The organism is Tenacibaculum sp. TB-53 (assembly GCF_059716285.2).
This window is the reverse complement of sequence record NZ_CM202790.1, coordinates 2020242-2077912: the sequence shown is the minus strand read 5'-3', so window position 1 is coordinate 2077912 and position 57671 is coordinate 2020242. Positions and strand designations below refer to the sequence as shown.

The following is a 57671-nucleotide window of genomic DNA, read 5'->3' as shown; positions in this document are numbered from 1 at the left end:
ATGTTGTCTAAAGTTCCATTATTAAACAGAATTACCTATTATATCGTCCGCAGAAAAGGAAAGCAAATGCGACCAATGTTTGTGTTTTTGGTAGCAAAAATGGTTTCTAATGGTGGTTTTGATGAACGTACATATCGAGGAGCTTCAGTAGTAGAATTAATCCACACAGCAACATTAGTACATGATGATGTAGTTGACGATAGTAATAGACGTAGAGGTTTTTTCTCAATTAATGCACTTTGGAAGAATAAAATAGCTGTTTTAGTAGGTGATTATTTACTATCCAAAGGATTATTACTCTCTATAGATAATGAAGATTTTGATTTGTTAAAACTGATTTCTATTGCGGTTAGAGAAATGAGTGAAGGGGAGTTATTACAAATTGAAAAAGCTCGCAAACTAGATATTACTGAAGAAGTTTATTTTGAAATTATCCGTCAAAAGACAGCTACGCTAATAGCTGCTTGTTGTGGTATTGGTGCTGCCTCGGTAGGAGCAAATAATAAAACAGTGCAACAGATGCGTAAGTTTGGAGAGTATATTGGTATTGCTTTTCAAATTAAAGATGATTTATTTGATTACACTGAAGACAAAATAGGTAAACCAACAGGAATAGATATCAAAGAACAAAAGATGACACTTCCGTTAATTTATACCTTGAATACTTGTTCTCCAAAAGAAAAATCGTGGTTAATAAATTCCGTTAAGAAGCATAACAAAAACAAAAAACGGGTAAAAGAAGTTATTGCTTTTGTCAAAGAAAATGGGGGATTGGAGTATACTACTGCTAAAATGCACGACTATAAAAATAAGGCATTAGCCATTTTAGACAATTATCCAGACTCAGATTATAAAAATTCCCTACTGCAAATGATTGATTATGTAGTAGAGCGAAAGATTTAAAAAAAAGTACTAGAAATAAAAAACCTCGAGAATTTCTCGAGATTTTTGTTACGGATTAGTTTTTTTTGAAATAATATATTTTTTAGATATTAGTTTTCCAGACTCAGAAACCCCTTCAATATAAACAATGACTTTTTCTTGTAAATTCTGTGGGATTTTGAAATCAAATTTAGAGTTTGCTTTTATTTCTATATTTGGTTCCCAAAAGATATCACCATAATATTTATAAGTATTGTCTACGTAAGAGTTATATTCAGGAGTGTAATATTCTTTTTCGATAGAGAATCCTTTTTCTACTTTATACTCACTAAAGAAAGAAGTATTATTCTTGCTATATTCTCTTGGAGATAAAGTGTAAATATAAATATGTTCATTAGACCTAACATCATGAACTCTACCATAATAAATCTCTTTTACTGTATTAAGATAAATACTCTCAAGCATCCATAAGTCATAACTTATTTCGTTTTCATCCAAAAAAACTCGTACGTCTAATTTAAGACGATCTCTAGAATTTACTGGACTAATGGAAGTATCACCTCCTTCAGTGTTTTTTCTTAATTGTGATAGGTTAGAAGTAGATTTTCCTAACCCCCTAGATCTTATATATAGGTAGCCATCTTTTGTTGTTGTTTTGTAGTTTTTGCTTTTTAAATAATCTAAAATTGTTTCACCTGAAGCTATAGTTGTATTATCGATGACTTTTCTAGTTAGCATTGTAGCTGCACCATAGGGGTTATTTTCAGATTTAATATCTTTCTTTTTGTTGATTATAACTTCATCTAAAGTTTCAAATTTCTTTAATTGAAACATAGAGTTAGGTAATTCAGTGCTTGAATTTTCAAAGCTATTAGAAAGCAAATTATTTTTATTGATTGAATCAATTAAAATAGTATTGGAAAACTGTAGATAAGGAGATACTTTTTGAATATTATTTTTAGTCTTTATCCCAAAATTTATGTAAGTGTTTTTTTTAATAGATGTGTTTTTTAATATGAATTGATTTTTTTCTTTAATCTCCCTAATAATATTATTATTAGAAGAATATATTAAAAGTGACTGTTTCTGATTTAAAGAACTAGAAAGAGTTCCAACAATATTGATACCATTTTCAAATGAATAATTAGTTTTAGGAGGATTATTAAATATATCAAACCAATTATATTTACTCCAGCCTTGTGTTATCAACAATAGGTCAAGTTCTCTAAGTTTTTTCTTGTTAATGTTATTGAAGTAATAACTAGGGTTCTCTATGTTTCCCTTAATATAGGGTTTTAATAAAAAAGATGTATTTGTGTTATTTTCAGGGGAATAGCTTTTTGTTTTTATAGGAAGAAAAGAAGAACTTAAGAAAACCTTTTCATTTGTGTTGTTTTTTAAGTGAATAGAGGTGGAATCACTTAAGTTATCAGGAGTGTTTTTTATATTTATATCAGTAAAAAGGGAAGGAGAATTAATAAAAATAAGTCGCTCTAAGATAGGAGTATTTTTATAATCAAAAACTGTGATTATATTAACTCCTTTATCAATATCATTTTTGTTAATAAACAAAGAGTATTTAGTGTCTTTAGAGTTAAAATTAAAATTATAAGATATAAACTTCCTTGTGTTGTGAATTAGAACTTTAAAAGAGCGGTTTTTTAGTTGATTTAAAGAGTTTTTATTAGTAAGTATATTAATTAAGAAAAAATTTGGATTTGAATTAATAACTCTGAGAGTTACTCCTTTATTTTTAGGTAACGGGGTTGATGATTTTATAGTTTGTCCATTCTCTAATACAGCTTCAAATTCGTAAGTTTCACCTCCTCTAATTAATAAATTTGTATTACCCAACCCAAAAGAGTTAGTAGAGAAGTTTTTGACTATTTCGTTTAAGTTATTCTTTATTACTCCTTTGTTAATTTTAATTCCTTCTCCGTTTTTATTTTTTATTAGAATACCAAAGTTGTTAATTGTATTGGAAAGAATATGGCCTCCTTCTGGAAACAGTTTAAATTCATATGAAGCACTCTCTTTTATTATTTTACTATCATTATCATTATCATTATTATTATTATTATTATTATTATTACTGTTTATGATGGAAATTTTTTGAATAAAAGAATTGTCTTCTTTGAAGTTTTTCATCCAATTTGTAGAGGCTTTTATGTAATAAGAATTATCTACAAAAGTAGAGTCTAATAAAATATTACCTGTACCAAGCCCGTTTTTAATATGTATTAATTTTTGAGTTTTTAACTTTCCTTCTAAATCAAAAATAGATACGTATAGGTTCGATGTTGTTGGGTGTAGCTTTTGTGAATTTTGCTCAAGTATATAAGCTTTAAACCAAAGCTCTTGTCCTGTTAAAAATGTAGTTTTATTTATATGTAAGAAAGGTATTTCTCTGGTGTTTTCAAAATAAGAAGAATAGCTTTGAGTAATAAGAGGTCCTTGAGAGAAAGTAAATATGTTAGAGAAAAGAACTAGATAGAGTATTATTTTTTGCATAAATTTTTCTTAAAACTAAGAAAATTTATGTAAATAAAAAACTCGAGAAGCTCTCGAGTTTCTTATGGATTTATTTTTTATAACATATGAATATGAATTTCTTGATCAAAACTAGGATTAGATCTAGTTATTTTATTTATATTTTTCATCCTTACTTGATCTAAAAGATAAAGTCTGTTAATACCGTCTCCTAAAATAACTTCATTATCAACAATAATTGTAGTAACCGTTGGACTTGGCTTACCAAACTTTTTTAATTTCCTTGTATTTGCGTTTTCGAAGTTGCTTGTGTTGTTTTTTCTCTGGTAATCAATTAATTTACTTATCTGCATGTCTTTAAGTCTAGAATCTCTTTGTAAAAAGTCTAAAAGCAGTTGGTTTGATTTGATTTCGTTGTTATTGATTATAATATCAAATGATTCTTTCTTTGTTTTTTTCTCTTCTTGAGCAGATAAGTTTAAAGAAATAAAAGCAACAATTAGTAGTAAATATTTTTTTGTTTTCATACTATTAAGTTTTTAATTTAAAAAAAAGCAAAAATCAAGCCAAACAAAAACCTCGAGAATTTTTCTCGAGGTTTTTTACTATTTAGGTGTCGAGCTTCTCGACTTACATCATTCCTGGCATTCCACCACCCATTGGAGGCATTCCACCACCTGCAGGAGCATCTTCTTTAATGTCAACCAAAGCACACTCAGTAGTTAAGATCATTCCAGCAACAGAAGCAGCGTTTTCTAAAGCTACACGAGTTACTTTCTTAGGATCGATAATACCAGCCTCTAACATATCTACATATTGTTCAGATTTAGCATCATATCCAAAGTCTTTTTTACCTTCTAATACCTTGTTAATTACAACAGAACCTTCACCACCAGCATTTTCAACAATCGTACGTAATGGAGATTCAATAGCTCTATTCACAATTTGAATACCTGTAGTTTCGTCTAAATTTTCTGTAGTAATAGTTTCTAATACCTTTTTAGAACGTACTAAAGCAACACCACCACCGGCAACAATTCCTTCTTCTACAGCGGCTCTTGTAGCATGTAAAGCATCATCAACACGGTCTTTCTTTTCTTTCATTTCTACTTCAGAAGCAGCACCAACATATAATACAGCAACACCACCAGCTAACTTCGCTAAACGTTCTTGTAATTTCTCACGATCGTAGTCAGAAGTAGTAGTTTCAATTTGTGTTTTAATTTGGTTTACGCGAGCCTTAATTTGTTCTTCATCACCAGATCCGTTTACGATAGTTGTATTGTCTTTATCAATAGTTACTGTCTCAGCAGTTCCTAATAAATCTAAAGTAGCATTCTCTAAAGAGAAACCTCTTTCTTCAGAAATTACAGTACCACCAGTTAAAATAGCGATGTCTTCTAACATTGCTTTTCTTCTGTCTCCGAATCCTGGAGCCTTAACAGCAGCAATTTTTAATCCACCACGTAACTTGTTTACTACTAAAGTAGCCAATGCTTGTCCATCAACATCTTCAGCAATGATTAATAAAGGTCTTCCTGATTGAGCAACTGGCTCTAAAATAGGTAAGATTTCTTGTAAGTTAGAAATCTTTTTATCAAATAATAAAATATATGGATTTTCTAAATCAGCAATCATTTTATCAGCATCTGTAACGAAGTATGGAGATAAGTATCCACGGTCAAACTGCATTCCTTCAACAACATCAACATAAGTGTCAGTCCCTTTAGCTTCTTCTACAGTAATTACTCCTTCTTTACCAACTTTTTCAAAAGCTTCAGCAATTAAGTTACCAATTATAGCATCGTTGTTAGAAGAGATTGCAGCTACTTGCTTGATTTTCTCTGATGAATCACCAACCTCTTTAGATTGTTTAGCTAAATCTTCAGTAATAGCAGCTACAGCTTTATCAATACCACGTTTTAAATCCATGGGATTAGCACCCGCAGCTACGTTTTTTAAACCTTCTTTTACGATAGCTTGTGCTAATACTGTAGCAGTAGTAGTACCATCACCTGCTAAATCGTTAGTTTTAGAAGCTACTTCTTTTACCATTTGGGCTCCCATGTTTTCTAACTGATCTTCTAGTTCTACTTCTTTAGCTACAGAAACTCCATCTTTAGTTACATGAGGAGCTCCGAAAGATTTAGAAATAATAACGTTACGTCCTTTAGGTCCTAAAGTTACTTTTACTGCATTCGCTAATGCATCTACCCCGCGTTTTAATCCATCGCGAGCGTCTACATCAAATTTTATATCTTTTGCCATGTTTGTTTAAGTTTTTTGCCGTTAGCATATAGCTGTTGGCTTGGTTTTAAATTTTTTGTTTAATAGGCTAATAGCGAAAAGCTAATAGCAAAGAAATTTTAGATAATAGCGAAAATGTCGCTTTCTCTCATAATTAAATAATCTTTTCCTTCTAATTTAAGCTCTGTACCAGCGTACTTTCCGTATAAAACAGTATCACCAACTTTTACAGTTAAAGGCTCATCTTTTGTTCCGTTCCCTACGGCTACGACAGTACCTTTTTGTGGTTTTTCCTTTGCGTTGTCAGGGATGATGATTCCTGATGCTGTAGTAGTTTCTGCTGCAGCTGGTTCAACAAGAACTCTGTCTGCTAAAGGTTTAATGTTTAATCCCATTTTATATATTTTGATTGATTAAATTAATTTTACTGGTAGTATTTTGTCAGAAATTATGCCATTAGATTTTTGCTGACAATTTTTCTAATACATTAGATTAATAAATAAAAAAAATGCCAACGTGTCATTTACGTTGGCATTTTATATTCTATTTTTTGAAAAACTACTGAGCGCTGTCTTTAGCTGTATCTGTTGCTGCTGGTGTAGCAGGAGTTGTTGTAGTTTCAATATTGTTTAAGGTTTCATTTAATTGAGGAGCGTCAGCTGCATTTCCTCTTGGAATAGCGAAGTTTGCTAATAAAATTAAAGCAAACATAGTAATAGCTAATGTCCAAGTAGTTCTGTCTAAAAAGCTATTTGTATTTTGTACACCTCCAATATTTTGAGCTCCACCGCCTCCAAATGATGAAGATAATCCTCCACCTTTAGGATTTTGAACCATTACAATTAAGATTAATGCTATTGCAACAATCAATATTAAAACTAAAAGTAAAGTATACGTTGTCATCTATTTATTGTTTTGTAAAATTTGTATTCTTTTAATTTGGTCTGCAAAGAAACCACTTTTTTCTGGATATTTCAAACTTAATATTTTATATGCTTGAATAGCACTGTCATATTTCTTTTGTTCTAAATATACTTTAGCCAAAGTTTCGGTAGCTAATTGATTATTTTGTTGATTTTCGGATATTTTTATATCCGAAGTATTTGTTTTATTAGGACGAGAAATTTTTGGAGCAGTTTCAATAAAACGATCAATAATAGCTTCATGTTCAGACTTAACAGGCATTTCTTTAGCTTGTTTTTCTGAAGGATGATTATCTAAAGTCCTAACTATAGTTTTTTTAGATGATAGTTGTAACCATTGATTGAAAGAAAAAGTTTCGTTTTGTGTAAAAGAAAGTGGTTTACCAATAGCTAAATCTTTCTCTATAGTTGAAATTTTTGTTTGTTTTCTTTTAGAAAGAATTTTGTCTTTTAAACTAATTTTTTCTTCTTTTATTGAGGCTTCCTTAAAAGCTTTAGAAGTAACAAAATCAAATAAAACAGATCTATCACTGGTGTGAGCTGCCGTTATTTTTAACTCGTTGTTGTATTTATAACTTTCTTGGTTTTTTAAAATTTTTAAACGAAGCGCTCTAGCTGATTGAAAAAAAGGATATTCTTGAATAATATCAGTAATGTCTGAAAGATGTTCTTGCGAAATTAATTCAGGCTTTTCTAATAACTGTATGTATAAATCCTTATTCAAAAAATTACCATTTTGCCACTGAGGCATTAAAAATATCTTGCGTAATACGTTCTATGATTTCATTTAAAGCTGTTTCTAAAACTCCTCCAGTTAATTGTTGATTAGCTCCATAATCGTAGTAAAAAGAAAAACGTTTTTCAAAATTATCTTTCTCTTCTAAAGCATTAACAAAGTTTACATTTACAGTAATTGTTAATCGGTTTTGAGCAGCTGTTTGTTGAGCTGTGGCACTCATTGGTGTAATGCGATAATCAACAATTTCACCATAAAAATGTAAATCACCACTAGTGCTAACCAAGGTTAAATTAGTTTGACGTGTAAATAAGTCTTGTAAATCTTGTGTGAATTTTTGACTAAGTATTGGTTCAACTAAAGGTGCTTGGTTAGGAAAAAAATCAACCTGAATTGTTTTTGCATTTCCTGTGTTTCCACCAGTAAAAGAGTATGCTCCACAACCAATAATGGTTGTAAAAGTAATAAGTAACGATACTATATAAAGAGTTTTTTTCATTTAAAGTTGAATAATTTTTAAAAGTAAACAATATAACTATTATAAGTCGTATTGTTTTATTTTTCTGTATAAGGTTCTCTCAGATATTCCTAATTCTTTGGCAGCTAATTTACGCTTACCATTGTTTTTTTCGAGAGACTTTTTTATCATTTCTATTTCTTTTTCTTGTAACGATAAACTTTCATCTTCCTCAATGGTTTCCGCATAATCATAATCATTTTGATGAGAAGTTGATTTTGGAATTTGTACTACCTCAATGTTTGAAGCTTCTGATAAATCTTGGTCTTGATAAATACGTTCAATTAAACGATGATTGTCTTCTTGTACCTGTTCAGAGTCTCCGTTTTGCATTAAATCTAGCGTTAGCTTTTTTAGATCATTAATGTCATTACGCATATCAAACAAGATTTTATACATGATGTCTCGTTCATTAGCAAAATCTGATTGACTTGTAGTTCTGTCACCTACAACAGCAGGTAGATTACTACGGTTTTCAGGCAAATATTGAATTAGTTTTTCAGGGGTAATTAGCCTATCTTCCTCAACTATTGATACTTGTTCGGCAATGTTTTTTAATTGACGAATATTACCAGGGAAATGATAGTTCAATAAAACCTTTACAGCATTCTCATTTAACCTGATGGTAGGCATTCGGTATTTTTGTGCAAAATCGGCAGCAAACTTTCTAAATAATAAATGAATGTCTTCACCACGTTCTCTCAAAGGAGGTAGTGAAATTTCTATAGTACTTAAACGGTAATATAAATCTTCACGAAATTTCTCTTTAGAAATGGCTTCGTGCATATTAACGTTGGTTGCAGCTACAATACGAACATTTGTTTTTTGTACTTGTGAAGATCCTACTTTTATAAATTCTCCATTTTCTAAAACACGTAATAAACGTACTTGCGTGGTTAACGGCAGTTCACCAACTTCATCTAAAAAAATAGTTCCGCCATCAGCCACTTCAAAATAGCCTTTTCGGGTTTGTGTAGCTCCTGTAAAAGCTCCTTTTTCATGTCCAAATAATTCGCTGTCAATTGTTCCTTCAGGAATCGCTCCACAGTTAACTGCAATGTATTTTGCATGTTTTCTGTGTGATAATTGATGAATTATTTTTGGTATACTTTCTTTTCCAACACCACTTTCACCAGTAACTAATACCGAAATATCAGTGGGAGCAACACGAATCGATTTTTCAATAGCACGATTTAGTTGCATATCGTTACCGATAATGCCAAAGCGTTGTTTTATAGCTTGTAAATTTTCCATTTCTTTTTTAGAATAAAGAAAAAAGAGCAGAGAGAAAAGCTTATACCTTTTTCTTTTCTCTTTACACTCTTTTCTATAAATTAATTATTGTCAGAATATCCAACAGCCGTACCTTTTAAGGTAGTAGAAGTACAATCTTCAATTTTTACATTTACAAAATCACCCATTTTGTAGTTTTCTTTAGGGAAAACAACAACAGTGTTTTGTGTATTACGACCTTTCCATTCGTTTTCATTTCTTTTAGAAGTTCCCTCGATTAAAACTTCCTGAATTTTACCCACATGCTCTTTAGCTCTGTATAAACTATGTTCTTGTTGTAGATTAATTATTTCTTGTAAACGACGTTTTTTAATAGTCAAAGGAACATTGTCTTCCATTTTCTTAGCAGCCAAGGTTCCTGGTCTTTCTGAATAAGCAAACATAAACCCGAAGCTATATTTTACATAGTTCATCATGTCTAAAGTATCAAGATGGTCTTCTTCGGTTTCTCCACAGAACCCCGCAATCATATCTTGACTTAAAGCCATTTCAGGAACAATTTTATAAATATTATCAACTAACTCCATGTACTCTTCACGAGTGTGTTGACGATTCATAGCTTTTAACATATTGTTACTCCCGCTTTGAACAGGTAAGTGAATGTACTTACAAATATTTTGGTGTTTAGCCATAACATGAATTACATCCAGTGTCATATCCTGTGGGTTAGACGTAGAAAAACGGAAACGCATTTTTGGGAACTCAGTAGCACACATGTCTAATAATTGAGCAAAATCTACTGCAGAAGCTTGTGCCAATTCAGATGCTTTTTTGAAATCTTTTTTCAATCCACCGCCATACCATAAATAAGAATCAACATTTTGACCTAATAAAGTAATTTCTTTGAAGTTCTTTTCTTGCATACTGCGAATTTCTTCAATAATACTCTTAGGGTCACGACTACGTTCACGACCACGAGTAAAAGGAACTACGCAGAATGTACACATATTATCACAACCACGAGTAATTGATACAAATGCAGAAACTCCGTTAGAGTTTAAACGAACAGGAGAAACATCAGCGTACGTTTCTTCCTTTGACAATATTACATTTACAGCATCACGACCTGCATCAACTTCTTCAATTAAATTAGGTAAGTCACGATAAGCATCAGGACCAACAACTAAATCAACGATTTTTTCTTCCTCTAAAAACTTTTCTTTCAATCGTTCTGCCATACAACCCAGTACACCAACTTTCATCGTTGGATTTACCTTTTTAACAGCATTGTATTTTTGGAGTCTGTTACGAACAGTGGTTTCTGCTTTTTCACGAATAGAGCATGTATTTACCAATACTAAATCAGCATCTTCTAAATTTTGAGTGGTATTAAAACCCTGCTCTGCTAAAATTGACGCCACAATTTCGCTATCGTTCATATTCATTTGGCAACCATAACTTTCTATAAAAAGTTTTTTGTTGTTTCCTTCTTTGTGTTCTGTAACAAGGGCTTTTCCTTGTTTTTTTTCATCAATTACTTTCTCTACGTGTTCCATAAATCCTTAAATCGTACTAAAATAGGCTGCAAAGATACAACCAAAAAGTGTAATTTGTGACAAATTGACATGGATTGTTTTTTTAAGAAAAAGTAAAATTTTGTTAAAAAAGACCCATTAAAAAAAAACTATATACTTTTGCAAACTGAATTACACTTATATTACAAAAGTGTAAAATGAGATAAGAGATATAAGACGTATGGCAAAAAATTTAGTAATAGTTGAGTCACCTGCTAAGGCGAAAACGATAGAAAAGTTTTTAGGAAAGGACTTTCAGGTTGAATCGAGTTTTGGACACATTGCAGACTTACCATCTAAGGAGTTGGGAGTAAATGTAGAAGGAGATTTCAAACCGAAGTATATAGTTTCTACCGATAAAAAAGCGGTAGTAAAAAAACTGAAAGACTTAGCAAAGAAAGCAGAAACTGTTTGGTTAGCATCCGATGAAGACCGCGAGGGAGAAGCTATAGCATGGCACTTAGCGGAACAATTGAAGTTGAAAAATGAAAACACTAAGCGTATTGTTTTTAACTCTATTACTAAAAATGCAATTTTAAAAGCAATTGAAAACCCACGCACAATTAATTACAATCTTGTTGATGCTCAACAAGCAAGACGTGTGTTAGATAGAATTGTAGGATATGAATTATCTCCTGTATTATGGAGAAAAGTAAAACCAGGATTGTCAGCAGGTAGGGTGCAATCGGTTGCAGTACGTTTAATTGTAGAACGTGAAAGAGAAATAGAAGGTTTTACACCAGTAGCTTCTTATCGTGTTGATGCAGAGTTTGTAAATGCAGAAGGAAAAAAGTTTAAAGCAAAATTAGCAAAGAACTTTTCAACAAAAAAAGAAGCTGAAAATTTCTTAAATTCTTGTTTAGGAGCAGAATTTTCTGTTGCTGATTTACAAAAAAAACCAGCAAAAAAATCTCCAGCACCGCCATTTACTACATCGACGTTGCAACAGGAAGCGTCAAGAAAATTAGGTTTTCCAGTTGCCAAAACTATGATGGTAGCACAACGTTTGTATGAAGCAGGGTTAATAACCTACATGAGAACAGACAGTGTAAACTTATCTGATGATGCAAAAAAAGCAGCTCAAGCAGAAATTATAGCTTCTTATGGTGAAGAATATAGCAAGCCACGTAATTATGCAACTAAGTCTAAAGGAGCACAAGAAGCGCATGAGGCAATTCGTCCGACTAACATGGAGAATCATGAAATTACAGGTGAGTATGATCAAACAAGGTTGTATAGCTTAATTTGGAAACGCACATTAGCTTCACAAATGAGTGAAGCTAAGCTAGAACGTACCGTCGTAAAAATAGATAACAATAAGAATAAAAAGCAGTTTACTGCAAATGGAGAGGTAATTACTTTTGAAGGATTTTTAAAAGTATATTTAGAAGGGACAGACAACGAAGAGGAAGAACAGGCAGGAATGTTACCTAAAATGGAAGTAAATGAAGAATTAATAAACGAGTTGATAACAGCAACTGAGCGTTACACACGTCCGCCAGCAAGGTTTTCTGAAGCATCTTTGGTAAAACAATTAGAAGAGTTAGGTATTGGTCGCCCTTCTACGTATGCACCAACCATTTCAACTATTCAAAGAAGGGAGTATATTGAAAAAGGAACTGTAGAAGGAAAAGAAAGAAATTACACTCAATTAAGTTTAGCCAATCAAGAAGTGTCAGAGCAAATTTTAACTGAAAGAGTAGGTTCAGATAAAGGAAAGCTCGTGCCAACAGATATAGGAAATATAGTAAATGATTTCTTAGTAGAAAATTTTGATGCAATTTTAGATTATGGTTTTACAGCTAAAGTAGAAAATGAATTTGATGAAATTGCAGAAGGAAAAGAAGATTGGATAGCAATGATTAAAGACTTTTATAAAAACTTTCATGTTGTTGTAGAAGATGTTGCTGCAAATGCAGAAAGAGCAAAAGGGGAACGTTTATTAGGTGTAGATCCTGAAAGTGGAAAGAATGTGTATGTGCGTTTAGGACGTTACGGAGCAATGGTGCAGATAGGAGAGGCAACTGATGAAGAGAAACCTCGTTTTGCAAGTTTACAAGGTGACCAAACAATGAATTCAATTACCTATGAAGAGGCAATGGATTTATTTAAGTTGCCAAAAACATTGGGAGACTATGAAGAGAAAGAAGTAGTTGTAGCTAATGGAAGATTTGGTCCTTATATTAAATTTGATGGTAAATATGTATCGTTAGATAAAGGAGAAAATCCAATGTCTGTAGATATGGATAGAGCTATTGAATTGATTGAAGCAAAAAGAAAAGCAGATGCTCCTATTGGAGAATATGAAGGAATGCCAATTCAAAAGGGAGTAGGGCGTTTTGGTCCTTTTATTAAATGGAATTCTATTTTTATCAACGTAAATAAAAAATACGACTTTGATAATTTAAGTCAAGCAGATTTAGAAGAATTAATAGAAGATAAAAAAAGAAAAGAGCGTGAAAAGCTAATCCACAATTTTGAAGAGGTTGGTATTCGTGTAGAAAAAGCACGCTGGGGACGTTTTAATGTAATAAAAGGAAAGATAAAGGTAGAACTTCCAAAGACAACAGAGATAGAAAAACTAACACAAGAAGAGGCTGTTAAAATGATTGAAGCAAAAACACCTAAGAAAAAAACAGCTAAAAAGAAAGCAGCCAAAAAAAAATAAAGAAGCTTTCAGAAAAAAAATAGTTTAGTATATTGCGACTCCAAAAATTCCCCTAATAAATGAATATAGACTTCTTTTCCCCTATTGAAGATTCTGTAGCTACTCGTGTAGTTTTACAGCCTTCTTCTGTATTAGGAAGAACTATTCAACTACATACTGTTCAAGATGGTTTTCCAGATTTAACAGAAGTAACTATCGCAATTTTAGGGGTTAAAGAAGATAGAGGAGCAGCAGGTAATTTAGGGAGTGGTAAAGAATTACACGAAATTCGTAAACATTTGTATCAATTATTTCCTGGTAACTGGCATACTCGTATAGCAGATCTCGGAAACATAGAGAAAGGAAATACATTAGAAGATACCTACTTTGCTGTTAAATCATCAGTAGCATTTTTACTAAAAAAAAATATACTTCCTGTAATAATTGGAGGAGGACAAGATTTAACTTACGCAAATTATAGAGCTTACGACGAACTAGAGCAAACAGTTAACTTAGTAGTTGTTGATAGTCGGTTTGATCTAGGCTCATTAGAAGAAGAATTAAGCTCTCAATCTTATTTAAGTAGAATTGTAATGGAGGAGCCTAATAATCTGTTTAACTTCAGTAATATAGGGTACCAAACCTACTTTAATTCTCAAGAAGAAATAAATCTATTAGATAAATTATATTTTGAAGCCTACAGATTAGGAGAAGTTAAAAACATAACATTGGTAGAACCAATAATGCGTGACGCAGATGTTGTAAGCGTAGATATAGGCAGTGTACGTCAAAGCGATGCTCCTGCAAATAAAAATGCTTCGCCAAATGGATTTTATGGGGAAGAGTTATGTGCTGTTGCACGTTATGCAGGGATAAGTGATAAGGTAACATCTTTTGGAATATACGAGTACAATAGCCTTTTAGATTTAAATCATCAAACAGCAAAATTAATAGCTCAAGTAATTTGGTATTTCATAGAAGGAGTAAATTCAAGAGCTAAAGATTACCCATTTGTAACCAAAGAAAGTTACCAAAAGTTTACGGTACTTTTAAATGATGATGATCCAATAAACTTTTATAAGAGTGATAAAAGCGGTCGTTGGTGGATGGAAATAAATTTAATATCAAATAATAAACACAAAAGACATGCGTTAATACCATGTAACTATCGAGATTATGAACAAGCATTACAACAAAAAATACCAGAAAGGTGGTATAAGGCTTTGCAAAAGCTTGTTTAAAAGAAAGTTGTATGTTCTGTAAAAAAAAATAATTCGTAATTGTTTTTTAATAAAAAAAATAATAGGTTTACGCCTCTTTTATAAGAAAGATTTAATATGAAAAAAATAACAGTACTTGCATTGTTAGCATCTATCATTTACTCTTGTGGTTCAAGTGGTGATAGGGGAGAGTTAGTAGGAGTGAAATCTAAAAGGAAATGGTTTGCTGAAAAACCATATGGTATGGCTAAAATCCCAGGAGGATCTTTCACTATGGGAAAACAAGATGAAGACCCTATGGGGGCTATGAATGCTCCAACTAAAACAGTTACGGTACAACCATTTTACATGGATGAGACTGAAATAACAAACAGTGAGTATAAAGCTTTTGTTCATTGGGTAAGAGATTCCATAACAAGAACTAAATTAGCTTATCAAGCAGAATTTGCTTCTTTAGGAGGAGAGGATGCAGCTAATACAGGTAAAAATGCACAAGGAATACAATTATATGCTTTTGCATCAAAAGATACTGTTAATGAAACTCCGTATGATAAGTACATGCGTGAAAATTATTACGAATTAGGAGAAGGATTAGATTCACTAAAACCATTAAACTGGGAAGAAGAGTTAATTTGGGATTCACAAGAATATCCTGATGCTGATTATGTAGAGGTGATGGACTCTTTATATATTAGAAAAGATGAGGCTTTAAATGGAATTAGAACATTTAATACAAAATTATTAAACTATAGGTATTATTGGTTTGATAATGAAGCTGCAGCAAGAACAGGTAAGAATAGAAGAGATTTCTTAAAAGACGAAGTTATAAATGTGTATCCAGATACAACAGTATGGATAAAAGACTTTAATTATTCATACAATGATCCAATGCATCAAGAGTATTTCGGACACAAAGCGTATGAGAATTACCCAGTAGTAGGGGTAACATGGAATCAAGCAAAAGCATTCTGTCATTGGAGAACCCAAACAAAAAATAATTTTCAAAGATCTAGAAAGAAGTTAGGTTTAGTGCCTGCTTTCAGATTGCCTACAGAAGCAGAGTGGGAATATGCAGCACGTGGAGGATTAGATTATGGTAAATATCCTTGGGGAGGACCTAGTACAACGAGTGATAGAGGATGTTTTTTAGCAAACTTTAAACCAGTTCGTGGAGATTATGCAGCTGATGGAGCCCTTTACACAGTTGAAGCAATGTCTTATAATCCTAATGAGTATGGATTGTTTAATATGGCAGGTAATGTTTCAGAATGGACAAATACAGCTTACAATCAAATGTCTTATTATATGGGGTCTACCATGAACCCTAATGTTGAAATAAAAGAAAATAGAAGAAAGATAATACGTGGAGGATCTTGGAAAGATGTAGCATATTTCTTAGAGGTAAGTTCTCGTGATTGGGAATACGCTGACACCGCAAGAAGTTATATCGGATTTAGAACCGTACAAGATTATTTAGGTACCAATAAAAGTAATTAAACAAGAAAACAAGAATAAATATTAATCCCCAAATTTTAAAAATCAAGAATTATGGCACAATCAAAATCAACTAAAAAAATGTTCAACATGGCTTACGGTTTAGGAGCCGCAGTAGTTATTATTGGAGCATTATTTAAAATTTTACACTGGCCTTTTGGAAATGAAGTATTAATGGTAGGTATGATTGTTGAAGCAGCAGTTTTCGCATTGTCAGCGTTTGAAGCAGTTGAAGACGATTTAGATTGGACAAAAGTATACCCAGAGTTAGCAGATGGACAATCATCAGGTAACAAAAGAGATAAAAAAGTTTCTGCTTCACCAGAAGAAGCACAAAGCATGTTATCTCAAAAATTAGACAATATACTAAGTGAAGCTAAATTAGATGCTCAATTAGTATCTCGTTTAGGAGACAGTATTAAAAGCTTCCAAGGAGCAGTAGAGCCATTAGCTTCAGCTTCTCAATCAATTTCAGCTACTAATAGTTACAATGAACAAATGTCTAGAGCAGCAGCTCAAATGGAATCATTAAATAGTTTATACCAAACTCAAGTAGAAAATGCTAGTAAACAAGCCGATTTAAACTCAGCTATGGTAGAAAACTCTCAACGTTTACAAGAGCAAATGCAATCGTTAGCAACAAACCTATCTTCATTAAATGGAGTATATGGAGGAATGTTAACTGCAATGTCTAACAAATAATTAATTAGTTTAATCTAATTTATTAACTAAACAAACTAATTAATATGGCAGGAGGACAACTATCACCAAGGCAGAAGATGATTAACCTTATGTACTTAGTGTTTATTGCAATGTTAGCAATGAACATGAGTAAGGAAGTATTATCTGCCTTTGGATTAATGAATGAAAAGTTAACAGTAGCTAACCAAAAAGCAACAGAGAAAAATAAAACAGCTTACGAAACGTTAGCTCAAAAGGCAGCAGAACAAGCTAAGCAATACGGTGAAGCTAAGGAGAAAACAGATAAGTTAAAAGTAGCAGCTGATGAATTATATGCTTACGTAGGAGATTTAAAGAGCCAAATGACTGGTGATTTAGAAGATAAAAAAGCATATGAAACAATGGATAAGTCTAAATTTTTAGATGAATTGTTCTTTAAAGGAGGTAAAATATCAAAAAAAGGAAAAGAATTTGTTGCTAAGATAGATGCTTTCAGAAATGATGCTGTTGCTGCTTTAGAAGGTACAGAAGTAGCAGATGTAATAGCCGCTCGTTTTAATACAAGTAAAGTAGAAAATAAAGACGGTAAAAAAATTGACTGGTTGAAATATCATTTTGAAGGTTTCCCTTTAATTGCGTCTTTAACTAAGTTAACTCAAATCCAAGCAGATATTAAAGCTACAGAATCTGATGCTTTAACAGCTTTATTACAAGGAGAATTACAAAGTGCTGTATCTATGACCAAATATGAAGCAATGGTTGTTTTTGATAAGAGTGCTTATTATCCTGGAGAAAACTTATCAGGTAGAATTGTATTAGGAAAAAAAGATCCTAATTTAACTGCAGAGAAAGTTATTATTAATGATAAAGAAGTTGAGCAAGAAAAAATTCAAGCAGGACAAGTTATTCTAGACGGTCCAGCAGGTAATGTAGGAGACAAGGAATTAAAAGGAGAGTTCCAATTTAAAGAAGGAGATTCTATTGTAAAAATAGATATTAAAGGAGCTTATGCTGTTATTCCTAGACCAAATGAAGCTCTAGTTTCTGCAGATAAAATGAATGTAGTATACCGTGGTTTAGCTAACCCGTTAACTATTTCTATTCCAGGAGTACCAGGAAATAAAGTTTCTGCAAAAGCTCCAGGATTGAAAAGAGTTAGAGGAGACAAGTATACTATGTATCCAGGAAAAGGCAGTGAGGTAAACATCGTAGTTACAGGAACTCCAACGGGTGCATCAAAAGGTGTACGTTCTGTTAAGAAATTTAGAATTAAAGACATACCACCAGCAGTAGGTATGGTTAGAGGTCAATATGGTACCGTAAAAATGCCAAAAGCTAGTTTAGGAAGAATAAGCGTAGCTGCAGGATTACCAGACTTCTTATTTGATTTAAAACTAAACGTATCTAGCTTTAAGATTAAAGTACCAGGACAAGTAGCGATACCTGTAAGTGGTAGAGGTTTAAACTCTAGAGCTAAAGCAGCTATTAATAAAGCTAGAAGAAATGATGTAATCACGATTTTTGATATCAAAGCATCAGTATCAGGTTCTAACTATAAAATTAAAAAAGTATTACCTGTTAGCGTAGAAATTACAAATTAATAAGTAAAAAATAAGAAAGTATGAATTGGAAGCGTTTTTATATGGTTTTATTCGCATTTGCTGCGACAAGCTATGCAAGTGCACAAGCTAACCTTTTAAATGCTAAAAAGGTAGATGAAATTGGATTTAAATCTGAAGCTCAAATAGCTTCAGAAGATGACAAACCACTTCCTTATGGCTACATTAGTGATAGAGATGTGTTATGGTCTAAGGTGGTGTGGGAATATGTAGATTTAAACCAGAAAATAAATCTACCTTATTATTACCCAATTGATACTATGAATGCAGGTCTTACAAGACGTTCTTTATTTCATACTCTTTTAAAAGGGATTAAGAATGGTGAAATAACAGAGATTTATAATGACTCTTATTTTACGACTAAAATAGGAATGGAAGAAGTTAACATGATGACGTTTAATGAACGTCAAAATGGAGACTACATAGATGAGTATTATGTGAAAGCAGAGGATATAAAAGGATATATGCTTAAAGGTATTTGGTATTTTGACAAACGCCAGGGTGAGTTAAAATATCGTTTATTAGCCTTAGCACCTATGGGACCAGATGTACAGGTAATGGGAGTTGAAGAAATTGATGATAGTGAAAGTGTGTATGAGCTATTTTGGGTGTTTTTCCCATCTGCTCGTGAAACATTACATGAATCAAAAGTATTTAACCCAGAGAACTCAGCCCAACCACTTTCTTATGATAACCTGTTAAACGCAAGGCGTTTTAACTCAACCATTTTGAGAGAAGAAAACATTTATGGAGACAGAGCTATAAAAGATTATGTTCGTGGTAACTCTTTATTTCAATTGTTAGAAGCAAATAGAATTAAAGAAGGTATCCGTAATAGAGAAATGGATATGTGGAATTATTAGAAATATTTATTTCATCATCTTAAAAAGAGAGTTTGTATTACAAACTCTCTTTTTTATTAATCATATATTACATGATGTTAATTGAAAAACTAGTGTAATTGTTTTTTTTTTAAAATAAAATAGATTATATTAGCATATAATTAAAATATCACATATTATGATAGCAAAAATTCTAGAACTAGAAGGAGTGACTAAGCTTTCAAAATCAAACTTGAATGCGGTTAAAGGAAAAGGGTGTTCATGTACAGATCCAAATGGTGGAGCAGATTATCATCCACCATTACATCATCCATCACATGAAAGTGTAAGAGCATGTTGGAATTACTGTGATGAATGGAGGGCTAGTTAACCCAATAGTAAAAAGACAAAAGAGCTTGCATTGCAAGCTCTTTTTTATTACAATAGTAGTACTTTTGAATTATGAATAAAGAGGTAGATTATATCATCGTTGGCTTAGGGTTATCAGGAATAGCCTTTACAGAACAATTAATTAAAAACAATAAAAGTTTTATTGTTTTTGAAAATACTTCACAAGTATCTTCAGTAGTTGCTGGTGGAGTATACAATCCTGTAATCTTAAAACGATTTACGCCAGTTTGGAATGGACATGAACAACTAGAAAAGGCAATCCTTTTTTATGAAGAACTAGAAGAAAAGTTACAACTTACCTTAGATTATAAATTTACTACTAAAAAAGTATTTTCAAGTGTAGGAGATGAAAACAATTGGTTCATTGCATCAGATAAACCAATGTTGTCTTACTATATGAATCCAAAAATATCAAAAAAAAAAATAAAAGGAATTATAGGTAATTATGGATTTGGAGAATTAAAAGGAACAGGAAGAATTGATACCCCTTTATTAGTAAAGTCTTATAAAGAGTATATAAAATCATTAAAAAGTATCCTAGAACAAGCCTTTGACTATTCAAAAGTTACTATTCAAGAAGATAAAGTAAGTTATGATAATATTACAGCAAAAAGAATTGTGTTTAGTGAAGGATTTGGTTTAAAGAAAAATCCATTTTTTAATTATTTGCCTTTAAATGGAACGAAAGGAGAAACGATAACAATTCATGCTCCCGAACTAAAAATAGATTTTTTATTAAAAGGCAGCGTATTTATAATGCCGTTAGGTGACGATACATACAAAGTAGGCGCTACTTTTAATTGGACAGATAAAACATCAGTTCCAACAGAAGAAGGAAGAAAAGAGTTGGAAGAAAAATTACAAAAGATAATATCAGTTCCATATACAGTAATTGAACAATCAGCAGGAATACGCCCTACAGTAAAAGATAGAAGACCTTTAGTAGGAAAACATCCAGAATATCAAAAATTAGCTATTTTAAACGGCTTAGGAACACGTGGTGTAATGATTGCCCCAACTGTTGCAGAAAACTTATATAATCATCTCGAAAAGGGTGAAGAGTTGGATAAAGAAATAAATATAAAAAGGTTCGTTGAATAACGAACCTTTTATATTGTTATATTTTAAGAAACAATAAACTTATTTACTACTAGTAGAATTACTTTTCTGATTGTAATTCTTTGGCGTTCTTTTTATAACCCACAAATAGGTTAATCCAAATAATTCTTGAAAGTCTTAATGTAATAGGTGTTAATATTAAAGAAACAGCTATTATAGCTATGAAACTATGTAAAATAGATAAGCCAATAAAAACTTTAGCAATAATAAAAATAGCGACAAAAAGAGCTACTGCAAGCGCGTAATTTACATACATCGCACCAAAGAAAAAAGAAGGCTCCATCATGTACTTAAAATTACATTGGGGACAATTTTCATGTAAAGTAGTTACTTTTTTAGGGTTGAAGTTAAGTTTGTATTTAAAGAAGTCTCCTTCATGACATCGAGGACATTTACTATTAAAAATACTATACAATTTACTTCCTTTTCCAAACATTTCTTATGGGTATTAAGTTCGATTAACTATTTGCTTTTTGTAAGTTTGTACAAATTTCAACAAAAATAAAACTATCGTTTGTAACTCTAGTTACAAAACTAAAGTAATTTGCTAAAAATATGTTAAACGTACACGATGTATCAGTTTCATTTATGGGAACAGATTTGTTCTCTGGAATCACTTTTAAATTAATAAAAGGAGACAGAATTGGATTGATTGGAAAAAATGGAGCAGGAAAATCTACCTTATTAAAAGTTTTATCAAAAGATATTGAAAGTAGTGGCGGAACACTGGCATTTGATAAAGATGTACGTATAGGGTTTTTACGACAGGATATTGATTTTGTACATGGAAGAACTATTTTAGAAGAAGCATACCAAGCATTTACTGAAATTAAAGAAATTGAACTAGAGCTTGATGAAATTAATCGTCAACTAGCAGAAAGAACTGATTATGAAAGTGAAGCGTATAATCAATTAATTATTGATTTAAACGAGAAAACTGAACGTTACGAGTTACTTGGTGGATATAACTACCAAGGAGAAACCGAAAAGATTTTACAAGGGTTAGGTTTTCAACGAGAAGATTTTGATAAGTTAACCGATACTTTTTCTGGAGGTTGGCGTATGCGTATTGAACTTGCAAAACTCCTTCTTCAGAATAATGATATTTTATTACTCGATGAGCCCACAAACCACTTAGATATTGAGTCGATTATTTGGTTAGAAAACTTTTTAAAAAACTATGCAGGAGCTATCGTTTTAGTATCGCACGATAAGATGTTTTTAGATAATGTAACCAATCGTACTATAGAAATTTCGTTAGGTCAAATCTACGATTATAAAAAACCGTACTCTGAGTTCCTAAAACTGCGAGCAGAGATTAAAGAAAAGCAGCTGCAAACACAGAAAAATCAACAGAAGGAAATAGAACATACCGAAAAATTAATAGAGAAATTCCGTGCAAAAGCTAGCAAAGCTTCCATGGCACAATCGTTAATTAAAAAGTTAGAAAAAGTAGAACGTATTGAAGTAGACCAAGATGATAATGCGGTAATGAATGTGCGTTTTGCTATATCAAAAGAACCAGGCAAAATTATTGTAGAGGCTGAAAATTTAGCAAAAAGCTATGGAGAAAAAGAGGTGTTAAAAGATGTAAACTTATTAATTGAACGTAATAGTAGAATTGCCTTTGTAGGACAAAACGGACAGGGAAAATCTACCTTAGCCAAAATGATGGTAGGGGAAATTCCGTTTGAAGGAAACTTAAAACTAGGACACAATGTAGAAATAGGTTACTTTGCACAAAATCAGTCAGAAGAATTACCACCAGAGAAAACAGTGCTAGAAATTATGGAAGACGCTGCTACCGATAGTAATAGAATGCGTGTGCGAGATATGTTAGGTTCGTTTTTATTTGGAGGAGAGGCAGTAGATAAAAAAGCAAAAGTACTATCAGGAGGTGAGCGAAATCGTTTGGCATTATGTAAGTTGTTGCTATCGCCATTTAATGTTTTAATAATGGATGAGCCTACCAACCACTTAGATATTGCTTCTAAAAATGTATTAAAAAAAGCACTACAAAACTTTGATGGTACGCTAATTGTCGTATCTCACGACCGTGATTTTTTACAAGGATTAACCACAACGGTTTACGGATTTAAAGACCGTGAAATAAAAGAATATTTAGGAGATATTGATTATTTCTTAGAGCAACATAAAATGGAAAGTTTGCGCGATGCTGAGAAAAGAACCGTAGTAACTAAAGAAAAAGATACTTCTAAAAAAGAAGCCTATCAATTATCAAGAGAGCAAGAAAAAGAATTAAAAAAGTTAAAAAATAAGCTAAATAAAATTGAAACACAAATAGCAAATTTAGAGGCTGAAATAGAAAAAATAGATTTAGAATTAGCACAGAACTACGATGAAGTATCTTCACGTCCTAACTTCTTCGAAAACTACAAAGCAAAAAAGGCGAAAGTTGATGCACTAATGGAAGAATGGGAACAAGTTGAGGAGCAGTTAGTTGATTTTTAATATTAAGAATAAAAGTAAAAACTTGTTTTAATAACGATGTACAAAAGTTACTAAAACAAGTTTTTACAATAATAAAAAGTAGTAAGTATAAAAGCACTTTAGTTTAAAAAAATATGAAATATACTTGTCTTGAGTTCAAACCATCTTAAATTAGCAGTCAATTATTTTATTTCATTAAGTAAAGTTTTCCAAATTGTAGCTTTAAACTTATTTTTAAACACTCCAAAATGGCCAATTTTCTCAACTTCAAAATCACTAGGTTTTAAAATAGTTGATTTAATATTTGAGTTTTGATACTGACTAGTCATCCATTCTACTGCTTTTTGAGGGGCAAAATCATCATCTTCAATACAAAAAGCACTTATATCAAATTTAATTTTATCATAGTATTTTAAAACTATCGATTTATCACCTTGCATATAATCTGATTTTTTACCCCAATTTTTCCATTGGTTAGCTACATTCTTAGGTAGGTTTTCCATACCGCTTAGCTTTTTAGATTTGAGGTATCCAAATAAATTTAGGATGGAGGGAAATAAAATGTACCAATTAAACCACATTTTAAATTTGTTAATTCCTTCCCAAAATCTCCAATAACCAGACTGCGCAGCAAGGAGTATTATTTTATCAAATTTAGGAGAGGATTTAGCCAACCCTATAAGTTGCCCACCAATACTATGTCCAAGAATTACTTTTTTTGAGTTCGGATAATTTTTTAAAACATATTGGAGAACAGATTCTATATCATTTTTTCCCCAATCAGCAGCATTATTACTTAACTCTAAAATAGGTTTTCTTAAGGAGCGACCAATTCCGCAGTAATCAAAAGTAAGAACTGAAATTCCGTTTTCAGACAGATATTTTGAAAAGTTTTGATAATACTCTTGTTTCACTCCTGTTGCAGAAGCAATAATAAGTACAGTTTCATTTTTTTCGTCTTCATAAAGAGTGGCTGATAGTACTTCGCAATTTGATAATATTTCTATTTGTTTCATTTACTCTTTTTAGTTACCTCTTACGACTTGTATATAATGCGTTGCCGTCCCGTAGGGCGGCTATGCATTATATACCTTGTTGTACGCAGGTTTTATTCGTTTAACTTTAATTCAAATATTTTAGAGTTTCTGTCAGGAAACGTGTAGTCAGATGGGATTTGAGACCTGTCCAAATCCAAAAAAACATTCTTTTCGTAAAAACGATGCGATGCTTTGGCAACTGATGGTGTGTCCAGTAGAATACTTTTAAATGCGAGTTTTTGGGATTCAGACTTTAATTTATCGAACAGCTTTTGAGCAATTTTTAAGTCCGTTCCGCGTAGTTCTTTTTTAACGAACATCTTTCTTGAAACCCCGATATTCTCATTTAATTTTTGAAGTCCGATACATCCAACAATTTCACCTTCCAACTCAGCAACCCAAAACCCGCCACCTTTATAAAATTCTGCCGTATTAATTAAGTCCAATTGTTCATTTTTCTTAAATCCGAGTCCAAATTCTCCGTTTTGAACTCCAAGAACAAAATTGTTCAATTCGATTTGGTGTTGAGAAGTAAAATTATTTATCGTCATATTTTGATCAATTTACGTATTATCGGTCTAGCCCGTTACGGCATTAAAGTTAGTATTTTTCTGTTAAGCAAAGGTTTTAGCAATTACGAATGGATTCAGGCATAGTCGAATGCACCGTAATTGTGGTTATACATCTTAAGTAAGTCGTTTTTTAATTCAGTTTTTATACATCACAACTTATTATTATCCCAATAGTAATAATTATGTTCATCATCTAAAACAAAGTCAGTTGCTGGATACAATTTATTTCCGATAGAATTACTTTTTTCTGTTTCTAATGTTAATAAACTAGCCTTTGTTTCAATTACAAGTTTTTTTGCTCTTTCAATAAGTGCTTTAGAAAATCCTAAACCTCTATAATTTATACTAACATACAAATCATTTAACAACCATAATCGTTTCATATTTGTAGGGAAAAAAGAGGAAATAATTGAACGAATCCAGTCATTACATTTTTATTGTTAAATGAAATATAAATCACAGATTCATTGTTTTGCATACGTGCTGTTAAAAAGACAATGCTTGTTCAATATCACTTTCTTTTCTATAAAATACTTTGTACTCATTAAAAAGCTGAGCCAAACCTCTTAAATCTGATATTTGTGCTTTTTTTATTATCATTATTCCGTTGTATTTATCTTATTTAGTGATTTATTATTTCTGCAAAATCATTGATATTATTTTATCATTTGTCTAAATGTTAGATTTACTCTTGGTGTGTGGATTTTCTTTGTAGTTGGAATATTGTGAATCCAATGCGATTGTGTTTGATCTTTCATTTCTAATAAATCGCCACTTTCGAGCTCAAATATTTGTTTGTGCTTGGTCTGTTTATGTTTTATAGCAAATTTTCTTTTTGCTCCAAAATTTAGAGAAGCTATAGAACCATTAGTTTTTAAATCTCTTTCGTCATCACTATGCCAAGCCATTCCTTCTGCTCCTGTATGGTACAGATTTAATAAAACTGAATTATATTCTTGTTGTGTTTTTTTTTTGCACAATTTCTTTTAATTCAAGCAATAAAGGAGTCCATAAAAGTGCAGTTCTAATAATTTTTGAATAGGTGTATTCATACGGCTTATCAGCATACCACGCTACTTTACGTTTAGTAATTATGTGCTTTCCAAAAATAATAGCTTCGTCATTTTTCCAAGCTACTTGTTCCATTAAGCTCTTATAATATGCATCACTTTGTTTTTGACTAAATATTTTACCCCAGTAATGTACGGTGCCATCATAAGGTAACCAGTTTTTTGTTGAATCTACTTGTTCTTGAAATAATTCCATCTTTTACTTTCTTAAAAAACAATCTAAGGTGTGGTCGTTAATCATACCAATAGATTGCATATAAGAATATATAATTATTGGACCAATGAAACTCATTCCTTTCTTTTTTAATTCTTTAGAAATCTGTTCTGCTAAAGAAGATGTAACCGGCAATACTGTTGCATCTTTGTAATGATTAATTATGGGTCTATCATTTATTTTACTCCAAATATATTTACTAAAAGAACCAAATTCTTTTTGAATTTCAATAAACACTTTTGCATTTTTAATAGCAGAGTTTATTTTTAATTTATTGCGTATAATTCCTTTATCATTAACCAGTCTGTCAATATCTTTTTCTGAATATTTGGCTACTTTATTAACATCAAAATTATCGAATGCTTTCCTGTAATTTTCTCTTCTTTTTAAAATAGTAATCCACGATAAACCTGCTTGAGCACCTTCCAAAATTAACATTTCAAATAAGGTTTTATCATCATATTTTGGTACTCCCCATTCGTTATCGTGATATTCTTGATAAACAAGGTCGTTGTTACACCATTTACACCTTGTTAGTTCTGCTTTGCCTTCCATAATTTATATTTATCAGTCATACAATGACCACAAGGTCTATAGTCATTTTCTATAGCTTCTTTTTCGCTTTTAAAAAACACTCGATTTTGGGTTTTCATTCGCTTGCCTGATTTACATTGAAGTGTGCCGTATATTTTCAATCGTCTATTTCCACCAAGAGTAATTTCTTTATTTTTAATTTTAAGAAACAGCTCTTTTTTATTTATGTCTGAATGTTTAATCATTAGCAGTTTTTACAGCTTCCCAACCTAAAATAGCCTTCTTTCTAATTGGATTCCAACGATAGCCACCCGTTTTTCCAGAAGATTGAATTACTCTATGACAAGGAATTAAATAAGCAATAGGATTACTTCCAATTGCTGTTCCTACAGCTCTTGAAGCTTTTGGTTTTTCAATTTTTTTTGCAATTTCTCCATAGGTAGCCAATTTTCCTTTAGGAATAGTCAATAAAGCCTCCCAAACTTTTAATTGAAAATCAGTGCCTTTTAAATGTAATTTTATTTTACTAAGTTTATTCCAATCATTTAAGAATACCATCAATATTTCTTGTTGAATTTTATCAACCTTTTGTTGGTAATTTGCATTTGGAAAACTATTTATCAAAACCTGTAAAGCCTCTTCTTTATTATCTACAAAAGCAATATGACATATTCCTTTTTTAGTAGTGGCAATCAAAATATCACCAAACGGAGTTTCGGCATAGCTATAGTTTATATTTAAGCTTTTACCTCCATTTTTATATTCTCCTGGTGTCATTCCTTCTATGTTTATAAATAAATCGTGTAAACGACTAGTACCTGAAAGCCCTGTATCTAAAGCAGTATCAAACAATGTATTTTTATCTTTTTTAAGTTTGCTTTTAGCATAATTTACACTCAAAAATTGAATGTATTTTTTTGGTGTAACACCAACCCAATCTTTAAACAATCTTTGAAAATGAAAAGAACTCATATTTAAATGTTCAGCAATATCATCTAGAGTAGGTTGCTCTTTGAAATGTTCATCTAAATATTCAATAGCTTCTGCTATTTTATCATAATGATATGTGTTTGTATTATTTGACATAATTAATCTTGATATGCTTTTCTTTCCTTATTTAATTCTTCAATTAATTCGTCTATTTCTGTTTCGGTTGTATTGTAATTTGTAATACAAGCTCTAAATGTTGGAACGTTTTTTATAGGGTAAACCGATATCCAAGAATTTCCTTTAGCCAAAATGTTGTCTAAAATGGTTTTTGTGAAATTAGCATCCGATTCAAATTTTTGGTATGTAAAACAGATTACTGGTAATTCGGTACTGTTCTTAATAATCCAATTATTTTCTGTTAGTTTAGTTCTTAAATATTCTCCCATTTTAGCTTGATGATTGATTACTTTTTCATAACCATTCCAACCGTAAAATAATAAAGATGAATAGACTTTTAAACCTGTAAATCGTCTTGACCATTGAATGGAATGTGAGAATGGTTCAACAATTTCTAATTCATTTGCCTCTTTAGGCATATATTCTGTGGTAATTCTAAATGTTTTGTTTAGAATTTCTTGATGAGAAGTCAAGAATACGCTTGTTCCCATAGGAACAGACATCCATTTATGTGCGTCAAAAGTTATTGAATCCGAAGCAGAAATACCTTTCAGTATATGTTTTAGATTTGAACTTAAAACAGCTCCTCCACCATAAGCGGCATCAACGTGAAACCAAATATTATGTGTTTTGCATATTTTTGAAATTTCTTCTAAGTCGTCTATTGTTCCTGTTCCTGTTGTTCCTGCTGTACCAATAACCATTAATGGGCTATGTGTTGAATTATTTAGGTTTTTGATTTCTTTTTCTAATAAATCAGTGTCTATTTTTAAATCTTTAGTCGTTGGAATTGTTTTTAAAAATTCATATCCTAAGCCTACAATTTTCGCTGCTTTTTGCACAGAATGATGTGCTTCTTGAGAACAAAAAATAACAGGTTTTTTATCTAAACCAAACATTCCGTTTTTAGCGAAATCAGGATATTTATTATTTAATGCAGATAATACAGCAGTTAAATTTGCTTCAGCTCCGCCAGTTGTAAAAACTCCGTCTGATTTTTTTGGATTTAAGCCAAATTTTTCAATAAACTGATTAATTATGTGAGCTTCTACTTCAACGGCAAAAGGAGCGTGACTCCAAGCTGCTAATTGAGGATTATAAGAAGCAGTTATAAAATCTGCAATAATTCCCGCAAAATTTGCTCGAGGATTAAATAAACCAAAATATTTTGGATGTGGTGTGTGAACAGAGTAATTTTCAAGTCCGTTTATTATATGCTCTATAGCTTTGTTTGGTTCGGTTCCAGAAACTAAATTTTCAGATTCTATAATATTTCTAATGTCTTGTAAGTTAAGTTCTGGTGTAGTACTGTAATCTTTAGTATTAGTGTAAAAATGCTCTATTTTTTGTGAAACAGTATTTAGTATCTCTTTGCGTTGTTTTTCGTCAAAATCAAAATTCATTTTAAGTATCGTTTTATTTTTAGACAAAATTCTAAAATGTTTTTTTGCTATAAAACCCGATTCTTGCGGTTTTCTTCTAAATGACTTACAACGGTCTTGTGTATGGTTAGTTGCGGTAAAATCAGCAGGATTTTTCCGCTGACGGTTAAAGTTAGTAAATAGGCGAGAATTTTCCAGTGGAAAATTCAGCCGCAATTAATTATACACCTCTTAAGTTAGCAATTGTTTAAATTTAGTAATAAAAACCAGAAAGAAAAAAGCGTAGAGTAAGGTTATGATATACGTTGAAACCTAGATTTCGTCAACATTGATAATCCCTACGCTTTTACTACTTCGAATTCGTTCAGTTCTGTGAGACCAAGATCTCGATTTCAAGTTGTTTAATTGATAGTAGTTATTTTCTTTCCAATCCTTTTTTCTTATGAGTAAAAATAAACAATTTTTAGGAATCGATGTAAGTAAAGACGTTTTAGATGTATATGATTATCAAGGAAATTGGTATCAGTTTAAAAATGATGCATCAGGTTTTAAAGAGCTGTTGTTAATCACAACTGATTTAACACATTGTATAATGGAAGCTACAGGATATTATCATGTACGGTTAGCTTATTTTTTAACAGAAAAAGGAGTTTTGTTATCGGTAGAAAATCCGTTGAAGGTTAAGCGTTTTATTCAGATGAATTTATCAAAAGTAAAGACGGATAAGAGTGATGCAAAGCAGTTATATAATTATGGCGTAAGTCAATCTCCTTCTATATGGAAAGGAGATAGTAAGGAACAACAAGAATGTTTACAAATAGTACGTTTGTTGAGTGTTTATACGAAACAATCTACTCAATTAAAGAACAAGCTTCATGGCGAATCAGTATTAGGAACTCCCTCAAAATTGGTAGTTAATTCCTTAAAAAGGCAGCTGAAAAACATACAAAAAGAGATAGTTAAATTAGAAGACTTGTTGCTAGAGAATGTAAAAAAGAGTTATCAAGAAGAAATAACTTTATTAAAGTCTATTCCAGGAATAGGGGATAAAACAGCATTAATGTTATTAGTTTTTACCGATGGATTTAAGCGTTTTACTTCAGCAAAAGAGTTGTGTAGTTACGCAGGTATTACACCCACTATTAGAGAATCAGGCAGTAGTATAAAAGGACGCCCTCGAATAAGTAAAATGGGGAATCCAAAGCTTAGAAATTTATTATTTATGTGTAGCTTTAATGCTTGTAAATACAACAAAGCATGTAGAGAGCTTTATGACCGAATAGTTGCTAAAGGTAAGAGTAAAAAACTAGCTTTAATAGCGGTATGTAATAAGCTACTAAAACAAGCTTTAGCTATTGTAAAAAGTGGTTTGCCTTATGACGCAAATTATAAAAGTACGTTGGTTTAAAAAAGTATAAAGTTAACTTGTTTTTTACCTCAGTTCTTTGTTACCCAACGTTTTTTCTTTCCGTTCAATATGGTGAAATTCTTGAGTTTCTTCCTTTTCCGATTTATATTCTTTTTCGTCCGTTAGTATCCAAGACTTTAAATTCAGATATAGTTCTGTAATTCCTTTCGTTCGAGACTTCATTTTTCCAGTAGTGAATTCAACTTTAAATTCGGCTTTTACTTTTGCTTCTTTAATAAATTCCGTTTCGATATTGTGCTTTTTTAAATCGTCCGCAAACCATTCCGAAATTTCATAAAACATATTAAAGTCAGTTTTCGATTCCGCATTGTTGAGTTTTTGAGTTCTATTCAGGAAATCAAATTCAATAATTCCACTTTCCAATTGAACCAAAGATCTCATATCGTTCACTAGTTTCCAACCTGCGAACATATCGCAAAAAATATCTGTATGATGTTGAAGTCTTTTCCTTCTCATTGTTGATTGGTCAAATGTTGGGTAACGTATTTGTGTATGATTTTTTGCGGGAAAAAGACGCGAGTTCTTTTCCGTTGTTGCGGAAAGATAATTAATAAGATTGAATTTCCAGCGAGGAAATTCAGCCGCAATTAATTATACACCTTGTTGGCTAATCGTTTTTATACCGTTTCAATTTTCCAGTTTTCAGTATTCAAAACTCCCTCTATAACTTCATAATCTGGTAGTTTCTCAAAATTAATTCTCAATTTCGTTCCAATGTAATTTCTAAACACAATGTTGTCAATTGCGAAATCGAGAGTTATATACTCTGTTTTAAAATCTTTGTCAATTATTCCGATTTGGTCATAATCTGCAATAATGAATTGGTCTTTTGTTGGTGATTCAGCTAATTCTCTAAATTCAGTTTGTTGGTCAAAAAAGAGAGTTTCTCTTTTATCAATATCCAATATATAAAGTCCATCACTTGTCAAAATTGCAACTTGATTTATTTTTTCAGCTATTGCAGTTTTTTTGGGTTCTCCACGAAAAGCTCCAATCCATTCAATTCCACTTTTTGTTGTGAATTTAGTCCAACTCCAAATTTGACTTTTCCAAACTGTATTTAAGTCAAAAGTTTTCTCCTCATACTCTCCAGAAGTAGGTTGGTAAATAAATTCAGCTTTCAATTTTTCTTTAAGGTTTTGGTTTGTTCAAATGTTTGCCAACGTTTTAGAGCTATGGTTTGTTACGGAAAAGAGCGCAGCTACTTTTCCGCCATAGCGATTTGTTAGTAAATATACGAGGATTTTCCGAGAGTGAAAATCCGCCGTAATAAATTATAGGTTTTGTTAGTTTTTATAAGGTGCCATCAGTTAGAATTTAAAGATAATCCCTGGCAAGATTATCGAGTATAAAAACGGCGTCCATTCCCAAGTAGCAGAGAGAGCTAGGTTTTCATATAGATGAACACAGACACAAACCAAAGAGTTAGCGATATACTTGGCAAAAAGTCCGCACGTAAAGAAAGGTTGTTTTAGGATTAAAGACTAACAATAGTAAAGCTTCTTTCAAGAAAAAAAGTAAAGAAATTACCTTATTGAAACTAACTAGTTTATATACGTAATAAAATTACTTATATATTCCTTTTACGGTAAGATATGCGGAACTTTTAGCAATTTTATTAACACTTTCAAATATAAAGAAATAAGATAAAAAAGTGCAACTTTTTTATCGGGACTACAAACGAAGCCTAATCGGTTGTCTTCCTTCTTCAGTAATAGGAGCAACTTTAAACAAGTTGACACACTTTATTGAATACTCCCCGTTAATCGGGCGCTAATATCACGGCATGCTCCGCAGACACCACGGCACGGGTCGCTAATATCACGGCATGCTCCGTTGACACCGCGGCACGGGTCGCTGATATCACGGCATGCTCCGAAGATACTACGGCACGGGTCGCTAATATCACGGCATGCTCCGAAGACACCGCGGCATGGGTCGCTGATATCACGGCGTGCTCCGCAGACACCACGGCATGGGTCGCTGATATCACGGCGTGCTCCGAAGACATCGCGGCACGATTAGTTAATATTTTTCACTACTATGTTGTTATTTTTTTTAATAATTACTATTGGTATAGTAGGGGATAAGCTAAAAATAGATTAAAGGCTTATTTTTGCATTGATAACTTTTTAAAATGCTGTTTAAACTAGAAATTCCCATACCAGAAAACCAACAAATTTACTTACCTATTTTAACAACAAAAGAGGTTGAACTTTTTATAAAAAGAGAAGATACTATTCATCCATTCGTTTCAGGCAATAAATTCAGAAAACTGAAGTATAATATTGCAGAAGCAAAACAACAAAAAAAAGAAACCTTATTAACTTTTGGAGGCGCTTTTTCAAACCATATTGCAGCTACTGCTGCTGCAGGAAAAATGGCAGGTTTTAAAACAATAGGAATTATTAGAGGTGATGAACTTGGAAAGGATGTAGCCAAAACACTTTTACAAAACGAAACCTTGAGAAAAGCTTACGAAAGTGGTATGCAATTTAAGTTTATTACTAGAGAAGCCTACCGAAGTAAAACATCTGAAGAATTTATTAATCAGTTAAAAAAAGAATTTGGTAATTTTTACCTAATTCCAGAAGGAGGAACAAATGCTTTAGCTGTAAAAGGTTGCGAGGAGATTTTAACAAATGAAGATGAAAAATTCAATTATATTTGCTGCGCAGTAGGTACTGGAGGAACGATTTCTGGATTGATAAATTCGGCCAAAAAGAATCAAAAGGTAATTGGGTTTCCTGCACTAAAAGGTGATTTCTTAGCAGAAGAAATAACACCTTATGCAAAAGAAAGTAAAAATTGGAACTTGCAAACCAACTATCATTTTGGAGGCTACGGAAAATATACTGAAGAGTTAATCCGTTTTATAAATGAATTTAAAGGGCAAACAGGTATTTTATTAGATCCAGTTTATACAGCGAAAATGTTATTTGGAATACTAGATTTAGTAGCAAAAGATATGTTTTCGAAAAACAGTAAAATACTAGTAATTCATACAGGAGGTTTACAAGGAATAGCAGGAGTAAACCAGAAATTAAAGGATAAAAATAAAGAGTTAATAAAGGTTTAATGAAAATAAAGGTAGTTTTTTTAGTAGTTTGTGCGGCAATATTTACAAGTTGCGGGTCGGGTAAAAATGTGGTAAAAAATACACCAAAAGAGGTGGTTTTAGAACCTAGAGAAGAAAAAATGCCTGAGTTACCACAGTTAGAGCAAATACAAAAGCCAATATCAACAACTACAAACCATACCGAGGCCTATATTCAAAAATTTGCACCAATTGCAGTGAAGAAAATGCACGAACATGGTATTCCTGCTAGTATTACCTTAGCGCAAGGAGTATTAGAATCGGGGAGTGGAAGAAGCCCTTTAGCTCGAAGATCAAACAATCATTTTGGCATTAAATGTCATAGAGGTTGGCAAGGTAATAGTGTAACTCATGATGATGATGAAAAAGGAGAATGTTTTAGAAAATATAAATACCCTGAAACTTCGTATGAAGATCACTCACAGTTTTTACTAACTCGTAAACGATATGCAAGTTTATTTAGATTAAGGCATACAGATTATAAAGGTTGGGCATACGGGTTAAAAAGAGCAGGATATGCAACGGATAGAAAATATCCTCAAAAATTAATTTCTATTATTACAAAGTATAACTTAGATAAATACGATCGAGTTAGAAGAGATGGTTCTTTAGTAGTAAAAACGCCAACGTATAAAACGACTTCACATAAAGTTCAAAAAGGAGATACGCTATACTCTATATCAAGAAGATATAATGTTTCGGTACAACGATTAAAAGAAGTAAATGGTTTAAGTGATAATAACATTAGCATTGGGCAAGATTTGCTAGTAAAATAAAAAAAGCGGAGTTTTACTCCGCTTTAACTAACCAAACCCCAATTAAAACTACCAAGAGTAATTTTTCTTTTCTGCTTGTTTTTTAATAGCTTTTATCATAACACTTTCTAATTCATTTTTTTTAGAGCTTTCCCTTTGTTTTTTAGCTACATACGTTTTTCTTTTTTTATTTAACTCTTGAATTTTTTGCTGAATTTCAGCACGCTCTTTACGTTTTTTCTCCACGTACATTTTAATTTCTTTGGCAGATTTATTCTGTAATTGTTTCGGTAGCTGTTTCTTTTTTAAAGAGCTATAATCAATTTCTTTTTCTTCTGAAGCATCCACCAAATCCCATTCAGCATTTTTATATAGTTTAGAGCTTTTAGTTACGGCACGTTTTACTACTACAGCTTCATCTAAACTCTCAGCATTCATATCTTGCTTTGCTTGGTTACTGTATTTAGAATATCCATACGAACCATAGTGAATGTAAGTGTTATTTAAACGTTTATTTAAAATAATAATATCGTTGTCATAAGGTGTTACAATATGTACAATGTGTTTGTTTTGATTAATAGTCATATAATCACCATCTCCATAAATAGCTCCGTCTTGCCATCTTCCAGTAATCCCTTGGTTATAATCACCGCAGAATATTGTGTTAACTATAATATCTTTTTCTTTAGCATTAGTAATAGCATCTTTATAGTTTACTTTTCCTTGAGTAAAAGGCTCGTTTCCGGCGATAAAAATCATTTTTAAATCACGTTTATTAGTTCCCCAATCCAATTCGTTTAAAGAAGTTTGTATTACTTGACCACAATATTCACTTCCGCCATTAGTGCTTAAAGAAAAAAGATGTTCAGAAATCTCATCTAAATCACTCGTAAATTGTAAAACCTGTTGGATATATCCTTCTTTAGAAGATAAACTTGAATTTCCGTATTCGTATAAAGCAATTTCTAAATTAGGAGTAATACCGTTGTATTTAGCATACGATAATTCATTAACAATTTCCCATAGTTGTGCTTTTGCTTGGTTAATGAGTCCGTCCATACTATTACTGGTATCCAGTAACAAAGCAACTTTAACAGTTTGTTTTTTTACCTTTCTTATAGGGGTGTTTTTGTTGGCAAACGTAGTTGTTGTTAGTAGTATTAAGCAAAAGAAAAATACTTTTAATGTGTACGTTTTCATAATTTTTATTTTTAGTTATTAATTGGGTATAAGTTTGATTGGTGTTAATTTCTATTCAAAATTACTTCCAACTTTCTTCTTAAAAAATACAGAATGAGTGAACAGGTTGTTTCATTTAGGGAAATAACGAGTTAAATGAGCAACATCTATTTTTTGACTGTTTTTTGTGGAGTTTTAATGGTTTAGGTGTTTTTTTGTATGGCTTTTTGTGAGTATGTTTACACAAATAAAAAATTAATAAACATGAGAAAAGAAGTAATTTTAATATTCCTTTTTTTAGGAATTATATGTTTGAGTTGTGAGCCGAAAACCAGAAATGAAACTAATGAAATAACTGTTTTAGATAAAACTAAAAAAGAAATTAAAGTCGATACTTCTTTAATTAAAATAGCTGATTTACCTATACATATTGATAGTACAAATTATCTTATACACCCTGTAGGATATGGAAATAATAAGGAAGTAAATAAAAGCTATTTTTCATTAAGTAAAGGAGGAAAAACATATCATTTGACAGATTTCTTTGATAATGAAATTAATGGAATGATGATTAACCTTAAATTTCAAAAATTAGGGTCAGATAAGTTTACATCATTAACGAAAGAAAATATCCATATATCTTCTGTAAGCTTTTTAAGAGAGATATTTAATGTTACAAAACAGCAAATATTAATGTATAAAGTTATTGATAGCGATACTAATGATGATAAAAAACTCGGTTATGAGGATGATATAAGTTTGTACTTAAGTAAAATTGATGGTACAAATTTTATTAAAATTTCACCTCAAAAACAAAAAGTAATAAATGTTAAGGAGTTAGTTGAAAATAAAAGACTGTATTTTAAAACAACAGAAAAAATAAAATCAGAAGAAGATAAATTACAAATACATTATTTTTATGTTGATTTAACTAATGAAAATTTTAATGTGGTTGAATATTTTCCAGTAAATGATTAAAAAAATATACATAGTATTTCTTTTCCTTTCATTCGCTGCTTTTTCTCAAACAAAGGAAAATACAGCTAAAGATTTTTTAGTAAAAGTTCAAGTAGTTAGTAAAGAGACGCGTCAGCCTATAAAAGATGCGAGTGTAGAAGTAAATGGAAGAACATATCGATTTTCTGAAATAACGGGAAGCTATACAGTAAAAGCCACAGTAGGAAGCCAATTAGAAGTTTCACATCCTAGTTTTAATCGTGTTTTCTATACAATTAGAGATGATGAAGATATAAAGGTGGAAGTAGAAGATTTTACGCCCCAAAAAAAATCAAAACTAAGCTCTTATAGTACAAGAAAACAAACAGGTTTATATTCGCAATATTTAGATTCAGTTGAGTTTTATAAAAAGAAAGATATTGATAAAAGTTTGTCTTTTGTTGAAAAGACGTTGTTGATAAACCCAAATAAAAGCCAAAGAGCTACTGTGTTTAAAGAATTAGCTGAGGTGTACTTTTATTGGAAACAGTACGATTTAGCGGTTGAGAATTATCAAATTTCCTTACAAGAAGTAAACTCGCCTAGGGTTCGTTTGAAACTGGCAAAAGCAGCATTTTTATCGGAAGATTATAACAGTAGTGAACAAAACTATATACAAAGCCTACAAAGCGGGGTGCTTAATAATTACTTACGTTTAACTGCATACCAAGGATTGGGAGATGTGTACTTAGCTCAAAAAAACTATAACAAGGCTAAAGCAAACTACGAAAAAGGATTAGAAATTGCGAAAAAGAATTTAATCACACCTAAAATAACAGACTTAAACTCTAAGCTAGCAGAAGTTTTTGCAGCCCAAGGAAACACACAAAAAGCAGATGGCTATTTTAAAAACTCATTAAAATTAGCATCCGAAGAAAACAAAAAGCGCTCGTTAAAAGAACAGCAAAAAGTAGCCGATTTTTATAATAAATCTCAACGATACGACGAAGAAATTCAGTTGCGAAAAGAAAGCCTAAAAGAAGCAGATAATATAGTTGTAGAAGCGGAAAGTAACGAATCTTTGGTAGATTCAATTACCTCACAAAAAATCAACTATAAAATAGGAAATGCCTACATGCAAAAATCTGAATATGAAGAGGCAATCCCGTATTTAAAAAAGAGTATTGCAGATGCGGATAAAAACAAAGATTTAATTATTCAAAAAGACGCGACTAAGCGTTTATCGGAAGTATATGCTACGGTTGGAGATTACACAGAAGCTCTAAAAACGTATCAAGATTATGTAAAATTGGTAGATACTTTATATTCACGAAAAGAACAGGAAATTCAACAAGTAAAACGTTTTAGTAAACGAATTTCAGATAACCAAAACAGAATAGTAAGTTTAGAAAAAGACAAAGAATTAACAGATAGTAAAATAAGTTTAGCATACAAAGACCAGCAATTGGTAGAGGAGAGTAATAGACGTCAAAAATGGATTATTTATTCATTAATTGGAGGTTTTTTATTAATGGTTTTGTTGGTGTATTTTATGTTTAGAACGAATAAACAACAAAAGTTAGCCAATAATTTACTGGCTTTAAAATCGATGCGGTCACAGATGAATCCGCACTTTATTTTCAATGCATTGAATTCAGTTAACAGTTTTATTGCAGTAAGTGACGAGCGAAGCGCAAATAGATATTTGTCAGAGTTTTCGGTATTAATGCGTTCGGTATTAGAAAATTCAGATGAAGATTTCATACCGTTAACCAAAGAAATTGAGTTGTTAGAATTGTATGTGAAGTTAGAGCACAACCGGTTTAAAGATAAGTTTGATTATACTATTAATATAGACAAAAGTATACCTTTAGATGAATATTCGATTCCACCAATGTTATTGCAACCGTATATAGAAAATGCAATTTGGCATGGACTTCGATACAAAAAAGAAAAGGGAAAACTTCAAATTTCAATGCTTCCAAAAAACAATGATTCTATTACTATTTTAATTGAAGATGATGGGGTTGGAAGAGAGAAATCAATAGAAATGAAGACGAAGAACCAACTCAAACAAAAATCAAAAGGAATGAGTACAATAAAAAATAGAATTGCTATTTTAAATAATATGTATCAGGATAAAATATCTGTGGTGGTTTTAAATGCTTTTGAAGATGGAAGCGGAACTAAAGTAGCATTGATACTAAAAAAGGATAAAAATTAGCAATGAAAATAAAAGCAATTATAGTTGAAGATGAGCAAATAAGTAGAGATATTTTACGAAACTATATTACTAAATACTGTCCTAATGTAACCTTGTTAGGAGAAGCAAGTAATATTGAAGAAGCACTAAAACTAATTGAAAAACACGAATTGGACTTGGTGTTTTTAGATGTAGAAATGCCTTTTGGAAATGCTTTTGACTTGTTAGAAAAAGTTGAAAATCAAACTTTTGAAACAGTTTTTGTAACTGCTTACGATCATTACGCGATTGAGGCATTAAATAATCAAGCAACTTATTATTTGTTAAAACCAATTTCAATCGACGAGTTGATTAAAGCAGTAGGTATTGTAACTGAAATTAAAGAGAAAGAAAATGAGTTAGAAACTAATGTGTTAACTCCCAAAATGACTCATCAAGTAAATGGGAAAATTACGATTCCGCAACAAGATGGATTTGAAGTAGTAGCTGTTGAGGAAATTTTATTTTGCAAAGCAGATGATAACTACACGGAAATCTATTTTGATAATTCTAAAAAAGTGGTAAGTAAAACACTTAAATATTTTGAAGAAGCTTTAAAAGACAGTTCTTTTGTTAGGGTACATAAATCGTATTTAGTCAACGTTAATGAAATAGTAAAGTATAAAAAAGGAAAAGGAGGAAGTGTTGTGCTATCAAACGAGAAAGAAATTATGGTTTCAGCATCAAAAAAAGCAAATTTATTATCATATTTTAAATAAAAATTTATGCCAATTATAAAACCAGTAAGAGGAAAACACCCACAAATTCCAAATGATTGTTACATTGCAGAAAACGCAACTATTGTAGGCGATGTGCAAATGGGGGAGTCGTGTAGTGTATGGTTTAATGCGGTGATTCGCGGAGATGTACACTATATAAAAATGGGAGATAAAGTAAATGTACAAGATGGTGCAGTAATACATGCAACATATCAAAAATCACCAACAACTATTGGAAATAATGTGTCTATTGGTCATAATGCCTTAGTACATGGGTGCACTATTCATGATAATGTGTTGGTAGGTATGGGAAGTATTATCATGGATGATTGTGTAGTAGAGTCAAATTCTATTATTGCAGCAGGTGCTGTAGTAACTAAAAATACACATATTGAAAGTGGAAGTGTGTACGCTGGGGTTCCTGCAAAAAAAGTAAAAGATATTTCCAAAGAACTTATTTCAGATGAAATTGATCGAATTGCCAATAATTATGTGAAATATTCAAGTTGGTTTAAAGAATAATGAAAAAATAAAAAAGCCTGGTTCTGTTTCCAAAACCGAGCTTTTTTTTCAATCAAAAACTAATCTACTATAAATCGATATTACTTATCGCTTTTATTTTCTTTATGATGCTTTCTTTTTTTGTGTATTTTGCGATCACCTTTCTTGCTATGTCTCTTTATTTTTCGAGCAGCCATTTTTTCATAACGTTCATATTGTTGCTCATTTAAAATACGTTTCATTTCAGTTTTGTAAGCAATTTGTTTGTCAAGCATTTTACTTTTCATAGCATATTTTTGATCAGCAGTAGGTTTAGTACCACTTTTTTTCATAGCTTTTCTTTTAGCCCACATTTCCTGTCTTTCAGAAATTTGCTCTGCTACTAAAGGCTTCACTTGTTTTTGTTGAGACTCTGTTAAATCAAGCTGTAAGGTCATTTTTTTTACAGCTAATTCTGTTTTTTGCTCTACAGTTAATTTTTCATGTTTAGTTTTATCTCTCTTTTGAGCTTGAGTAGTAACAGTAAAACCAACTGCTAAAATCAAGAGTGTTAGTGCTTTCTTCATGTTGTTAAATTTTAAGGTTTATTAATTATTTACGCTTCTAAGACCGTTGCAGATTAAAAAAGTTTAAATTTGAAACTACATTTAACATTTTTTTATTTTTTATGAAGTTAATTTTCAGAATTGCTGTAAGGTTTTTATTGGTGGTTATAGGAGTGTTTGTAATCTTCTTTTTTTGGGCGTCTTCACCAACAATTGATGAAGCAGAATATGCAAAAATTATTACGCATGAGTATGCGAGTACAACTGATAATGATTCAATCTATAGCATAGTAACCTACAATATTGGGTACTTAAGTGGGATGACAAATAACCGAGCAGTAGCAAAACCTAAGCAATTGTTTGAAGGAAATATGAAAAAGGTATTAACTGAAATAAAAAAAGTAAATCCAGATATTATAGCGCTTCAAGAAGTTGATTACAATGCAGCTAGATCTTATAAAGTAAACCAAGAAGAAAAATTAGCAGAACTAGGTTATAATTATGTAGCAAGAGGTGTAAACTGGGATGAGAATTATGTGCCTTTTCCATACTGGCCACCAAGTATGCACTTTGGTAAAATAGTTTCAGGTCAATCAATTTTAAGTAAATATGAGTTAAAAGACTATGAGCGTATCGTTTTAGAACGAGTAGCTGATAACCCTTTTTATAGAGACGCTTTGTATTTAGACAGGTTGGTACAAGTGGTAAAAGTTAAGGTAGAAGGAAAAGAAGTGGTAGTAATAAATTTACATTTAGAAGCATTTGATAAAGCAACGAGAGTAAGACAGTTTGAGTACGTATTGAATCTTTTTAATAAGTATAAGAGTCAATACCCTACAATTTTATTAGGAGATTTTAACTCAAAAGCTAGAGATAGTGAAGCCGTTATTCAAAAAATGTTTGCAATGGATGGAGTAGGAAATGCTGCTTTTTCAACTGAAAATCCTGAGAATACTTTTGATACAAAAAATCCAGAAGAACGTATTGATTATATTTTTTACACCAAGGATTTTATAGAGTATGTAGAGGGAAGTGTATTAAAAAAGTTCGGACAGGCATCAGATCATTTGCCTATTGAAATGAAGTTTAAATTAAAAAAATAAAGAAGCTTGGTAAAGCTCCAAGCTTCTTTATTTAAATATAGAGTTGTTTTCAAAGCTATCTTACAATAAGATACTGTCTATAGTGGTATGTAGTTATACATATTTTTGTATTGAATTTAAACATTTTTTCTTTTCTTGGACTGATTTTCTCTTTTTACATAATCATTACCTAGAGCAATTTCTTTCATTTTTACTGCACCTGCTTCTTCTGCTTTATCCACAACAATAGATAAATTTTGGCTTTCTAAAATAGTTTTAATATCGTAAAATTCATCACACCAAATTTCTTCCTGATTTTTGTCTAGATTTGGACTGCGTTCATTATTTCTATTTTTATCGGCAACAACTCGTGCTTGAATGCGGCTTAGGTTTTTGGGACTCATAAACTCTACACCATATAACGAATTTTTAGCTTTTTTTACCACTAAGCTCCCATTTTCAACCCATGCAGTTTCCATTGTGTCATTAACTTCATAACCTGCATTTTGTAATGCCTTTTTAATAGCCTTTCGTCGAGTTTCAATAATGATTTTCTCCGAAACTTCAGTATACAAGTATTTGGCTTTTTCTAAGGCATCTTTTACATCATTTAGATTATCTGAATTAAGTAAGGCTATCCATTTATCAATAAAACTCAGATTCAATTCTAAAGATTCTAATTGGTCAATGGCTGTTTTGAGCTTTTCTTTAGCTTCCCGTAATGCCAATTGATTTTTACTGAACTCGGCTACCTGAATAGTTAATGAATCCAATAACAAATCGTAATTAGGAGCTTCTTCTTCTAATTCGGCACAACGATTCATAAATTCGTGTATTTTGTTCTGAGGAATTTCAGAAATATACATTTCCTTTAACGCGTTTTCCAACTTTTTTAGTCTGGAAATTACTTTAGGACGATTGGAACGCCATTTTTGTACAGACAGCAAACTGTCACCAGAAGATAATCGTTCTTGAATTGCTTTTTGTTCATTTGTCAGTGTTTGAGAATTAAAAGAAGCTTCTTTTAAAAGGCTGTACAAATAATCTACTTTTTCACGATATTCTTCTATTTCATTTATATTTGAAGGAGTGTCGAAATCTTGGAAATCAATGCTTTTGTTTTTAAGTAAAAAGCGTAATTCGTTATGTGTACTCTTTAGGTTCTTAAAAGATTCCCATTTAGAAGTCCTAATTTTAACTACTTTTTTTACCAAATTCTTTTTTTCCTTATCTAGAAACTCGATTTGTCCCGAAACTTCTCGCTCTATTTTTCTATAATCATCTTCTGAGATATTTTGGTAATACTCCAATGTTTCATCCAAAGCATCTTGAAGTTCTTCTGTAAACATATTATGTTTGATGGCATAAGCCTTCACGTGTTCTATTTTGTTTTTTAATCGAGTTAACCACCTTTTCTTTATCAATTTTCGCTCAGCTGGGGTAACGATTCGTACAACTTTTGGTCCGCTCATGGTGTGTTGTTTAAAGCATTTTGTATGGCGTGTTTCAGCCTTAATTTTTCATTATCTGTATCTTGTAACCACTTATAAGAGGTAGTTCTATGTATATGAGGAATCGATTTTTTTAAAATCAATGGGCGCCATATTTCACGATGTCTTGCATCTTTAAGTAATGAGTTTTGAGGTACATCACATTCAATTCCAATAACAAATCGTCCTGTGTTTTTATCTTCAATGGCTAAATCTAAATAAAAAACATTGTTATCATTATTTTCCACGGTTTCATAACCCAAGCTGTGAATGTAATTTCTAACAGTATTTTTAAAACCATCGTTATTTAGTGTTTTACTTTCTTCTATTTTTCTTGATGAAAGCCTTTTTAACGATTGATTAGCAACCTCTATTTGATTACTAAAATGTGTTTCGGTATATTTCAAATAGCCCTGAATATAATCTCTTGGTTTTGATGGAGATCGTCCTGTAGAAAGCATATCAGAAATATCTTTGATGGGCATTGAGGTGGCAATAACTACTTTATGTCTTGCTCTTGTAATAGCTACATTGAGTCTTCTTTCTCCACCACGATGCCCTAAAGCTCCAAAATTGCGGCGGAAAACTCCTTGTTTATTAAAACCAAATGTAGTGCTAAATAAAATCATATCACGTTCATCTCCTTGAACATTCTCTACATTCTTAACAAAAAAGCCCATGGCTTCTCCTTCTTGTTGTTTGTTACGTTCACGATTTAAAACTTCCATAAAAGCATCATCTGAAAGCGCTTTTTCTTCAATTTTATCTTCAATAAGATCTGCTTGTTTTTTATTGAAGGTTACAATACCTGTACTTAAAATTTCATTTTCAGGTAATTGCCAGTGGTTATATAAGTATTCAATTAGTACTTCAGCTTCAGTTTCGTTGGTTTGTTCATTATAAACACCATTTACTCGAATGACTTCTAGAGGTTTTACTTTTTTAATTTCGTTTTTAGGATGATAAGCAGGAATATGTAATTGACCAGCATAAAAGGCATGGTTAGAAAAGTTGATAAGTGCTTTGTATTGAGAACGGTAATGAATTTGAAGTGTTGTGGTGGGAAGAACCGTTTTGGCTAATGTTAATAAATCTGGACAATCTTTGACTTCTTTTTTATTCCAAGCCTCTTCATATAGAGTTAATTCTTCTTCGGAATTATCCTCACTGAGTTCGATATTTATGCCTTCACTTTCGTCATCATCCATTTTATGACCAAAGAAGTTTGCCGGAGGCATTTGCTTTTCATCACCACTTACAATTACACGTTTTGCACGATAAAGTGAAGGGATTGAATGATCAATTAACATTTGAGAAGCTTCATCAAAAATTACTACATCAAACAATCCCGCTTGTAAAGGTAAAGCTTGTGAAACGACCTCTGGGCTCATCAACCAAATTGGACGAATATTCATTAAGCCTAAATTGTTGCCTAAATGAATAAATTCTCGTAGTTTTTTATAGTTCTGCCCTCGTAGACGTGTAATACCATGCCATTGTGACTTTGAGCCAATTTTTTCAAAGTCATAGTTTAAGTTAAGTAGTTCTTTGTTTAATGTTTTTATTTCAGCTAAACTATTTTCTAACAATCGTACATTTTGGTCAATTTCACTATCAGCCATTAGTAAGGCTGGTGTTTCTTTTTCAATACGTTGTTTCCAACCCAATAAACCTTCTCGTCGTATTGTTTTTTGGATAATTTTAGGCCAACGTTCAGAGGTATATTGAGTAATTTTATTTTCGTAATTCCTAAAAATTGCTAAAAGTTGTAATGTTTTGTCTTCTTGAAGTTTATCTCCTAGTCTTATCCTAAATTTTTGATATGGAATAAAGTGGTTTATGTCTTGGGACATTTTTTGAATGACAGATAAATCGGTATTGTTATTTTTTATGTTTGAATGGAAAAAATTAAAACTAGAATCTATTAACCATTGTTTTAAGTCAGTTAGTTTTTTGTAGGATTCTTGTCTTTTTTCAAAACGATTACTAGCACTGCTTAATTCTTTTATGAAATTTTGAAATTCAGATTCTTTTCCGGATTTTAAAACTTTTTTAGCTTCATCTTTTAAAGGGCATTTTTTTAATGCTTTTACTAAAACAATCGTGTCTAATAGTTCGCTGATTTTATCACTAATTTTCACAGCAAGAAACTTAGGGTTTGTAATGGTTTCTACTGTGTTGTTTAACTTTATTAATACATTATTAAAGTGATTTCGGTAAGATCTAAAAGTAATTTCGTACTCAGAATTTGTTTTTAATAGTTTTATATTTTCTTTATTGGAATGAAGTTCAAGTTCTTTTAAGACTTTCTTCAATAGAAATTGATGTTTCCATGTTAAAGGATTAAGAAACTTAAAAATGGATGTATTTAGATAGCTGTCACAAGCTCGAATTACTTCTTCTAGGATTTCATTATCAGTTTGTATTAACCAACTCGAAAAATAGATTTTTTTGTATTTGAAAATCAGTGTTTTGAGGTCTGATAGTAATTGTTTTAGTTCATCAAGAATATCGTCACCAATGGACTTTTCATTGAATTCATCCCAAATAAAATCAAGCCAAATTTTAGTATTTTTAGCTTCTGTATCAGTAATATTTAGGAGTTTTTGTTCGTTTTTATACAGCCATGCTTTATAAAATTGAGCGTGTTCATTATCATAGACTCCTGTGGTTTGTTTTATACAATCTACTCTTTTTTCTTCAATCTCATTAAAAAGCTCTATATCTTGCTTAATTGCTTTTTTTGTTGCGTTATCATATTGTGTTATTTTTAAATTGGAAAGCGCATTGTTTTCATATTTTGAAGGCACCCATTCACGCATTAACGTACTGATTTCCGTTTCAAGAATGTTCAAATCATCTGCTGAAATATTTTCTAGAAAATTTCGGGCTTCAGGAATATCAATATAATCACTATGTTGAATTTCAATAAGTTCAGATAAAATGTTTCGATAACTTGCGCCTGCTTGATCGTCCAGTACATGAATCTCTTTAGAAATTATATTCAATTTCGATTCGATTCTATCAATTTGTTTTGCCAGGTTATTTCGCTTGAATGTGATTTTTTCAAGAATATTTTGTTGCTCAGATTTGTTTAAATCGAAAGAAACCTGTTCACGAATACTTCGAATAATTTCTTGTCTATCTTTAGCAATATCAGTGATAGAAAGAGCTCTTTTTTCTAGACCTACAGCCTCTAGCCGTTTCATAATTACCTGAATTGCTGCTCTTTTTTGAGAGACTACTAATACTTTTTCCTTTCTACCAATACAATCGGAAATAATATTAACAATCGTCTGGCTTTTCCCTGTTCCAGGTGGACCTTCAATAACAATACCTGGTTTTAATCGACTATGCATTACTGCGTGTTCTTGTGAAGGATCTACATTAACGACAGTAAATCGATTATTTTCTGATTGTATGGGCTTATATTCGGGTGTTTGTGGCGTGCTTATTTTTAAAATTGGTTCCATAGCTGTTCCCGAATGTGGTAATTTTTGAAGTAAACGCAAATCTTCACTAATTGATTGACCTGTAAAATTGGCATTAAAAATTACTCCAGAGCTATGTAGTTCAAGACCTATATCTTCCATCATGTAAGTAACTTCAGGATGAGTAACAAGTTTTGAAGTTTTGTGTTTTACAAATGAACCGAAGGCATCGATAACCTCAGAAACACTTAGAGATTGCCTACTTAAAACCTCATTATAAATTTGTGTTATTCTTTTGTAATTTTCAGGTTCTAAGGAGCTTGAAAGAGCTGGGTTTAGTCGAATTTCTTCACGAACTTTGTCGAAACCAATTTTTAGTGTAGGGTTTGATCGGTATTTAAATTCCAGTGTAATTGGCCATAAAATAATAGGTAATATTCGGGGACGATTATTTTTTTTGAACTGACTAATTAGGAATGGAAACCCTAAATACAAAGAGTCTAAACCGGTATCGCGTTTAAAGTTTGCTGTTCTTAAAACTAACCTCCTTGTTCGGTAACTAAGTAATGGGTTTTGGCTGAAACTTAATGGATCTATTTTTTCCGTACTAGATGAGCGATTAATAATACTATTGAGTATTTTTTCTGAAGGTTTTAATGAGGTTCCTAATGTCTTTAAATCTAAACGAGGTGAATGTTTAGAAATAACTAATCTAACTAAAGGACCTCTAGAGGAAGTATGAATAATCTTTTTTTCAAAAAAGTTTAATAAACTAGAAGCATATTCATGCTTTGGTGGTGTAATCCATTTGTCTTTGGGAATAGATAAACATAAAATTGATTGCAATATGGGTAATCGTCTTTCTATCCTGAAACGATCTGCCCAACGATTTAAGTTATTGTTATTACTTAGTGAAAACCCTTCTAAAAGCTCGTGTAGAGATTCGTAAATTTCTAGTCTGGATTTTATTAGAGTTTCTCTAAAAAAACTTTCATTAGATTCAATTTTTATTTCTCTTGCCAAATTAGTAGCTTCTTTTACTAATTGATTTAAGGAGATAAATTGATCTTGTTGAGCGCTTAAAATAAGTATCAAATCTTCTTCACTAAGTCGGATGTCTCCCATTAAATCAGATAAACTGATGTTTTTGGCATCAGGATAAATTTGACGTAAAAGATTCAATTCAGATTTTAATCGTACCCTAGAAGTACTTAGTGTATTAATCTTGAGCTTGTCATTATCCAATTCAATACCTAAACTCTTTGCTTTTTGCAAAACATTTTGTTTTCTACTCTTGAGGTTAACCAACCATTTTTCACGTGAAAGTGTGTTTAAATAATCAGGAATGTTTCCTTCTATAAGCTCTGAAGCGAGTGTTGGGTTGCCAAGTAACCATGCAGGAATAATAATTTGTCCTCGCCAAGTAAGTGGTAAAGCTTCATTGAGGTGCATTAAAGCTAAGGAAAACCTCCACTCCAAATCGATATCTTCTTTAGAGCGTAAGTTTCTAATAGTAGCAGCTATTTTTCCTTCTCCAAGGATTTCTTTTACCCAATTTGAAATTTCACCAGAAGTAAATAAGGTCAAACCTTTTTTCCAATTATTTTCCTCTGCTGCCGCAAGTGCAAAATAGCTTACATTGGTGTAAGTTGTATCTCCAAGTTGGATGGTTTTTTCTTTTTTTTGATCAGTCCCCGAAGTAGCTTCTATAGGAGGAGCAACATATTCTTTGTTCAGCCATTTTTCTACTTGTTCCCAGCGCCAACGTTTAAGAGGATCTCTACATAACAAGCCTTTTAGCAATAAAAGTATACGTTCATCAATACCTTCTGGAATTTGAACGCCTCTGGTTACCAAATGGATCATGAACGCTTTGTCATTAATGTTTTCAAAGAACGCTCCTTTGGTAATTTGCTCTAAAACTATCATTCCTAAACTCCACCAATCCGAGGCAGGACTTACTCCGCCAATGATAGCTTCCGGAGCTGTATACCGAGTTAATTGTATAGGGGTATCGGTATCAAGATCATAATCTGATAACCTTGCAGAACTGTAATCGATAATTACCAAATCGAAGGTTTCATTATCACGGATTAGAATGTTTTTAGGACATAAATTACGATGTCTAAAACCAGCTTCTGAGAAATCTCGTAGTGCTCGACCGATTTCGTTTACTAAAGTTTCGAGTCTGTTTTCTTTTATATATCCTAAATCATTGAGTGATCCTCCTTGGATATGCTCAGAAACTTCAAAAAATCGATTGTTCCAATAACCTGTTTTTACTAATCTAGCAATATGATCAACATCTGCTCGGTGCAGTACATCATAAATTGTTTTATCAGGCTCAGAATTTTCATGATAATAAGTTAAAAAAAAGTGTTTTTCATTAGTGTCTTTAACTAAAAAACATTCTTTGGTAGCTCCTGAAATCTCGATAGGTTCAATAATGGTGTATGCATCAATTTTCTTGAGGGCTTCTTCTTTAATTGTTAATTCTTGAATGTCAGCACCACATTCCATGCACATAAAATCGTCTTTTCCAACTTCATGCCCGTTTTCACAAAGGCGTTTGATTGATTCTTCAGCTTCAGGATGAATTTCGATTCGACCGCCTACTGGAGTTTGGGGTACATTCATTAATAACCAACTACATGTTGAATTACTGATTATGTTTTGGCAATACATTTCGGTTACTGGTCGTTCAGTATTACATGCAGGACAAAGTCGTATGTGTTTCATTTCTTATGTTGCTTTATCACCGCTTGAGTATTGGTTATTTCAACGTTGTTTTGTCGAAAACTTTCAGTTATTTTATTCATTCCATTAATAGGTATGCCTGCCATCCAAAGAGTCTCATTATTAAACTGAATGTCTAATTTACTTTCGGGTTTTTTGTTTAAATATTTAGCAAAACTTTGCGCTCCTAAATTAGTAAGAAAATGAATTTGTTGATTGTCACTTCCTAATAAAGCTCGGGTTTGGGCTTTTGTATAGTCATAAGGTTCAGAAATTAACACATCGATTAATTTCTCCTGAACAACTTTTTTATATTTTAATTCTTGGAAAGAGTATCCACTGTAAACTAACAAGGAAAGTTTATAAGGCTTAAGAAATTTTAGCAAATTTTGTAAAGCAGGTTCTTGATCAAAGGGTTCTCCGCCGGAAATAGTAATTCCATCGCATGTTGGAAGCCACTTTTTTAATAGATTTTTTACTTCTTCTATATTTATTGAATTGGTTTTGAATTGCCAGGTATCTGCTGAGATGCATCCTTCACAATGTAGAGAGCAGCCTTGAAACCAAATGCCAACTCTTTGTCCTGGACCAAGTGTAGTTACTGGAAAGTGTAAACGAGAGATTCCTATTTTCATTCAATTATTTTTTAGTTAGATGAATGGTAGTACTTCGGTTTTCAAAAGAAATAGAAGTTGCTTCTACCGTTTCTCCCTTGTCTGGATTTAAAGAGAACAAAGCTCTAGAGAAAGGTGAGATAAAATGGTACTCAATTTTATTTCTAATGCCTCTACCACCATTGTTTAAATCAGCAACAGATAATTCTTTTAATGTTTGCATCACTGTGGGGTGAATATTTAGTGTAATATTTAATTGTTTTTGAATCCCTTTGATATTATTTTTCATCATCATATTAAAAATCATTTCACCAACATCTTTACGTATATAATCAAAAATAATAATGTTGTCTCCAATTCTATTGAGGAGTTCAGGTCGATTGAGTTCAAACTTAAAATAGCGCTCAATTTCATGTCGTACTTTCTTTTCAACAGTTTCAAAACTATCTTTATAAGTCACATTTGGTAATCGTTCACCAGTAGTTGAATTTTTATAAATTCCAAGGTTTGATGTGAAAATTATTAGTGTCTCAGAGAAATAAACGGTGTCTCCTCGTCCACTCGTAAGAACCCCATCATCTAGAATCTGAAGAAATTTATCTAATATTCTAGGGTGTGCCTTTTCAATTTCGTCAAATAAGACTACACTAAATGGTTTTTCTCTTATAGCATTGGTGAGTTCGCCACCAACATCGTAACCCACATATCCTGGAGGAGCACCGATTAAGCGTTGATCGGAATGTTCAGCGCTGAACTCAGACATATCAAACCGAATATAGGCACTTTCATCACCAAATAATAAACTGGTTAAGGTTTTAGCTAATTCAGTTTTTCCAACACCAGTAGGCCCTGCTAAGAAAACTACACCTCTTGGGCGATTATTTCTTTTAGAATTCCCCACTCCAGTGATGGCTCGCTTTACAATATCCATGATATGTTGTACAGAATGATCTTGTCCAATAACACGTTCTTTGATAAAAGCTTCTCCGTTTTCAATTTTGCTACGTTGAATTTTCATCCAAGGGTCTTCAGTTACACCTACTTTGTATCGCCGTACTGCATCTGCTATCATAGATATTGGTATGTTTTCTGACCTTGCTAGTTCTATAATCGCCACTAAGTCTAACAATAAAAGACCTTCAGTTTCTTCCACAAATTCAGTAACTATAGTATCTACATTAGTTTTATCTTTACTTAGGCTCTCCACAATCGGGTGAATCAATCTTCTACGAGCAATGTGATTAGGTTTTCCAATAGGTATGTGTCTTATTTTTGGGTTGTTAACCACCATCCAGTCAGGTAAGTCTCCTTCTTTATCAACTAACCATATTACAATGTTGTAATACGGATTAGGAGGGGTACCGTAAGGTTTAGTTTCTGTAGTTTGAGATAAGATATGAGCTATACTAAAAGAATCGTGTTCTGCTTTTACCAAATTTTCAGGGTTTATTAAAAACTGAGAAGCGAAATCGACAATTAACCCAATGGGTTCATCAGGATAGTGAATAATCTTTTGTAATACCGTATTAAAGGTTTGTAAATCGTTATAGACACCTTCTTGCTGAAGAGGAATTTGAAGTTTTTGAAAAAACACTTTTTTTTCATCTGAATTTCCTGTAAAAAAGGGAATGTCAAAACCACTTAACGGGTTATAGTAAACCACATGTGTATACCCTATGTTTTTTAATTCAGAATCTATTACATTTTCTAATCGATGCCAACTGTAGCTGCCAAAATCGTTCTCCAGTAACTGAAAATCCTTAATATTACCCGAAAGAAAAAATTGACTTTTTAAAGGAACAAACCTTCTAAAGTCTTGTAGCCATCGAGGTTTGGTGTTATTCATTCTTGTTTTTGTTTTAACTCATTTATTACAATTTCTAAAGCGTTTAATACTTAATCTAAATTAACTGTTATATATCGCTTAATTTGTTAATTAAAGTATCATAGCGTTTACTGTATTTAGATTGGAAACTAAATGAGTTGATTAATATTTTTATGTCTTGCAATTTTTTCTTCTTCCTTAACCTTACTCATTAACACACTTTCAATACTCTACTACCTGAGAAGTATCTCAAGAGTATGACTCATTGTTCTTTTCATACGATAAGGTTCCTAAGTATTTATTGGTCTTGTTTTAACATGACCAATTTAAAAATAAACAAATATATAATTACAAAAACGATTAAAGAAAATTAAAGAATATATAAGTTTTTTAAAAAAGTAAGTATTTATAAATCATGTTTAGTGAGGTGTTCAGCGGTAGATGCATAGTCTTACTTATATATCCTGATTTTTTGAAACTGAAATAAACCTTAATGCCTCTTAGATGATAGAATTTTGCAAGAATTTGTATTAAAAATAAAAATGTATGAGAAGATTTTGATTTATTGTTAAAACTAAAAAACCCGAACAATTTTGTTCGGGTTTTTATCGTGGTGCCTCCAGGAATCGAACCAGGGACACAAGGATTTTCAGTCCTTTGCTCTACCAACTGAGCTAAGGCACCAGTCATAACTTAAAAAGTAACATCTTTAAAATAAAACTCGCAACTAATTTTACTAGTTTTATTGTGGTGCCTCCAGGAATCGAACCAGGGACACAAGGATTTTCAGTCCTTTGCTCTACCAACTGAGCTAAGGCACCAGTTGCTACTTTCGTTAAGCGGATGCAAATATACAATCGTTTTTTAATTATACAAAGTAAAAACTTTAAAAAAATGTAACGTAAATTTACAAGCTCTAAGAAATGAAATATGTACCTAATTATAGATGTAGGAAATACAAGAGTTAAAGTAGCTGTTTTTGAAATAGATACTATTAAAGAAGTCTTTACTTTTGAAAAAACAAATATAATTTCAGAGCTAAAAAAAATAATTTCAAATTTTTCAATTTCGAATAGTATTATATCGTCTGTAGCTAATTTTACAGATGAGGAAACGAAAAAAATAGCTGAACTTTTGAATCCGGTTTTTTTAGACTCAAATACCAAAGTTCCATTTAAGAACTTATATAAAACGCCAAAAACATTAGGAGTAGACAGGGTAGCATTGGCATCAGCAGCGATAAAAAAATATCCAAATAAAAATGTATTGGTACTAGATGCTGGTACTTGTATAACATATGAGTTTATCACAGATGAAGGAAATTATCTTGGAGGGGCTATTTCACCGGGGATAACTATGAGGTATAAGGCACTACATACTTTTACTTCTAAATTACCGTTATTAAAAGCAAAAGAATTAGAAAACTTTATTGGTACAGATACAGAAAGTTCAATTCATTCAGGGATTATCAATGGAGTTTGTAATGAAATAGACGGGATTATAGTACAATATCAAAAAAAATATCCACATTTAACAGTAGTTTTAACAGGAGGAGATACATATTTTTTGTCAAAACAATTAAAAAGTGTCATATTTGCCCATCCAAATTTTGTTTTGGAGGGGTTACATACTATTTTGATACACAATTTAGCGAATGATTAAGAGATTTATATTAGGAGTTTTTGTACTTACTTCATCAGTAATAATAGCACAAAGAAATAGTGCATCACCTTATTCTTATTTTGGTATTGGTGAGAGTTTTGAGGCAGTAACAGTAGAACAAGCTTCTATGGGAGGTATAGGTGTTGCAATGAAAGATTATCATCACCTAAATTTTACAAACCCAGCTTCAAATGCTGATTTAAAAGCAGCAACCTACGCAATAGGTGGTAGTTTGACTTTTTTAACAGTTAAAGAACAAAATGCTTCTCAAACAGGTAACTCAACAAACTTAAGATATATATCGTTAGGTTTTCCTGTAGGAAAAAATGCAGGTTTATCTATTGGTTTGCAACCTTTTTCATCTGTAGGCTACTCTTTGCTAAATGATGAAAATGCTGATAATGTTACTTTATTCACAGGTGAAGGAGGAGCCAATAAGATATATGCTAGTTATGGTATGTATGTTTATAAAGGCTTGTCTATTGGTGCTGAAGCGGGATTTATTTTTGGAAGCATAGATAATAGCGTTTTAAATCAAAGAGCAGATGTAGCATTAGCAACTAAACATGAAGAGTCTTTCAATTTAAGAGGAGGACAGTTTAAGTTAGGTATACAATATAAAACAGAACTTAAAAATAAACTACAACTATCTACAGGAGCATCATTTATTTTGTCTACAGATTTATCTGCTAAAGGATCTGAGAAAATGTATTCATTGTCATTTAATGGATCAGGGCAAGAAGTTCCTAGAAATGAACTATTCAATAGAACTTTAAATGGTAATATCAACATGCCTTTAAAAAGTATTTATGGTTTTGGTTTAGGAAAAGAAAATAAATGGTATGTAGGAATTAATCAAGAATTTCAAACAGCTTTAGAAAGTAATAGTGTTTTTATAGCAGATGGATCATCTCATAAATATGAAGATTCAAATAAATTTGCAATAGGAGGATATTTTATACCGAAAATAAATTCTATTTCAAGTTATTGGGATAGAGTTACTTATAGGGCTGGTTTGCGTTTTGAAGATACAGGATTGCTAGTTAAAACTACCGATAATTTTACTTCTGTGAAAGACTTTGGCATAAATGTTGGATTAGGATTACCGTTGCCAAGACAACTATCAAACGTTAATATAGGGTTTGAGTATGGGCAAAGAGGTACTACTAACAATAACTTAATAAAAGAAGACTACTTTAATGTAAGATTAAGTTTATCTTTAAATAGTATTAAGTGGTTCCAAAAAACACGAATAGATTAACATAAACTGAGAACGATGAAAAAAATTACGTATTTACTAACAGGATTATTTTTGTTTGTAGCCGTAAGTGGAGCGAAAGCGCAAGCAAGTCAAGAGTGTCATATTAAATACAATCTTTTTAAAGGAGATGCTACAACTAAAAAATATGACCAAGCAAAACCTAATTTAGAATACTTATTAGATAACTGTGCTACATTGTCTATTAACATATACAAGTATGGAGCAAAAGTTGCAGAGAACTTAAAAGATCCTGTTTTAGCTAAAAAAGTATATGAAACAAGATTAGCTAATTATCCAAAGAAAGGGGCAGCAAAAGCGCATAGTGATTACGCTGAGTTTTTAATAGATAATAAATTAGCTTCTGATGATGAAGTTTTTGAAATCTTAAAAAAGGCTTATGATATTTCTCCTAAAGATATGGGGGTAAAAAATATCTTTAGATACTTCCAAATGATAGCTGATAAGTATCAAGATACAAATCCACAAAAAGTATTTGATACTTATGATGATGTAATGGAATCGGTTGATGAAAAGCTGGAAGATTACAGTAAGAAGATAGCAAAGTTACAAGAGAAAGATTCTGTGGGTACTATTACATCAAGAGAAAAGAGTCTTTTAAGAGCATATACTATTAACTCTTCTTCATTAGGTCAAGTAGAAGGTGGTTTAGACGCTAAAATATCTAAGATAGCAACTTGCGAGAGATTAATACCTATTTATTCTAGAGATTTTGAAGAAAATAAAACTGATGGTGTTTGGTTAAAAAGAGCAGTATCAAGAATGTATAACAAAGAGTGTCAAACAGATCCTTTATTTGAAAAATTAGCAAACGAGTATGCTAAAGTAACACAGTCTGCAGATGCATATAACTTCTTAGCAGGAGTTTTAGCTAAAAATGGAGATAAAGGTGGAGCTGCTGAGATGAGAAAAAAAGCATTCGACTTAGAAACAGATCCATTTAAAAAAGCTAAGTATAAATTAAGAGAAGCCCAAAATGCTGGTGGAAGTAGAGGAAGAGCTTTAGCTTACGAAGCTTTGAAATACAATCCTAATATGGGTAAAGCATATTTGTTTATTGCAAGTTTATACCAAAGAAGCGCAAATTCATGTGGTAGCGACGAGTTTGAAAAAAGAATGGTATATGTAGCAGCCTTAAATAAAGCTTTAAAAGCACAAAAAGTTGATCCAGGATGTGGAGCAGGAAGATACATTTCTAGTTACAAAAAAAATGTACCATCTAAAAAGTTAATTTTCCAAAAAGGAATGTCTTCAGGTGCAAGTTATAGAGTAGGATGTTGGATTGGAGAAACTGTTCGTGTACCTTAATAGAAGTTAATGCTTAAAAGAGCAAAACATATATACAATAGCATTGCTACCATTTATTTGGTGGCAATGTTTTTTTCTTGTACTAATTCTAAAAAGGAGGTGCGAGATTTTCTTGCTGATAAAAATTTACCAGTAGGTTCGGCAGTAAATATTTATCATGTTCACAAAGATTCTGGAAGAATAAGTTCAAAAACAAAAGCACCTATTTTTTATGACTATTCAAATAGAAAAGAACACCCTTACAGTGAGTTTCCAAAAGGAATAGAAATTGTAACAATAGAAAAAAAAGGAGCAGATTCAACAACAATTTCAGGTAATTATGCATTAACCTATAATAAAACAAAAATATCTGAAATTAGAGGTAATGTTGTTATCACTAACCATAGCAATCAAACAAAATTAGAAACTAACCAGTTGTTTTGGGATCAAAAGGAGCATTATTTTTTTACAGAAGACGGTTTTCGATTTACAACACCTGAATCTGTAATTAATGGTTTTGGATTTGAGTCGAGCGAAGACTTAACTAAATGGATAGCTAAAGATATTACTGGAGATGTAGAAACTACACAAAAAGATATATAATGAACATACTTTGGAAATATTTACAATACGGATACTTGATTATAGGAATAATCTTTTTTGTTGAAGGAATCTTTAAATGGAATTCAGACAGACAAGAAGCATTTATTATGTTTGGATTTGCTATCTTTATCATATTAATTTTCTTCTTCAAACGACACTTTAGAAGAAAAGTAGAAAAAAGAAACAAAGAACGTTAATGCAACCCGAACTCTTAATAATTCTTACTTCTATTTTATTTTCAGCCTTTTTTTCTGGGATGGAAATAGCCTTCATATCTGCAAATAAACTTCACATAGAGTTAGAAAAAAAGGGAGACGGTTTGCTCTCTAAAATTCTAACTAAGCTAACTGAAAAATCCTCAAAGTTTATTACCACTATGTTAGTAGGTAATAATGTAGCTTTAGTTATTTATAGTTACTTTATGGGAGAGCTGTTAATGAGATGGTTTCAATCTTTTTTACCTTCTGATTATACGGTTGTAAATTATGTATTGTCAGATATAAGCTTACTAACACAAACACTTATTTCAACAGTAATTATCTTGGTAACAGCAGAATTTTTACCAAAAGCTATCTTTAGAATTTATGCAAATGAAATGCTAAAGTTTTTTGCTATACCTGCTTATGTTTTTTATGTTATTTTTTATGGAGTTACATGGGTAATTACCAGGATATCAGATTTTTTTCTACATGTATTTTTTAGAACAAAAGAAGATGAAATTCAGACCGAATTTAGTAAAGAAGAATTAGGAAATTATATTTTAGAACAATTAGATTCAGGAAACGATGAAGAAGAAGTTGATTCAGAAATTCAAATATTTCAAAATGCATTAGAGTTTCATAAGGTTAAATCTCGTGAAATTATGGTGCCTAGGACAGAAATTGTTGCGGTTGATTTACACGAAACGGTAAGTAATCTCAAAAAAATGTTCATTACAACTGGGTTATCGAAAATCTTGGTTTATAAAAATTCATTAGATGATATTTTAGGGTATGTAAATGCCTTTGAGCTTTTTAAAAAACCACGTACTATTAAGTCGATTTTGTTACCAGTAGAGTTTGTTCCTGAGTCAATGATTATTAATGATGTACTTAATAATTTAATAAAAAAGCGTAAAAGTATTGCAGTTGTAGTTGACGAGTATGGAGGAACTTCAGGTATTATTACAGTTGAAGATATTGTAGAGGAGTTATTTGGAGAAATAGAAGATGAACATGATACGCAACAATTATTAGAAGAACGAATTAGTGAGTATGAATTTAATTTTTCAGCTCGTTT

50 protein-coding genes, 2 tRNA genes and 1 pseudogene (2 of these 53 cut by a window edge) are annotated in these 57671 nt (G+C 31.6%); 24 read left to right on the top strand and 29 right to left on the bottom strand.

What is annotated here, in order from left to right:
* Nucleotides 1–903, top strand: partial view of a polyprenyl synthetase family protein gene (locus AC3VJB_RS09455; RefSeq protein ID WP_047788564.1) — the 3' portion only. Its footprint begins 75 nt before the window's first position; only the last 903 of its 978 coding nucleotides appear in the window; its start codon lies beyond the left edge, outside the window; the stop codon is at nucleotides 901–903.
* Nucleotides 904–951: 48 nt separating this feature from the next.
* Here the strand turns inward: AC3VJB_RS09455 and AC3VJB_RS09450 are convergent, their stop codons facing one another.
* From AC3VJB_RS09450 to miaB, 9 genes are all read right to left on the bottom strand, one after another.
* On the bottom strand, nucleotides 952–3393 hold the full coding sequence (locus AC3VJB_RS09450) for a hypothetical protein (RefSeq protein ID WP_497667065.1): 2442 nt from the start codon (nucleotides 3391–3393) through the stop codon (nucleotides 952–954).
* A gap of 77 nt (nucleotides 3394–3470) precedes the next feature.
* The gene (locus AC3VJB_RS09445) at nucleotides 3471–3899 is read right to left on the bottom strand and encodes a hypothetical protein (RefSeq protein ID WP_437823157.1); all 429 of its coding nucleotides are present in this window, start codon (nucleotides 3897–3899) and stop codon (nucleotides 3471–3473) included.
* Between the two features lie 103 nt (nucleotides 3900–4002).
* The gene (gene groL, locus AC3VJB_RS09440) at nucleotides 4003–5640 is read right to left on the bottom strand and encodes a chaperonin GroEL (RefSeq protein WP_437823155.1); all 1638 of its coding nucleotides are present in this window, start codon (nucleotides 5638–5640) and stop codon (nucleotides 4003–4005) included.
* 98 nt (nucleotides 5641–5738) lie between these two features.
* Nucleotides 5739–6014: a co-chaperone GroES gene (locus AC3VJB_RS09435; RefSeq protein ID WP_047788560.1), complete on the bottom strand. Its 276-nt coding sequence runs from the start codon at nucleotides 6012–6014 to the stop codon at nucleotides 5739–5741.
* A gap of 163 nt (nucleotides 6015–6177) precedes the next feature.
* A complete protein-coding gene (gene secG, locus AC3VJB_RS09430; RefSeq protein ID WP_047788559.1) occupies nucleotides 6178–6522 on the bottom strand; it encodes a preprotein translocase subunit SecG in 345 nt (114 codons plus the stop codon).
* Nucleotides 6523–7266: a DUF8458 domain-containing protein gene (locus tag AC3VJB_RS09425; RefSeq protein WP_394420613.1), complete on the bottom strand. Its 744-nt coding sequence runs from the start codon at nucleotides 7264–7266 to the stop codon at nucleotides 6523–6525.
* A 4-nt stretch (nucleotides 7267–7270) separates the two neighbouring features.
* Entirely contained in the window at nucleotides 7271–7777 is a 507-nt protein-coding gene (locus tag AC3VJB_RS09420; RefSeq protein ID WP_047788558.1) for an LptE family protein, read from the bottom strand.
* 39 nt (nucleotides 7778–7816) lie between these two features.
* Complete coding sequence (locus AC3VJB_RS09415) at nucleotides 7817–9049, bottom strand: sigma-54 interaction domain-containing protein (RefSeq protein WP_281979784.1); 1233 nt, start codon at nucleotides 9047–9049, stop codon at nucleotides 7817–7819.
* A gap of 80 nt (nucleotides 9050–9129) precedes the next feature.
* On the bottom strand, nucleotides 9130–10584 hold the full coding sequence (gene miaB, locus AC3VJB_RS09410; protein ID WP_047788556.1) for a tRNA (N6-isopentenyl adenosine(37)-C2)-methylthiotransferase MiaB: 1455 nt from the start codon (nucleotides 10582–10584) through the stop codon (nucleotides 9130–9132).
* Nucleotides 10585–10783: 199 nt separating this feature from the next.
* Between miaB and topA the strand changes: the two genes are divergently transcribed.
* The 8 genes from topA to AC3VJB_RS09370 all read left to right on the top strand — a co-directional run bounded on the left by topA (nucleotide 10784) and on the right by AC3VJB_RS09370 (nucleotide 20596).
* Nucleotides 10784–13270 carry a type I DNA topoisomerase gene (topA, locus tag AC3VJB_RS09405; RefSeq protein ID WP_159613985.1) on the top strand — a complete coding sequence of 829 codons (2487 nt, stop codon included), beginning with the start codon at nucleotides 10784–10786 and terminating at the stop codon, nucleotides 13268–13270.
* 59 nt (nucleotides 13271–13329) lie between these two features.
* Nucleotides 13330–14490, top strand: a complete 1161-nt coding sequence (locus AC3VJB_RS09400) for a formimidoylglutamase (protein WP_167713151.1) — start codon at nucleotides 13330–13332, stop codon at nucleotides 14488–14490.
* A 96-nt stretch (nucleotides 14491–14586) separates the two neighbouring features.
* Nucleotides 14587–15966 (top strand): T9SS ring complex lipoprotein PorK/GldK, encoded by a 1380-nt coding sequence (porK, locus tag AC3VJB_RS09395; RefSeq protein WP_073181772.1) that lies wholly within the window; start codon nucleotides 14587–14589, stop codon nucleotides 15964–15966.
* Between the two features lie 51 nt (nucleotides 15967–16017).
* On the top strand, nucleotides 16018–16665 hold the full coding sequence (gene porL, locus AC3VJB_RS09390; protein WP_073181770.1) for a type IX secretion system motor protein PorL/GldL: 648 nt from the start codon (nucleotides 16018–16020) through the stop codon (nucleotides 16663–16665).
* Nucleotides 16666–16709: 44 nt separating this feature from the next.
* On the top strand, nucleotides 16710–18245 hold the full coding sequence (porM, locus tag AC3VJB_RS09385) for a type IX secretion system motor protein PorM/GldM (RefSeq protein WP_437823146.1): 1536 nt from the start codon (nucleotides 16710–16712) through the stop codon (nucleotides 18243–18245).
* 20 nt (nucleotides 18246–18265) lie between these two features.
* Nucleotides 18266–19126, top strand: coding sequence for a type IX secretion system ring subunit PorN/GldN (porN, locus tag AC3VJB_RS09380; protein WP_437823145.1), 861 nt, complete (start codon nucleotides 18266–18268; stop codon nucleotides 19124–19126).
* A 157-nt stretch (nucleotides 19127–19283) separates the two neighbouring features.
* Complete coding sequence (locus tag AC3VJB_RS09375) at nucleotides 19284–19475, top strand: hypothetical protein (RefSeq protein ID WP_437823143.1); 192 nt, start codon at nucleotides 19284–19286, stop codon at nucleotides 19473–19475.
* A 71-nt stretch (nucleotides 19476–19546) separates the two neighbouring features.
* Entirely contained in the window at nucleotides 19547–20596 is a 1050-nt protein-coding gene (locus AC3VJB_RS09370; protein ID WP_437823141.1) for an NAD(P)/FAD-dependent oxidoreductase, read from the top strand.
* A 58-nt stretch (nucleotides 20597–20654) separates the two neighbouring features.
* Here the strand turns inward: AC3VJB_RS09370 and AC3VJB_RS09365 are convergent, their stop codons facing one another.
* Nucleotides 20655–21050, bottom strand: a complete 396-nt coding sequence (locus tag AC3VJB_RS09365; protein ID WP_253056238.1) for a DUF983 domain-containing protein — start codon at nucleotides 21048–21050, stop codon at nucleotides 20655–20657.
* 119 nt (nucleotides 21051–21169) lie between these two features.
* On the opposite strand from AC3VJB_RS09365, the gene AC3VJB_RS09360 reads away from it, so the two are divergent.
* Entirely contained in the window at nucleotides 21170–23086 is a 1917-nt protein-coding gene (locus AC3VJB_RS09360) for an ABC-F family ATP-binding cassette domain-containing protein (protein WP_159613983.1), read from the top strand.
* Nucleotides 23087–23247: 161 nt separating this feature from the next.
* Here the strand turns inward: AC3VJB_RS09360 and AC3VJB_RS09355 are convergent, their stop codons facing one another.
* The 8 genes and pseudogenes from AC3VJB_RS09355 to AC3VJB_RS09320 all read right to left on the bottom strand — a co-directional run bounded on the left by AC3VJB_RS09355 (nucleotide 23248) and on the right by AC3VJB_RS09320 (nucleotide 29002).
* The gene (locus AC3VJB_RS09355) at nucleotides 23248–24081 is read right to left on the bottom strand and encodes an alpha/beta hydrolase family protein (protein WP_253679660.1); all 834 of its coding nucleotides are present in this window, start codon (nucleotides 24079–24081) and stop codon (nucleotides 23248–23250) included.
* A gap of 92 nt (nucleotides 24082–24173) precedes the next feature.
* Entirely contained in the window at nucleotides 24174–24653 is a 480-nt protein-coding gene (locus AC3VJB_RS09350) for a GNAT family N-acetyltransferase (protein WP_437823136.1), read from the bottom strand.
* A 170-nt stretch (nucleotides 24654–24823) separates the two neighbouring features.
* The gene (locus tag AC3VJB_RS09345; protein ID WP_317166140.1) at nucleotides 24824–25057 is read right to left on the bottom strand and encodes a GNAT family N-acetyltransferase; all 234 of its coding nucleotides are present in this window, start codon (nucleotides 25055–25057) and stop codon (nucleotides 24824–24826) included.
* Between the two features lie 273 nt (nucleotides 25058–25330).
* Nucleotides 25331–25940 (bottom strand): annotated as a pseudogene (locus tag AC3VJB_RS09340) (alpha-ketoglutarate-dependent dioxygenase AlkB family protein).
* A gap of 3 nt (nucleotides 25941–25943) precedes the next feature.
* Nucleotides 25944–26513, bottom strand: coding sequence for a DNA-3-methyladenine glycosylase I (locus AC3VJB_RS09335; protein WP_159613958.1), 570 nt, complete (start codon nucleotides 26511–26513; stop codon nucleotides 25944–25946).
* Nucleotides 26492–26737, bottom strand: a complete 246-nt coding sequence (locus AC3VJB_RS09330) for an Ada metal-binding domain-containing protein (protein WP_159613956.1) — start codon at nucleotides 26735–26737, stop codon at nucleotides 26492–26494. Before AC3VJB_RS09330 ends, AC3VJB_RS09335 begins: the two co-directional genes overlap by 22 nt.
* The gene (locus AC3VJB_RS09325) at nucleotides 26730–27578 is read right to left on the bottom strand and encodes a methylated-DNA--[protein]-cysteine S-methyltransferase (protein ID WP_437823131.1); all 849 of its coding nucleotides are present in this window, start codon (nucleotides 27576–27578) and stop codon (nucleotides 26730–26732) included. The genes AC3VJB_RS09330 and AC3VJB_RS09325 overlap by 8 nt, the downstream gene beginning before the upstream one ends.
* A gap of 2 nt (nucleotides 27579–27580) precedes the next feature.
* Entirely contained in the window at nucleotides 27581–29002 is a 1422-nt protein-coding gene (locus AC3VJB_RS09320; RefSeq protein WP_497667064.1) for a pyridoxal phosphate-dependent decarboxylase family protein, read from the bottom strand.
* 421 nt (nucleotides 29003–29423) lie between these two features.
* Here AC3VJB_RS09320 and AC3VJB_RS09315 point away from each other — a divergent pair, with 421 nt between their 5' ends.
* Nucleotides 29424–30389 (top strand): IS110 family RNA-guided transposase, encoded by a 966-nt coding sequence (locus AC3VJB_RS09315; RefSeq protein WP_497667063.1) that lies wholly within the window; start codon nucleotides 29424–29426, stop codon nucleotides 30387–30389.
* 24 nt (nucleotides 30390–30413) lie between these two features.
* Here the strand turns inward: AC3VJB_RS09315 and AC3VJB_RS09310 are convergent, their stop codons facing one another.
* The 3 genes from AC3VJB_RS09310 to AC3VJB_RS09300 all read right to left on the bottom strand — a co-directional run bounded on the left by AC3VJB_RS09310 (nucleotide 30414) and on the right by AC3VJB_RS09300 (nucleotide 32421).
* Nucleotides 30414–30866 (bottom strand): hypothetical protein, encoded by a 453-nt coding sequence (locus AC3VJB_RS09310; protein ID WP_497667062.1) that lies wholly within the window; start codon nucleotides 30864–30866, stop codon nucleotides 30414–30416.
* 161 nt (nucleotides 30867–31027) lie between these two features.
* Nucleotides 31028–31534, bottom strand: a complete 507-nt coding sequence (locus AC3VJB_RS09305; RefSeq protein ID WP_437823125.1) for a hypothetical protein — start codon at nucleotides 31532–31534, stop codon at nucleotides 31028–31030.
* A gap of 638 nt (nucleotides 31535–32172) precedes the next feature.
* A complete protein-coding gene (locus tag AC3VJB_RS09300; protein WP_497667061.1) occupies nucleotides 32173–32421 on the bottom strand; it encodes a hypothetical protein in 249 nt (82 codons plus the stop codon).
* A 126-nt stretch (nucleotides 32422–32547) separates the two neighbouring features.
* Here AC3VJB_RS09300 and AC3VJB_RS09295 point away from each other — a divergent pair, with 126 nt between their 5' ends.
* Both AC3VJB_RS09295 and AC3VJB_RS09290 read left to right on the top strand, forming a co-directional pair.
* Nucleotides 32548–33489 (top strand): 1-aminocyclopropane-1-carboxylate deaminase/D-cysteine desulfhydrase, encoded by a 942-nt coding sequence (locus AC3VJB_RS09295; RefSeq protein ID WP_159489740.1) that lies wholly within the window; start codon nucleotides 32548–32550, stop codon nucleotides 33487–33489.
* Nucleotides 33489–34283 carry a glucosaminidase domain-containing protein gene (locus AC3VJB_RS09290; RefSeq protein ID WP_497667060.1) on the top strand — a complete coding sequence of 265 codons (795 nt, stop codon included), beginning with the start codon at nucleotides 33489–33491 and terminating at the stop codon, nucleotides 34281–34283. Before AC3VJB_RS09295 ends, AC3VJB_RS09290 begins: the two co-directional genes overlap by 1 nt.
* 48 nt (nucleotides 34284–34331) lie before the next feature.
* Here the strand turns inward: AC3VJB_RS09290 and AC3VJB_RS09285 are convergent, their stop codons facing one another.
* The gene (locus tag AC3VJB_RS09285) at nucleotides 34332–35462 is read right to left on the bottom strand and encodes a vWA domain-containing protein (protein ID WP_497667059.1); all 1131 of its coding nucleotides are present in this window, start codon (nucleotides 35460–35462) and stop codon (nucleotides 34332–34334) included.
* A gap of 243 nt (nucleotides 35463–35705) precedes the next feature.
* Between AC3VJB_RS09285 and AC3VJB_RS09280 the strand changes: the two genes are divergently transcribed.
* Genes AC3VJB_RS09280 through AC3VJB_RS09265 form a run of 4 tightly spaced genes read left to right on the top strand, consistent with a single transcriptional unit; the run spans nucleotide 35706 to nucleotide 39860 of the window.
* Nucleotides 35706–36419 (top strand): hypothetical protein, encoded by a 714-nt coding sequence (locus AC3VJB_RS09280; protein ID WP_389862655.1) that lies wholly within the window; start codon nucleotides 35706–35708, stop codon nucleotides 36417–36419.
* Entirely contained in the window at nucleotides 36412–38601 is a 2190-nt protein-coding gene (locus AC3VJB_RS09275) for a tetratricopeptide repeat-containing sensor histidine kinase (RefSeq protein ID WP_497667058.1), read from the top strand. The genes AC3VJB_RS09280 and AC3VJB_RS09275 overlap by 8 nt, the downstream gene beginning before the upstream one ends.
* Nucleotides 38602–38603: 2 nt before the next feature.
* Nucleotides 38604–39338 (top strand): LytR/AlgR family response regulator transcription factor, encoded by a 735-nt coding sequence (locus tag AC3VJB_RS09270; protein ID WP_047788537.1) that lies wholly within the window; start codon nucleotides 38604–38606, stop codon nucleotides 39336–39338.
* A 6-nt stretch (nucleotides 39339–39344) separates the two neighbouring features.
* Nucleotides 39345–39860, top strand: coding sequence for a gamma carbonic anhydrase family protein (locus AC3VJB_RS09265; protein ID WP_073181751.1), 516 nt, complete (start codon nucleotides 39345–39347; stop codon nucleotides 39858–39860).
* Nucleotides 39861–39940: 80 nt separating this feature from the next.
* On the opposite strand, the gene AC3VJB_RS09260 is transcribed toward AC3VJB_RS09265, so the two are convergent.
* Entirely contained in the window at nucleotides 39941–40405 is a 465-nt protein-coding gene (locus AC3VJB_RS09260) for a DUF4890 domain-containing protein (RefSeq protein ID WP_159489746.1), read from the bottom strand.
* Nucleotides 40406–40506: 101 nt separating this feature from the next.
* On the opposite strand from AC3VJB_RS09260, the gene AC3VJB_RS09255 reads away from it, so the two are divergent.
* On the top strand, nucleotides 40507–41487 hold the full coding sequence (locus AC3VJB_RS09255; RefSeq protein WP_437823115.1) for an endonuclease/exonuclease/phosphatase family protein: 981 nt from the start codon (nucleotides 40507–40509) through the stop codon (nucleotides 41485–41487).
* 116 nt (nucleotides 41488–41603) lie between these two features.
* On the opposite strand, the gene AC3VJB_RS09250 is transcribed toward AC3VJB_RS09255, so the two are convergent.
* The 6 genes from AC3VJB_RS09250 to AC3VJB_RS09225 form a co-directional block, all read right to left on the bottom strand.
* On the bottom strand, nucleotides 41604–42938 hold the full coding sequence (locus AC3VJB_RS09250; RefSeq protein WP_437823113.1) for a hypothetical protein: 1335 nt from the start codon (nucleotides 42936–42938) through the stop codon (nucleotides 41604–41606).
* On the bottom strand, nucleotides 42935–49126 hold the full coding sequence (locus AC3VJB_RS09245) for a protein kinase domain-containing protein (protein ID WP_437823111.1): 6192 nt from the start codon (nucleotides 49124–49126) through the stop codon (nucleotides 42935–42937). Before AC3VJB_RS09245 ends, AC3VJB_RS09250 begins: the two co-directional genes overlap by 4 nt.
* The gene (locus tag AC3VJB_RS09240) at nucleotides 49123–49758 is read right to left on the bottom strand and encodes a 4Fe-4S single cluster domain-containing protein (RefSeq protein WP_047788531.1); all 636 of its coding nucleotides are present in this window, start codon (nucleotides 49756–49758) and stop codon (nucleotides 49123–49125) included. Before AC3VJB_RS09240 ends, AC3VJB_RS09245 begins: the two co-directional genes overlap by 4 nt.
* Nucleotides 49759–49762: 4 nt before the next feature.
* Nucleotides 49763–51583 carry an AAA family ATPase gene (locus AC3VJB_RS09235; protein ID WP_437823110.1) on the bottom strand — a complete coding sequence of 607 codons (1821 nt, stop codon included), beginning with the start codon at nucleotides 51581–51583 and terminating at the stop codon, nucleotides 49763–49765.
* A 590-nt stretch (nucleotides 51584–52173) separates the two neighbouring features.
* Nucleotides 52174–52246 (bottom strand) — tRNA-Phe (locus AC3VJB_RS09230).
* 64 nt (nucleotides 52247–52310) lie between these two features.
* Nucleotides 52311–52383: transfer RNA gene (locus AC3VJB_RS09225), tRNA-Phe, on the bottom strand.
* A gap of 109 nt (nucleotides 52384–52492) precedes the next feature.
* On the opposite strand from AC3VJB_RS09225, the gene AC3VJB_RS09220 reads away from it, so the two are divergent.
* The 6 genes in view from AC3VJB_RS09220 to AC3VJB_RS09195 are tightly spaced (at most 59 nt apart) and all read left to right on the top strand, a layout consistent with a single transcriptional unit that may run on beyond the window.
* The gene (locus AC3VJB_RS09220; RefSeq protein ID WP_047788529.1) at nucleotides 52493–53224 is read left to right on the top strand and encodes a type III pantothenate kinase; all 732 of its coding nucleotides are present in this window, start codon (nucleotides 52493–52495) and stop codon (nucleotides 53222–53224) included.
* Nucleotides 53217–54485, top strand: coding sequence for a BamG family beta-barrel-assembly machinery protein (gene bamG, locus AC3VJB_RS09215; RefSeq protein WP_073181738.1), 1269 nt, complete (start codon nucleotides 53217–53219; stop codon nucleotides 54483–54485). The genes AC3VJB_RS09220 and bamG overlap by 8 nt, the downstream gene beginning before the upstream one ends.
* A gap of 15 nt (nucleotides 54486–54500) precedes the next feature.
* Nucleotides 54501–55811, top strand: a complete 1311-nt coding sequence (locus AC3VJB_RS09210) for a hypothetical protein (RefSeq protein WP_047788527.1) — start codon at nucleotides 54501–54503, stop codon at nucleotides 55809–55811.
* A gap of 9 nt (nucleotides 55812–55820) precedes the next feature.
* Nucleotides 55821–56393, top strand: a complete 573-nt coding sequence (gene lptC / locus AC3VJB_RS09205; RefSeq protein ID WP_047788526.1) for an LPS export ABC transporter periplasmic protein LptC — start codon at nucleotides 55821–55823, stop codon at nucleotides 56391–56393.
* Entirely contained in the window at nucleotides 56393–56590 is a 198-nt protein-coding gene (locus tag AC3VJB_RS09200; protein WP_047788525.1) for a hypothetical protein, read from the top strand. Before lptC ends, AC3VJB_RS09200 begins: the two co-directional genes overlap by 1 nt.
* Before the next feature lie 59 nt (nucleotides 56591–56649).
* Nucleotides 56650–57671 carry the 5' portion of a hemolysin family protein gene (locus tag AC3VJB_RS09195; protein ID WP_047788679.1) on the top strand. It continues 211 nt past the right edge of the window, so the window shows 1022 of its 1233 coding nt (coding positions 1–1022); it begins with the start codon at nucleotides 56650–56652; its stop codon lies off the right edge, out of view.

Bases quoted from the DNA above. Each gene is read 5' to 3' on its own strand.
- AC3VJB_RS09315 (WP_497667063.1), top strand. From the start codon at position 29,424: ATGAGTAAAAATAAACAATTTTTAGGAATCGATGTAAGTAAAGACGTT.
- groL (WP_437823155.1), bottom strand. From the start codon at position 5,640: ATGGCAAAAGATATAAAATTTGATGTAGACGCTCGCGATGGATTAAAA.
- lptC (WP_047788526.1), top strand. From the start codon at position 55,821: ATGCTTAAAAGAGCAAAACATATATACAATAGCATTGCTACCATTTAT.
- AC3VJB_RS09250 (WP_437823113.1), bottom strand. From the start codon at position 42,938: ATGAGCGGACCAAAAGTTGTACGAATCGTTACCCCAGCTGAGCGAAAA.
- AC3VJB_RS09255 (WP_437823115.1), top strand. From the start codon at position 40,507: ATGAAGTTAATTTTCAGAATTGCTGTAAGGTTTTTATTGGTGGTTATA.
- AC3VJB_RS09420 (WP_047788558.1), bottom strand. From the start codon at position 7,777: ATGAAAAAAACTCTTTATATAGTATCGTTACTTATTACTTTTACAACC.
- AC3VJB_RS09370 (WP_437823141.1), top strand. From the start codon at position 19,547: ATGAATAAAGAGGTAGATTATATCATCGTTGGCTTAGGGTTATCAGGA.
- AC3VJB_RS09320 (WP_497667064.1), bottom strand. From the start codon at position 29,002: ATGAATTTTGATTTTGACGAAAAACAACGCAAAGAGATACTAAATACT.
- AC3VJB_RS09295 (WP_159489740.1), top strand. From the start codon at position 32,548: ATGCTGTTTAAACTAGAAATTCCCATACCAGAAAACCAACAAATTTAC.
- AC3VJB_RS09245 (WP_437823111.1), bottom strand. From the start codon at position 49,126: ATGAAACACATACGACTTTGTCCTGCATGTAATACTGAACGACCAGTA.
- AC3VJB_RS09270 (WP_047788537.1), top strand. From the start codon at position 38,604: ATGAAAATAAAAGCAATTATAGTTGAAGATGAGCAAATAAGTAGAGAT.
- AC3VJB_RS09415 (WP_281979784.1), bottom strand. From the start codon at position 9,049: ATGGAAAATTTACAAGCTATAAAACAACGCTTTGGCATTATCGGTAAC.
- miaB (WP_047788556.1), bottom strand. From the start codon at position 10,584: ATGGAACACGTAGAGAAAGTAATTGATGAAAAAAAACAAGGAAAAGCC.
- topA (WP_159613985.1), top strand. From the start codon at position 10,784: ATGGCAAAAAATTTAGTAATAGTTGAGTCACCTGCTAAGGCGAAAACG.
- AC3VJB_RS09355 (WP_253679660.1), bottom strand. From the start codon at position 24,081: ATGAAACAAATAGAAATATTATCAAATTGCGAAGTACTATCAGCCACT.
- AC3VJB_RS09290 (WP_497667060.1), top strand. From the start codon at position 33,489: ATGAAAATAAAGGTAGTTTTTTTAGTAGTTTGTGCGGCAATATTTACA.
- AC3VJB_RS09235 (WP_437823110.1), bottom strand. From the start codon at position 51,583: ATGAATAACACCAAACCTCGATGGCTACAAGACTTTAGAAGGTTTGTT.
- AC3VJB_RS09210 (WP_047788527.1), top strand. From the start codon at position 54,501: ATGAAAAAAATTACGTATTTACTAACAGGATTATTTTTGTTTGTAGCC.
- AC3VJB_RS09445 (WP_437823157.1), bottom strand. From the start codon at position 3,899: ATGAAAACAAAAAAATATTTACTACTAATTGTTGCTTTTATTTCTTTA.
- AC3VJB_RS09375 (WP_437823143.1), top strand. From the start codon at position 19,284: ATGATAGCAAAAATTCTAGAACTAGAAGGAGTGACTAAGCTTTCAAAA.
- AC3VJB_RS09310 (WP_497667062.1), bottom strand. From the start codon at position 30,866: ATGAGAAGGAAAAGACTTCAACATCATACAGATATTTTTTGCGATATG.
- porM (WP_437823146.1), top strand. From the start codon at position 16,710: ATGGCAGGAGGACAACTATCACCAAGGCAGAAGATGATTAACCTTATG.
- AC3VJB_RS09450 (WP_497667065.1), bottom strand. From the start codon at position 3,393: ATGCAAAAAATAATACTCTATCTAGTTCTTTTCTCTAACATATTTACT.
- AC3VJB_RS09360 (WP_159613983.1), top strand. From the start codon at position 21,170: ATGTTAAACGTACACGATGTATCAGTTTCATTTATGGGAACAGATTTG.
- AC3VJB_RS09345 (WP_317166140.1), bottom strand. From the start codon at position 25,057: ATGAAACGATTATGGTTGTTAAATGATTTGTATGTTAGTATAAATTAT.
- bamG (WP_073181738.1), top strand. From the start codon at position 53,217: ATGATTAAGAGATTTATATTAGGAGTTTTTGTACTTACTTCATCAGTA.
- AC3VJB_RS09365 (WP_253056238.1), bottom strand. From the start codon at position 21,050: ATGTTTGGAAAAGGAAGTAAATTGTATAGTATTTTTAATAGTAAATGT.
- AC3VJB_RS09335 (WP_159613958.1), bottom strand. From the start codon at position 26,513: ATGGAAGGCAAAGCAGAACTAACAAGGTGTAAATGGTGTAACAACGAC.
- AC3VJB_RS09300 (WP_497667061.1), bottom strand. From the start codon at position 32,421: ATGTCTTCGGAGCACGCCGTGATATCAGCGACCCATGCCGTGGTGTCT.
- AC3VJB_RS09240 (WP_047788531.1), bottom strand. From the start codon at position 49,758: ATGAAAATAGGAATCTCTCGTTTACACTTTCCAGTAACTACACTTGGT.
- AC3VJB_RS09285 (WP_497667059.1), bottom strand. From the start codon at position 35,462: ATGAAAACGTACACATTAAAAGTATTTTTCTTTTGCTTAATACTACTA.
- AC3VJB_RS09200 (WP_047788525.1), top strand. From the start codon at position 56,393: ATGAACATACTTTGGAAATATTTACAATACGGATACTTGATTATAGGA.
- porL (WP_073181770.1), top strand. From the start codon at position 16,018: ATGGCACAATCAAAATCAACTAAAAAAATGTTCAACATGGCTTACGGT.
- AC3VJB_RS09350 (WP_437823136.1), bottom strand. From the start codon at position 24,653: ATGACGATAAATAATTTTACTTCTCAACACCAAATCGAATTGAACAAT.
- AC3VJB_RS09435 (WP_047788560.1), bottom strand. From the start codon at position 6,014: ATGGGATTAAACATTAAACCTTTAGCAGACAGAGTTCTTGTTGAACCA.
- AC3VJB_RS09400 (WP_167713151.1), top strand. From the start codon at position 13,330: ATGAATATAGACTTCTTTTCCCCTATTGAAGATTCTGTAGCTACTCGT.
- AC3VJB_RS09325 (WP_437823131.1), bottom strand. From the start codon at position 27,578: ATGTCAAATAATACAAACACATATCATTATGATAAAATAGCAGAAGCT.
- porK (WP_073181772.1), top strand. From the start codon at position 14,587: ATGAAAAAAATAACAGTACTTGCATTGTTAGCATCTATCATTTACTCT.
- AC3VJB_RS09280 (WP_389862655.1), top strand. From the start codon at position 35,706: ATGAGAAAAGAAGTAATTTTAATATTCCTTTTTTTAGGAATTATATGT.
- AC3VJB_RS09330 (WP_159613956.1), bottom strand. From the start codon at position 26,737: ATGATTAAACATTCAGACATAAATAAAAAAGAGCTGTTTCTTAAAATT.
- AC3VJB_RS09260 (WP_159489746.1), bottom strand. From the start codon at position 40,405: ATGAAGAAAGCACTAACACTCTTGATTTTAGCAGTTGGTTTTACTGTT.
- porN (WP_437823145.1), top strand. From the start codon at position 18,266: ATGAATTGGAAGCGTTTTTATATGGTTTTATTCGCATTTGCTGCGACA.
- AC3VJB_RS09265 (WP_073181751.1), top strand. From the start codon at position 39,345: ATGCCAATTATAAAACCAGTAAGAGGAAAACACCCACAAATTCCAAAT.
- secG (WP_047788559.1), bottom strand. From the start codon at position 6,522: ATGACAACGTATACTTTACTTTTAGTTTTAATATTGATTGTTGCAATA.
- AC3VJB_RS09220 (WP_047788529.1), top strand. From the start codon at position 52,493: ATGTACCTAATTATAGATGTAGGAAATACAAGAGTTAAAGTAGCTGTT.
- AC3VJB_RS09275 (WP_497667058.1), top strand. From the start codon at position 36,412: ATGATTAAAAAAATATACATAGTATTTCTTTTCCTTTCATTCGCTGCT.